General features: G+C 37.1%; 63 protein-coding genes and 1 riboswitch (1 of these 64 running past the window's edge). Of the genes, 47 read left to right on the forward strand and 16 right to left on the reverse strand.

Annotated elements, in window-relative coordinates; all coding sequences use genetic code 11:
- Positions 1-130: 130 nt before the first annotated feature.
- From ACFP65_RS05530 to ACFP65_RS05540, 3 genes are read right to left on the reverse strand one after another with little or no spacing between them, the layout of a single operon-like run.
- Positions 131-1,378: a putative glycoside hydrolase gene (locus ACFP65_RS05530; RefSeq protein WP_379916684.1), complete on the reverse strand. Its 1,248-nt coding sequence runs from the start codon at positions 1,376-1,378 to the stop codon at positions 131-133.
- Positions 1,378-2,253, reverse strand: a complete 876-nt coding sequence (locus ACFP65_RS05535) for a polysaccharide deacetylase family protein (RefSeq protein ID WP_379916686.1) — start codon at positions 2,251-2,253, stop codon at positions 1,378-1,380. The genes ACFP65_RS05530 and ACFP65_RS05535 overlap by 1 nt, the downstream gene beginning before the upstream one ends.
- A 14-nt stretch (positions 2,254-2,267) precedes the next feature.
- Complete coding sequence (locus tag ACFP65_RS05540; RefSeq protein WP_379916688.1) at positions 2,268-2,912, reverse strand: YkyA family protein; 645 nt, start codon at positions 2,910-2,912, stop codon at positions 2,268-2,270.
- 227 nt (positions 2,913-3,139) lie between these two features.
- Between ACFP65_RS05540 and lspA the strand changes: the two genes are divergently transcribed.
- From lspA to pyrR, 3 genes are read left to right on the forward strand one after another with little or no spacing between them, the layout of a single operon-like run.
- The gene (gene lspA / locus ACFP65_RS05545) at positions 3,140-3,616 is read left to right on the forward strand and encodes a signal peptidase II (protein WP_379916690.1); all 477 of its coding nucleotides are present in this window, start codon (positions 3,140-3,142) and stop codon (positions 3,614-3,616) included.
- On the forward strand, positions 3,616-4,521 hold the full coding sequence (locus ACFP65_RS05550) for an RluA family pseudouridine synthase (protein ID WP_379916692.1): 906 nt from the start codon (positions 3,616-3,618) through the stop codon (positions 4,519-4,521). Before lspA ends, ACFP65_RS05550 begins: the two co-directional genes overlap by 1 nt.
- Before the next feature lie 29 nt (positions 4,522-4,550).
- The gene (gene pyrR / locus ACFP65_RS05555; protein ID WP_379916694.1) at positions 4,551-5,093 is read left to right on the forward strand and encodes a bifunctional pyr operon transcriptional regulator/uracil phosphoribosyltransferase PyrR; all 543 of its coding nucleotides are present in this window, start codon (positions 4,551-4,553) and stop codon (positions 5,091-5,093) included.
- Positions 5,094-5,155: 62 nt separating this feature from the next.
- On the opposite strand, the gene ACFP65_RS05560 is transcribed toward pyrR, so the two are convergent.
- Positions 5,156-6,853, reverse strand: coding sequence for an NFACT RNA binding domain-containing protein (locus ACFP65_RS05560; RefSeq protein ID WP_379916696.1), 1,698 nt, complete (start codon positions 6,851-6,853; stop codon positions 5,156-5,158).
- A gap of 170 nt (positions 6,854-7,023) precedes the next feature.
- Here ACFP65_RS05560 and ACFP65_RS05565 point away from each other — a divergent pair, with 170 nt between their 5' ends.
- The 24 genes from ACFP65_RS05565 to ACFP65_RS05680 all read left to right on the forward strand — a co-directional run bounded on the left by ACFP65_RS05565 (position 7,024) and on the right by ACFP65_RS05680 (position 30,547).
- Positions 7,024-7,473 carry a MarR family winged helix-turn-helix transcriptional regulator gene (locus ACFP65_RS05565; RefSeq protein WP_379916698.1) on the forward strand — a complete coding sequence of 150 codons (450 nt, stop codon included), beginning with the start codon at positions 7,024-7,026 and terminating at the stop codon, positions 7,471-7,473.
- A gap of 30 nt (positions 7,474-7,503) precedes the next feature.
- Positions 7,504-8,100, forward strand: coding sequence for an ECF transporter S component (locus ACFP65_RS05570; protein ID WP_379916700.1), 597 nt, complete (start codon positions 7,504-7,506; stop codon positions 8,098-8,100).
- Positions 8,101-8,237: 137 nt separating this feature from the next.
- On the forward strand, positions 8,238-9,377 hold the full coding sequence (locus ACFP65_RS05575; RefSeq protein WP_379916702.1) for a zinc-dependent alcohol dehydrogenase: 1,140 nt from the start codon (positions 8,238-8,240) through the stop codon (positions 9,375-9,377).
- 158 nt (positions 9,378-9,535) lie between these two features.
- Complete coding sequence (locus ACFP65_RS05580; RefSeq protein ID WP_379916704.1) at positions 9,536-10,228, forward strand: YrrS family protein; 693 nt, start codon at positions 9,536-9,538, stop codon at positions 10,226-10,228.
- A gap of 145 nt (positions 10,229-10,373) precedes the next feature.
- Complete coding sequence (locus ACFP65_RS05585) at positions 10,374-11,648, forward strand: YcjF family protein (protein ID WP_379916706.1); 1,275 nt, start codon at positions 10,374-10,376, stop codon at positions 11,646-11,648.
- Positions 11,649-11,790: 142 nt separating this feature from the next.
- Entirely contained in the window at positions 11,791-12,360 is a 570-nt protein-coding gene (locus tag ACFP65_RS05590; protein WP_379916708.1) for a Na+/H+ antiporter subunit E, read from the forward strand.
- Positions 12,350-12,610, forward strand: a complete 261-nt coding sequence (locus ACFP65_RS05595; protein WP_379916710.1) for a monovalent cation/H+ antiporter complex subunit F — start codon at positions 12,350-12,352, stop codon at positions 12,608-12,610. Before ACFP65_RS05590 ends, ACFP65_RS05595 begins: the two co-directional genes overlap by 11 nt.
- Complete coding sequence (gene mnhG / locus ACFP65_RS05600) at positions 12,610-12,918, forward strand: monovalent cation/H(+) antiporter subunit G (protein WP_379916712.1); 309 nt, start codon at positions 12,610-12,612, stop codon at positions 12,916-12,918. The genes ACFP65_RS05595 and mnhG overlap by 1 nt, the downstream gene beginning before the upstream one ends.
- Positions 12,919-13,482 (forward strand): Na(+)/H(+) antiporter subunit B, encoded by a 564-nt coding sequence (locus tag ACFP65_RS05605; protein WP_379916714.1) that lies wholly within the window; start codon positions 12,919-12,921, stop codon positions 13,480-13,482.
- Complete coding sequence (locus ACFP65_RS05610) at positions 13,466-14,164, forward strand: MnhB domain-containing protein (protein ID WP_379916716.1); 699 nt, start codon at positions 13,466-13,468, stop codon at positions 14,162-14,164. The genes ACFP65_RS05605 and ACFP65_RS05610 overlap by 17 nt, the downstream gene beginning before the upstream one ends.
- A 48-nt stretch (positions 14,165-14,212) precedes the next feature.
- On the forward strand, positions 14,213-14,563 hold the full coding sequence (locus ACFP65_RS05615) for a sodium:proton antiporter (RefSeq protein ID WP_225743999.1): 351 nt from the start codon (positions 14,213-14,215) through the stop codon (positions 14,561-14,563).
- Positions 14,563-16,158: a complex I subunit 5 family protein gene (locus ACFP65_RS05620; RefSeq protein WP_379916718.1), complete on the forward strand. Its 1,596-nt coding sequence runs from the start codon at positions 14,563-14,565 to the stop codon at positions 16,156-16,158. The genes ACFP65_RS05615 and ACFP65_RS05620 overlap by 1 nt, the downstream gene beginning before the upstream one ends.
- A gap of 201 nt (positions 16,159-16,359) precedes the next feature.
- Positions 16,360-16,671, forward strand: a complete 312-nt coding sequence (locus tag ACFP65_RS05625) for a PTS sugar transporter subunit IIB (RefSeq protein ID WP_379916720.1) — start codon at positions 16,360-16,362, stop codon at positions 16,669-16,671.
- A 22-nt stretch (positions 16,672-16,693) separates the two neighbouring features.
- On the forward strand, positions 16,694-17,983 hold the full coding sequence (celB, locus tag ACFP65_RS05630) for a PTS cellobiose transporter subunit IIC (protein WP_379916722.1): 1,290 nt from the start codon (positions 16,694-16,696) through the stop codon (positions 17,981-17,983).
- A gap of 84 nt (positions 17,984-18,067) precedes the next feature.
- Positions 18,068-18,373: a PTS lactose/cellobiose transporter subunit IIA gene (locus ACFP65_RS05635; RefSeq protein ID WP_379916724.1), complete on the forward strand. Its 306-nt coding sequence runs from the start codon at positions 18,068-18,070 to the stop codon at positions 18,371-18,373.
- A 13-nt stretch (positions 18,374-18,386) separates the two neighbouring features.
- Positions 18,387-19,772 (forward strand): glycoside hydrolase family 1 protein, encoded by a 1,386-nt coding sequence (locus ACFP65_RS05640; RefSeq protein WP_379916726.1) that lies wholly within the window; start codon positions 18,387-18,389, stop codon positions 19,770-19,772.
- 112 nt (positions 19,773-19,884) lie between these two features.
- The gene (locus tag ACFP65_RS05645) at positions 19,885-21,828 is read left to right on the forward strand and encodes a BglG family transcription antiterminator (RefSeq protein WP_379916727.1); all 1,944 of its coding nucleotides are present in this window, start codon (positions 19,885-19,887) and stop codon (positions 21,826-21,828) included.
- 167 nt (positions 21,829-21,995) lie between these two features.
- The gene (rnc, locus tag ACFP65_RS05650) at positions 21,996-22,694 is read left to right on the forward strand and encodes a ribonuclease III (RefSeq protein WP_379916729.1); all 699 of its coding nucleotides are present in this window, start codon (positions 21,996-21,998) and stop codon (positions 22,692-22,694) included.
- A 61-nt stretch (positions 22,695-22,755) separates the two neighbouring features.
- On the forward strand, positions 22,756-26,322 hold the full coding sequence (gene smc, locus ACFP65_RS05655; protein ID WP_379916731.1) for a chromosome segregation protein SMC: 3,567 nt from the start codon (positions 22,756-22,758) through the stop codon (positions 26,320-26,322).
- 72 nt (positions 26,323-26,394) lie between these two features.
- Entirely contained in the window at positions 26,395-27,207 is an 813-nt protein-coding gene (locus ACFP65_RS05660) for a Cof-type HAD-IIB family hydrolase (protein WP_379916733.1), read from the forward strand.
- Positions 27,208-27,267: 60 nt separating this feature from the next.
- On the forward strand, positions 27,268-28,332 hold the full coding sequence (gene ftsY, locus ACFP65_RS05665) for a signal recognition particle-docking protein FtsY (RefSeq protein ID WP_379916735.1): 1,065 nt from the start codon (positions 27,268-27,270) through the stop codon (positions 28,330-28,332).
- A 12-nt stretch (positions 28,333-28,344) separates the two neighbouring features.
- Complete coding sequence (locus tag ACFP65_RS05670; protein WP_379916737.1) at positions 28,345-28,695, forward strand: putative DNA-binding protein; 351 nt, start codon at positions 28,345-28,347, stop codon at positions 28,693-28,695.
- Between the two features lie 5 nt (positions 28,696-28,700).
- The gene (gene ffh / locus ACFP65_RS05675) at positions 28,701-30,125 is read left to right on the forward strand and encodes a signal recognition particle protein (RefSeq protein ID WP_379916739.1); all 1,425 of its coding nucleotides are present in this window, start codon (positions 28,701-28,703) and stop codon (positions 30,123-30,125) included.
- 302 nt (positions 30,126-30,427) lie between these two features.
- On the forward strand, positions 30,428-30,547 hold the full coding sequence (locus ACFP65_RS05680; protein ID WP_379916741.1) for a putative holin-like toxin: 120 nt from the start codon (positions 30,428-30,430) through the stop codon (positions 30,545-30,547).
- 248 nt (positions 30,548-30,795) lie between these two features.
- Here ACFP65_RS05680 and ACFP65_RS05685 read toward each other — a convergent pair whose 3' ends face one another.
- Complete coding sequence (locus tag ACFP65_RS05685) at positions 30,796-31,134, reverse strand: helix-turn-helix domain-containing protein (protein ID WP_379916743.1); 339 nt, start codon at positions 31,132-31,134, stop codon at positions 30,796-30,798.
- 174 nt (positions 31,135-31,308) lie between these two features.
- Here ACFP65_RS05685 and rpsP point away from each other — a divergent pair, with 174 nt between their 5' ends.
- The 8 genes from rpsP (at position 31,309) to ACFP65_RS05725 (ending at position 35,703) form a co-directional block, all read left to right on the forward strand.
- On the forward strand, positions 31,309-31,581 hold the full coding sequence (rpsP, locus tag ACFP65_RS05690) for a 30S ribosomal protein S16 (protein ID WP_225744014.1): 273 nt from the start codon (positions 31,309-31,311) through the stop codon (positions 31,579-31,581).
- A gap of 67 nt (positions 31,582-31,648) precedes the next feature.
- Positions 31,649-31,894: a KH domain-containing protein gene (locus tag ACFP65_RS05695; RefSeq protein ID WP_225744015.1), complete on the forward strand. Its 246-nt coding sequence runs from the start codon at positions 31,649-31,651 to the stop codon at positions 31,892-31,894.
- 152 nt (positions 31,895-32,046) lie between these two features.
- Positions 32,047-32,559 (forward strand): ribosome maturation factor RimM, encoded by a 513-nt coding sequence (gene rimM / locus ACFP65_RS05700; RefSeq protein WP_379916887.1) that lies wholly within the window; start codon positions 32,047-32,049, stop codon positions 32,557-32,559.
- A complete protein-coding gene (gene trmD / locus ACFP65_RS05705; protein ID WP_379916746.1) occupies positions 32,556-33,311 on the forward strand; it encodes a tRNA (guanosine(37)-N1)-methyltransferase TrmD in 756 nt (251 codons plus the stop codon). Before rimM ends, trmD begins: the two co-directional genes overlap by 4 nt.
- A 139-nt stretch (positions 33,312-33,450) precedes the next feature.
- Positions 33,451-33,801 carry a 50S ribosomal protein L19 gene (rplS, locus tag ACFP65_RS05710; protein ID WP_225744017.1) on the forward strand — a complete coding sequence of 117 codons (351 nt, stop codon included), beginning with the start codon at positions 33,451-33,453 and terminating at the stop codon, positions 33,799-33,801.
- A gap of 351 nt (positions 33,802-34,152) precedes the next feature.
- Entirely contained in the window at positions 34,153-34,638 is a 486-nt protein-coding gene (locus ACFP65_RS05715; protein ID WP_379916748.1) for a hypothetical protein, read from the forward strand.
- Positions 34,639-34,647: 9 nt separating this feature from the next.
- Entirely contained in the window at positions 34,648-35,070 is a 423-nt protein-coding gene (locus ACFP65_RS05720; RefSeq protein ID WP_379916750.1) for an OsmC family protein, read from the forward strand.
- A gap of 129 nt (positions 35,071-35,199) precedes the next feature.
- Positions 35,200-35,703 (forward strand): hypothetical protein, encoded by a 504-nt coding sequence (locus ACFP65_RS05725; RefSeq protein WP_379916752.1) that lies wholly within the window; start codon positions 35,200-35,202, stop codon positions 35,701-35,703.
- 85 nt (positions 35,704-35,788) lie between these two features.
- On the opposite strand, the gene ACFP65_RS05730 is transcribed toward ACFP65_RS05725, so the two are convergent.
- On the reverse strand, positions 35,789-36,697 hold the full coding sequence (locus ACFP65_RS05730; protein WP_379916754.1) for a helix-turn-helix domain-containing protein: 909 nt from the start codon (positions 36,695-36,697) through the stop codon (positions 35,789-35,791).
- A 147-nt stretch (positions 36,698-36,844) separates the two neighbouring features.
- On the opposite strand from ACFP65_RS05730, the gene ACFP65_RS05735 reads away from it, so the two are divergent.
- Together ACFP65_RS05735 and ACFP65_RS05740 are read left to right on the forward strand one after the other, a co-directional pair.
- A complete protein-coding gene (locus tag ACFP65_RS05735; protein WP_379916756.1) occupies positions 36,845-37,018 on the forward strand; it encodes a hypothetical protein in 174 nt (57 codons plus the stop codon).
- Between the two features lie 307 nt (positions 37,019-37,325).
- Positions 37,326-38,114, forward strand: coding sequence for an aminoglycoside 6-adenylyltransferase (locus tag ACFP65_RS05740; protein ID WP_379916758.1), 789 nt, complete (start codon positions 37,326-37,328; stop codon positions 38,112-38,114).
- A 183-nt stretch (positions 38,115-38,297) separates the two neighbouring features.
- Here the strand turns inward: ACFP65_RS05740 and ACFP65_RS05745 are convergent, their stop codons facing one another.
- Entirely contained in the window at positions 38,298-38,396 is a 99-nt protein-coding gene (locus ACFP65_RS05745; protein WP_327756246.1) for a putative holin-like toxin, read from the reverse strand.
- Between the two features lie 236 nt (positions 38,397-38,632).
- On the opposite strand from ACFP65_RS05745, the gene ACFP65_RS05750 reads away from it, so the two are divergent.
- The 4 genes from ACFP65_RS05750 (at position 38,633) to ACFP65_RS05765 (ending at position 44,195) form a co-directional block, all read left to right on the forward strand.
- Positions 38,633-41,524, forward strand: coding sequence for an insulinase family protein (locus tag ACFP65_RS05750; RefSeq protein ID WP_379916760.1), 2,892 nt, complete (start codon positions 38,633-38,635; stop codon positions 41,522-41,524).
- A 257-nt stretch (positions 41,525-41,781) separates the two neighbouring features.
- The gene (locus ACFP65_RS05755) at positions 41,782-42,597 is read left to right on the forward strand and encodes a hypothetical protein (RefSeq protein WP_379916762.1); all 816 of its coding nucleotides are present in this window, start codon (positions 41,782-41,784) and stop codon (positions 42,595-42,597) included.
- A 95-nt stretch (positions 42,598-42,692) separates the two neighbouring features.
- Positions 42,693-43,550: an SDR family oxidoreductase gene (locus tag ACFP65_RS05760; RefSeq protein ID WP_379916764.1), complete on the forward strand. Its 858-nt coding sequence runs from the start codon at positions 42,693-42,695 to the stop codon at positions 43,548-43,550.
- 297 nt (positions 43,551-43,847) lie between these two features.
- On the forward strand, positions 43,848-44,195 hold the full coding sequence (locus ACFP65_RS05765; RefSeq protein WP_379916766.1) for a winged helix-turn-helix transcriptional regulator: 348 nt from the start codon (positions 43,848-43,850) through the stop codon (positions 44,193-44,195).
- Here ACFP65_RS05765 and ACFP65_RS05770 read toward each other — a convergent pair.
- The 9 genes from ACFP65_RS05770 to ACFP65_RS05810 all read right to left on the reverse strand — a co-directional run bounded on the left by ACFP65_RS05770 (position 44,192) and on the right by ACFP65_RS05810 (position 51,992).
- Positions 44,192-44,749 (reverse strand): NAD(P)H-dependent oxidoreductase, encoded by a 558-nt coding sequence (locus tag ACFP65_RS05770; protein WP_379916768.1) that lies wholly within the window; start codon positions 44,747-44,749, stop codon positions 44,192-44,194. The genes ACFP65_RS05765 and ACFP65_RS05770 overlap by 4 nt on opposite strands.
- Before the next feature lie 674 nt (positions 44,750-45,423).
- A complete protein-coding gene (locus tag ACFP65_RS05775; RefSeq protein WP_379916770.1) occupies positions 45,424-45,948 on the reverse strand; it encodes a GNAT family N-acetyltransferase in 525 nt (174 codons plus the stop codon).
- Between the two features lie 19 nt (positions 45,949-45,967).
- Positions 45,968-46,225: a hypothetical protein gene (locus ACFP65_RS05780; protein ID WP_379916772.1), complete on the reverse strand. Its 258-nt coding sequence runs from the start codon at positions 46,223-46,225 to the stop codon at positions 45,968-45,970.
- Between the two features lie 269 nt (positions 46,226-46,494).
- A complete protein-coding gene (locus tag ACFP65_RS05785) occupies positions 46,495-46,710 on the reverse strand; it encodes a hypothetical protein (protein WP_379916774.1) in 216 nt (71 codons plus the stop codon).
- A 95-nt stretch (positions 46,711-46,805) separates the two neighbouring features.
- Complete coding sequence (locus tag ACFP65_RS05790; RefSeq protein WP_379916776.1) at positions 46,806-47,696, reverse strand: ABC transporter ATP-binding protein; 891 nt, start codon at positions 47,694-47,696, stop codon at positions 46,806-46,808.
- Between the two features lie 19 nt (positions 47,697-47,715).
- A complete protein-coding gene (locus tag ACFP65_RS05795) occupies positions 47,716-48,921 on the reverse strand; it encodes a hypothetical protein (RefSeq protein WP_379916778.1) in 1,206 nt (401 codons plus the stop codon).
- Positions 48,918-50,066, reverse strand: coding sequence for a hypothetical protein (locus ACFP65_RS05800; protein WP_379916780.1), 1,149 nt, complete (start codon positions 50,064-50,066; stop codon positions 48,918-48,920). Before ACFP65_RS05800 ends, ACFP65_RS05795 begins: the two co-directional genes overlap by 4 nt.
- Positions 50,067-50,205: 139 nt before the next feature.
- Entirely contained in the window at positions 50,206-51,117 is a 912-nt protein-coding gene (locus tag ACFP65_RS05805) for an alpha/beta hydrolase fold domain-containing protein (protein WP_379916782.1), read from the reverse strand.
- A 17-nt stretch (positions 51,118-51,134) separates the two neighbouring features.
- Entirely contained in the window at positions 51,135-51,992 is an 858-nt protein-coding gene (locus tag ACFP65_RS05810) for an aldo/keto reductase (protein WP_379916784.1), read from the reverse strand.
- Between the two features lie 178 nt (positions 51,993-52,170).
- Positions 52,171-52,382, forward strand: a riboswitch (Lysine riboswitch).
- Between the two features lie 98 nt (positions 52,383-52,480).
- Here ACFP65_RS05810 and ACFP65_RS05815 point away from each other — a divergent pair.
- The 6 genes from ACFP65_RS05815 to ACFP65_RS05840 all read left to right on the forward strand — a co-directional run.
- Positions 52,481-53,683: an aspartate kinase gene (locus ACFP65_RS05815; protein ID WP_379916786.1), complete on the forward strand. Its 1,203-nt coding sequence runs from the start codon at positions 52,481-52,483 to the stop codon at positions 53,681-53,683.
- A 27-nt stretch (positions 53,684-53,710) separates the two neighbouring features.
- Positions 53,711-54,685 carry an aspartate-semialdehyde dehydrogenase gene (locus tag ACFP65_RS05820; protein ID WP_379916788.1) on the forward strand — a complete coding sequence of 325 codons (975 nt, stop codon included), beginning with the start codon at positions 53,711-53,713 and terminating at the stop codon, positions 54,683-54,685.
- Between the two features lie 15 nt (positions 54,686-54,700).
- Positions 54,701-55,585, forward strand: coding sequence for a 4-hydroxy-tetrahydrodipicolinate synthase (dapA, locus tag ACFP65_RS05825; protein ID WP_379916790.1), 885 nt, complete (start codon positions 54,701-54,703; stop codon positions 55,583-55,585).
- Positions 55,586-56,317 carry a 4-hydroxy-tetrahydrodipicolinate reductase gene (gene dapB / locus ACFP65_RS05830; protein ID WP_379916792.1) on the forward strand — a complete coding sequence of 244 codons (732 nt, stop codon included), beginning with the start codon at positions 55,586-55,588 and terminating at the stop codon, positions 56,315-56,317.
- Positions 56,318-56,321: 4 nt separating this feature from the next.
- A complete protein-coding gene (dapD, locus tag ACFP65_RS05835; protein WP_379916794.1) occupies positions 56,322-57,035 on the forward strand; it encodes a 2,3,4,5-tetrahydropyridine-2,6-dicarboxylate N-acetyltransferase in 714 nt (237 codons plus the stop codon).
- A 78-nt stretch (positions 57,036-57,113) separates the two neighbouring features.
- Positions 57,114-57,671, forward strand: partial view of a M20 metallopeptidase family protein gene (locus tag ACFP65_RS05840; protein ID WP_379916796.1) — the beginning only. It continues 588 nt past the right edge of the window; only the first 558 of its 1,146 coding nucleotides appear in the window; the start codon lies at positions 57,114-57,116; the stop codon falls past the right edge of the window.

Below are 57,671 nucleotides of genomic sequence, written 5' to 3' on the forward strand. Positions count from 1 at the left end.
ATACGCCTTTACGATCTTATGTTTAAATTCAAAACTATATTTTGCCATTAAAAAAGACCCCCAGAAGTTAGATTTTAGGTCTAACTTCTGGGGGTCGGCGCACGGAACTTCGCTTTTTTATTGTGTAAATTTATTCGAAGTTGTATTGAGCTCCTTCGGAATAATTATTACCTGCATTCCATAATAGGAATTCATTTACACCATGTTCATTTAAAGCACGAATTTGATCTTCTACTTCGCGTGCGCCGTAATTTTTATAGAATCCTGAACCAAGATATGAAGCAGTGAAATCCTGAAGCCATGGTCTAGAAACTGGAGCATCTTCTCCAAGAGCACCTAACACTTCATTTTCATATTCCATATAGTTAGATACAAGTTGGTAAGGTTCTAAATCTGGTCTAGAGATACCCAGTGATCCACCCCCCCAGTGACTTGGATAGATCATTGAAGAAATCACATCTACGTTTGCTGAAATTCTAGAGAAATTCTGACCGATACCAGGTGTTTCTTCTTGAGTTGCTGCGTATCCAAAGATATCTACTGAAACATCTACATCATAACCTTGAAGTTCTTTTTTAGCGTAAGCCACAAATTCGGTAACAGCGTCTACACGTTGCTTCACGTTATCAAGATCACTTTCAGCATAATCACCACGAGAGTAAGTCAACTCTTCATCGCGGTTCTCAAAGCCTTCAGGGAAACGGACATAATCAAATTGAATATCCTTAAACCCTAGTTTAGCTGCTTGTTTAGCAACTTCAACGTTGTACTCCCAAACTTCACGTTCATAAGGGTTTACAAAACTTTCGCCACGTCCATTTTTCCATACTTCACCATTACTGTCTAAGAAAGAAAGATCAGGTCGATTTGTAGCCAGTTGCGTATCTTTGAAAACTACAATCCGAGCTATAGGATAAATTTCATTTTCTTCCATCGTTTCCATTAATTGAGTTGGATCTACTACATTTTGTGTAGATTCAGTTATCAAATCGTTGTCTGAATCTAGCTCCATCATCATACTACCGTGATCATCTTTGACATCTACAACCATTGCATTTAAAGCAGTATTGTTCAACATATCCACTAAACTATTCATTTTTTCACCAGCAGCAGAATAGCCTGTTACAAAAATCCCTTTAACACCATCTGCAGGATATTCAATATTTACTCCGCTATCATATTTGAATTGGCTTGGAAATTCCGTTGGTACTGTCAAAAGAGGATCCATTGTTACGTTCAAGTAGGTCGTTTCAATTGTTTCCGTTTCAGCAGTAATATCGTTTACATCATCTGCACCATCAGCTAATACGGTTTTTGCTGTAAGACTTAAAGTCATTAAACTAGCAGCACCTAAAGTTAATTTCTTTTTCCAGTTCATTATTCTACATCCTCACTTTCGTTTTCAACGGATTTAATGAGGGCAGGGTCTACGATTTCGTAATCCTTTTCTCTTAATCCTTCAATAATTGACGGTGTAGCTTCTAAAGTCCATTCACGGTCGTGCATCAATAAATTTGCTCCAGGAACAAGTAGGTTCGTATTGACCATAATATCTGATAATGCATCTGCATTCATATAATCCGATTCCCAATCATATCCATATGTCCAGTTCATCAACGCCATGCCTTGCTCGCGGGCAAGGTCAGCAGAGTATTCTGTATTCTGTCCAAAAGGCGCTCTGAAAAATCTTGGTCTTTCTCCAGTGATTTCTTCGACCATATCACTAGTCGTAACGATTTCTTCATACTGTTTTTCTTCACTGATGCTTGGGAGACTAGCGTGGGTTTGAGTATGATTTCCGATTTCAAATCCCATATCGTGAATCTCTTTTAGCATCTCTTTTCCTTCATCGTTTTCAAGATACATGCCGTTGACAAAAAAGATTGCATGCGCATCATGCTCTACTAAAGTTTTCGCAATATCTAGTGCATATTTATCAGGAGCATCGTCATACGTTAGTAAAGCGACTTGACTATCAGCTTCTGATCCTTCAATCGGTTGAATTGTATAAATACCGGAATTCACTTCGTATTCAAAGGTAACCGCTTCTTCTTCGGGTTCTTCCTCAACAACTTCTTCATCTTCGGATTCGGTATCAGACTCTTCCTCAACTTGTTCGTTTGTTGAGTCTGCCACATCAGTTACTTCAGTAGAAGCATTCTGGTCTTCAACTTCTGTCGCTTCGTTTTGATCTCCACAAGAGGCTAATAGGAGGGCAGAAGCTAGTAAAAAGGTATATTTAGAATTTTTCATCATTAATTTACTCCTTATTCGTTTTCAGTCATTGTGGACTGAATCATTTCTTGGACCTGTGTAATATGATCTTTTACTTCTACTAATGAATGATCCAGTTGAACTAATTCTTCTTTATTAGCTGCAGTTTGTTCATTTAATTCCGTAATGCCACTTGAGAAGGTATCATACGTTGCATCTTCGCTTCCAATAGAAGTAAAATAGTCTTCTTGAGCAGTCAGAGAAGTTTCGTAATTAGATGTAAAGCTTTCTAATTGTCCAGAAAATTCGTCAATTTTAGCGTTTAATCCACTCAGTTCTTCTTCAGAAAGACTGTCTCCGTCATAATCTGCTATAATTTCTTCTTGAGACTCGAAGTCTTCTCTTAAAGTATTAATTGTTTCGATGCGATCTCTTCTTGAAGAAATATTTTCAAAAACAGGCGCTGAACCATCGGCAAAGGTAGACATTTGATCATCTGAAGCTAATGCTTCATCAAATGTTGTTTGAAGATTCATTTCTTCTTCGCTCAAGCCATTCATCTCATCTACAATATTTCCATGTATTTGATCCATTTCACCTACAGCTGACTGTATTTCCTCAACGTTATCTCCACTACAACTTGCTAGTAGTAGTGTGGTCAGTCCTAGACCGGCTAAAGCATATGTTTTCTTAGTCATTTCATGAATCTCCTTTAAGTATATTCGTTCTTTAACCCACTAAAAAAGCGGGGCACTAAACGAGTATAACAAAAATAATCAATTCTTAAAAAGAAAATGTCATATAGATTAAGGAAGAATATCCATCACACTATGCAAACAACCCATAAAAGGTTTCATTTCGAGTGTTTTTTATGTCGTAAATAAGGTACAATTATAAAGTATTATTTATTAGAAAAGAGGTCGACATGATTATTTATTACGTGATAGCAGCGATCATAGTAGGAATAGATCAGCTGGTAAAATATCTAACCGTACAAAACATATCCTTGTATGAAACAGTAACCGCCATACCAAATATTCTTTCTTTTACCTACCACCAGAATTCGGGGGCAGCATGGAGTATCTTAGAAGGTCAAATGTGGTTCTTTATCATCGTCACGCTCATTGTGATTGGTGTGATTGGTTATTACTTACACACACAGGGACGTCAAAGCAGATTGTTTTCTTCAGCTCTAACACTATTGCTGGCAGGAGCCATTGGAAATTTGATAGATAGGGTCTTGAATCAGTATGTTGTGGATATGTTCAGACTTGAATTTGTTCAATTTCCAATTTTCAATGTAGCAGATATGTCCTTAACGTTTGGTGTTGGACTTATGATTTTATACTTGATACTAGACGAAATTAAAACCTTCAAACAAAAGAAAGCAGTTGATAAATAATGGAAGAACAGTACTCATTTACAGGTGGTCAATCTAATGACCGTCTAGACAAATATCTGGCCGAGAAATTACCTGAAGCCTCTCGGTCTCAGATTCAAGGATTAATCAAAGAAGGTAGCATAACGGTCAATGATCAACCATCAAAGGCAAATTATAAGATTCAGCCAGGAGACGAAATCGAAGTCTTTATCCCGGCTCCAGTTGAAATTAATGCTCAGCCTGAAAACATCGATATTGAGATCGTTTATGAAGATCAAGATGTTGTTGTTGTAAATAAACCTCAAGGAATGGTGGTTCATCCTTCAATAGGCCACAGTTCTGGTACATTAGTGAATGCACTTTTATACCATGTAAAAGACTTGTCTGGAATCAATGGAAAAATTCGTCCTGGAATTGTTCACCGTATTGATAAAGATACATCAGGACTATTAATGGTCGCAAAAAATGACCAAGCTCACGAGAAACTATCTGCGCAACTTAAGGACAAGAAAGCTCAAAGAGAGTATGTTGCACTTGTACATGGTACGATTCATCACGAAAAAGGGACCATTGATGCCCCTATCGGGCGTGACACAAGTAACCGTAAAAGATATGCGGTAGTTGACAATGGCAAACCATCAGTAACACACTTTGAGGTCATTGAACGTTTTGAAAAGTTTACCTTGGTAAGATTAATTCTTGAAACTGGTAGAACACACCAAATTAGAGTTCACATGCATTATATCGAACACCCTATGGCAGGTGACCCACTTTATGGTCCTCGTAAGACACTTAAAGGAAATGGACAGTTCCTTCATGCAGAAACATTAGGTTTCACACACCCGACCACAGGAAAAGAAATGCATTTCTCTACTCCAATACCTGAAATCTTTGAAGAGAATCTCGATATTTTAAGAAAACAATAAATACGTAATTTTAATGAAGGGATGATAGGATGTCTAAAACGATCACGATATTAGATGAAATGGCTATGCAGCGTGCACTCACTCGAATCTCCTATGAAATCATCGAAATGAATAAGGGGACAGAAAATCTGATTTTAGCTGGAATCAAGACAAGAGGGATTCATATTGCAAATCGAATCGCTGAAAGAATTGAACAGATTGAAGAAAAGTCGATATCCGTAGAAGAACTAGATATTACACTTTATAGAGATGACAGACATTTTCCTGATGAGGTCGGCGATCCAGAAGTGAAAGGTCAGCACTTTTCGGTATCTGTGAAAGACCAAGTCGTCGTTCTTGTAGATGATGTAATTTTTACCGGGCGTACAATCAGAGCAGCGATGGATGCTGTAATGGATCTTGGAAGACCTAAAAAAATTCTTGTGGCTTCTCTTATTGATAGAGGACATAGAGAAATTCCAATCAAAGCAGACTTCATTGGAAAAAATATTCCTACTTCTCTTAAAGAACAAGTCAAAGTTTCTGTAGAAGAAGTCGATCATAAAAATGCCGTAGAGATTATTAAACCTTAAACAAAAACATGCCTGACTTGAATTCTGGTTTATTAACCAGCATATACAAGTCAAGCATGTTTTTATTTTCTTAAAGCTTTGATAAAGTCATCAGTCGGAGTAACGTAATAAGTGGTCTGGCCTTCATAAATGACGAAGCCAGGTTTTGCACCATTCGGTTTTTTGACATGTTTAACTTGAACCGCGTCTACCGGTACAGAAGCAGATAGACGGTACTTACTGAAATAGGCTGCAATTGTTGCCGCTTCTTCCAATGTTTGTTCAGAAGGTGCATCGCTTCTAATAATTACGTGAGATCCAGGAATATCTTTTGTGTGTAACCACCAGTCTGTTTTACGAGCAATCTTCAGCGTTAACTGATCATTTTGTAGGTTGTTTTTACCAACAAGAATGGTTGTCCCATCAGTGGAAACAAATTGATCCGGTTCAGACGCCGGTTTTTTCTTGCCTTTAAGTGGTTTTCGTTTCTTTTTAATATAGCCACCACTTTGAAGTTCATCCCTGATTTCTTCAATGTCCTTAGGAGAGGCCACTTCCATTTGAGTCAGCACAGACTCTAAATAATGGATTTCTGCTTTTGTTTGAGCAATTTGTCCATTCAAATGAGCAATGGCATTTTTTAATTTTTGATATCTAGAGAAATATGCTTGCGCATTTTTAGACGGAGACTTTCTAGGGTCCAGATCAATCGTAATTTTCTGGTTTTCTTCATAGAAGTTGTCTAATTCAACCGTCTCCATGCCTTGCTGAATTTCATGCAAGTATGCTGTTAAGACTTCTCCTTTAATTCGATACTGATCTGCTTTTTGTGTCTGTTGAAATTCTTTTTCAAGTTTTACCAGTTTTTTGCGGTTCCTGTCGGTTTCCGTTTTAACAATCCCAAACAAATCATTCGCTTGCTGCTGAACTCTGTCGCGCTCTGCTTTGTTTCCAAAGTAACGGTCGGCTAGTTCACTCAACGTAGCATACGACTCTTTTTCACCTGGAAGAGAAGGATATTCTACTGCTGAAAATTGTTCTTTTCTATTATGGATGGTTAAAGTAGGGGACACTTGGTTCATCTTATACGGTGCCATGAATTTTGCGAATACAGCAGTCGGAGCATCATCAGGGTGGGCTTCAACTTGATGAGCAAGCTCTTCTGCGGAATCTTTTCCCATACCTTGAAACTTATCTTGAATCCATTTCACTTTTTCTTTAAAAGACAAAGCTTCAATTGGTAGAGTAGACTCGTAAGTGAAGGGATTCGCTTTGTCTTGTCTTGGCGCTTCAATATAAGTTCCTCCAGGAAGTAGCGAACGATAAGTGTTCTGACTAGAAGAGATATGACGAATCGTTTCATAGATTTTTTCTTCTTGTTTATTTACAAGCAGAATATTACTATGTCTACCCATAATCTCGACAATTAAAACGAGATTTTGTATGTCACCTAATTCATTACGATTACTAAAAGAGAATTCAATAACACGATCATTTTCTAATTGAATGATATCTTCTAAAATCGCACCGTCCAAATACTTTCTCATCACCATACAAAATTGTGGAGGTACAGAGGGATTTTCAAAAGGAATTTCTGTGAGTTGCATCCTAGCATATTGTGGATGAGCAGATAATAAAAGTTGTTTATTTTTTCTTCTTGAGCGAATTTTGAAAAGAATTTCATTTTCGTAGGGCTGCTGTATCTTAGCAACTCGTCCACCTATAAGTTCTTGTTTTAGTTCTTCAACCATAGCATGTGTAAATAGTCCATCAAATGACATGTTAATATGTCTCCTTTCTTCGTGAGACTCTAATCCAGTATAGCATTTATAAAGATTGAGTACCATCGAGTAATAGATAACCCTTTGCCCAAAGTGTGTCTAAATGGTATAGTTGTCTTGTACAAACACTTCGTTTTACAATGAAATCATTATAGGAAGAGAGCGATTATATGCCGCAAGAAGTTGATACAAACGAGTTGTTACTGAAACTCTCAGAATTGCAAACCTTATACAAGTTTATGACTCAGGAACTTTTAAGCGAGCATCAACTTTCTGCTTCCGCTTTGAATTTAATTGATATTTTAGGAGAAGAAAAAGCCACATTAAAATCTATAACTGAAAAAAGTCAGTTGGATAAATCGACCATCAGTAGACAGATGAATAATTTAGTCAAAAAAGAACTCGTCATTAAAACTTCCGGAGAAGATAAACGATATGCCTATTTTGCCTTAGCAGAAGATGCTAAAAGTATTTATTCCACATACAATCAGACTTTTAAAGAGCAGTTTTCAGGAATGCTAGCGGGCTGGACTGAAGAAGAGAAACATCTTTTATCGGTTTTATTAGGTAGATTAAATAGAAGTATGACAAATGGTCTTAAAAATAGTAAGATGATCTAAATGTCTTACTAATAGAAAAGAGGAAAACCAATGCCATTAGGTAGAAAAAAATCTAATCCACATAGAATAGCTATTTTGGGTATCTTGACAGCCATTATACTCATTCAAAATTTTGTGCCTTTTTTAGGAAATATTCCCATCCCCCCCCTAAATCCGACTATTATTCATATTACCGTCATTGTAGCAACGTTAGTGCTCGGAACTAAAGACGGTATGATTATTGGGGGGGGTTGGGGGCTCACTAGAATGCTTCGTGCTTATACAGTCCCTGCAACACCTTTAGATTTATGGTTGTGGACAAATCCAATGATTGCATTACTTCCTCGAATATTGATCGGTCTTTTTACGGGGTTAACGTTTAACCTAATGAAGAAATATATTCCAACTAAAAATAAACTATCTATGTCAATTGCTTCGATTGCGGGAGCGTTCACAAATACTATTTTTGTTTTATTATTCATTTATCTTTTCTACGGTGAGCGTTATGCCGAAGCAACCAGTGTTGATTTCAGTAATCTAGCCAATGTCTTACTCGTTATTGTGGGAACAAGCGGTGTTGCTGAAGCTATTCTAGCTGGGATAGTGGCACCACTTGTAGCAGCACCCTTAAAAAAATTGCGTCATTAATCACCTTTATTCTAACCCCTGTAAGGACTCGTCGAGTCTTTATGGGGGTTTTAACAATACAAGCGTTTTATTATAACTTAAGTTACGAACATGCTAAATTATAGAGGTAATTAACTTTGAAAAAAGGAGAATGCTTAATGCGCGCAGTAACTTATCAAGGTAAAGAAAAAATGACGGTGACAACTGTACCTGATCCAAGAATCCAAGAACCGACGGATGCGATTATTCGTGTAACAGCAACAGCTATATGTGGATCCGATCTACACCTTTATCACAATGGTAATATGATCTTAAACGATGACTATGTGGTTGGACATGAGCCAATGGGTATTGTAGAAGAAGTAGGACCAGATGTAAAAAATTTAAAGGTAGGCGACAGAATCGTTGTTCCATTTAATGTGAGTTGTGGTCATTGTCATTTTTGCGAAAATGACATGGAAAGCCAATGCGATGAATCCAATCGTAATCCTGAAATAGATTATGGCGGTTTATTTGGATTTGGTAAATTAAACGGAGATTATCCAGGTGGGCAAGCAGAGTTTTTACGCGTTCCTTATGCTGATCACTCATCATTCAAAGTACCTGACAATCATATAGCAGATGAAAAAGTTCTATTTCTTTCAGATATTGTACCAACAGCTTTTTGGAGTGTGGAACATGCCGGAGTTAAACCAGGAGATACGGTGATTGTTCTTGGATCAGGTCCGGTTGGATTACTGGCACAACGCTTTGCTAAAATGAAAGGTGCAAAACGAGTGATCGCTGTAGATAGAGTAAAACATCGTTTAGAATATTCAGCTAAAAAAATTGGTGTTGAAACACTTAACTTTGAAGAAGTCGATATACCAGGAATGGCCTTAAAAGATATGACACACGGTGGAGCGGATGTAGTCATTGATTGCGTTGGAATGGATGGAAAACAACGTAAATTAGAAAAAGTCACAAATTTGATTACACCTCAAATGGGAACGACTAGTCCGATCGAGATGGCCAGTATGGCTGTGAAAAAATTTGGAACAATCATGTTGACTGGTGTTTACTTGACACCTGCTGCTAATTTCCCCATTAATCATATTTTCGCTAGAAACGTTACACTGAAATCTGGACAAACGCCAGTTCCGCATCTAATGCCCAAACTGTATGAAATGATTAAGAACAATGAATTTGATCCAAGTGATATCATCACGCATACGATGCCTTTAGAAGATGCAGCAAAAGGTTATGAAATATTTGATAAAAAAGAAGACAATAACATTAAAGTCGTTTTAAAACCTTAATCTTTAATCGCTGTTATAGAAGATACCTTCAAGTAGATCAAACCTTCTTGAAGGTGTCTTTTTGTTGTAAGCTTGTTACGTTATTTACTCAGTTTTGAAATCTCGATATGATAAACTAGTAGTCACAGACGGAATGTACTAAAAGGAGAGACTCAATTATGAAAAATAATCGTTCAAACAAATCAAGAGTTGAAAGAAAGACAAGAACAGACGGAAAAGAGCAACCGAAAAACTCTTATGATAAGTACTACTATATCGTCGTTGCAGTATTACTAGTCATCCTAATTGCTATCATTGCTTATATATTTTTCATTCCTAGAAACGGAGACAGTAACTTAGCGGATCCACCGCAAACAAACCCTGAGCTCGTCTCAGATAACAATGATGAATCCGGAGAAGAAGTAGAAGAACCGACAGACTCAGAAGAAATAGAAGATCCTAATACGGATTCTGAGCAACCAGAACAAGATAGCGAAGAAGTCACAGAAGAAGATTCTGACACAGCAGATGTCGAAGAAGTAGAGTCAGATGATCCTCTCGTAGAAGAAGCTTCTACAGGAAATTGGTCTCCTATAGGTACAAGCCAAACCGGAGAACATACAACTGACTTTAGTACAGGGTCTCAAGACCGTGCGGAAATCAGTGAAGCTGTCAGATCCGTTACAAGTTTATCTGCTGGTAATATGACTGAATGGTGGGTTGGAGGAAACGGTCCAAGCCAAGTAACCGTTACGGCATCTACAAATGATCAATCAGAAGTTTATAGAGTCTTTCTTCAATTTGTTGAAGAAGAAGGATGGCAACCGACTAGAGTAGAAAAATTGACTGCCGTACCTTCAGAATATCAATAGCATTAAAAATTAAACGGTATCTTTAGCTCCGATATGAGCTGAGGATACCGTTCATTTGTATATTGGTTTTAATTCGTTGTCTTTCCGCTTTTTTCAAAGTTCATGTTAAACTATTATGAGAGCACTTATCAGTAGGAGGTAGTGTATGAAGTTACCAAACGATAGAATTAATGTAATACAAGAAATTTTAGATAAGACAGAAAAAGAAATTGAAAATATGAATCCTGTCAATATACTGATTGCAGGTAAAACAGGAGTGGGTAAAAGTACACTTATTAACAATATTTTCAGAGAAAAACTAGCTGATACGGGAATAGGGAAACCTGTAACCAAACATCTTAGAAAAATTTCGAAAAATGGTATCCCGATTGTTTTATACGATACACGTGGCTTAGAACTCGAACAGACCATTCAGCAGCGTGTTAAGAAAGAGATGCTTAATTTAATCAATCAAAATAAACACTCCAAAGAAGCGATTCATGTTGTTTATTATTGTATTCAAGCGACTTCTTCTCGTATTGAAGATATGGAACTGGAATTAATCAAGGACATCTCAGAAAATATTCCGGTTATTCTTGTACTCACTCAAGCTCTAGGGCAGCCAGCTGAAGACTTCAAGCGATATCTTGAAAACATGAATTTACCTGTTGCCGGTATTCAAACCGTTATGTCTGAACCTTATGTGATTTCAGATGACTATACAATTCCAGCATTCGGTTTAAAAGAACTCGTCAGTAAATCACTTGAAGTTATTCCCGAAGATGCACAAAAGGCTTTTACGAACGCCCAGCAAGCAGACATTGAACGTAAAGCAAAAAATGCTAGACGCTGGGCTACTCGATATGTTGCATCTAGTTTTGGAATTGGATTTATTCCTATTCCCTTTTCAGATGCCTCAGTACTTGTGCCAATGCAGATTACTCTATTGGCACATATTACAGCCATTTTTGGGATTTCATTGGATAAGTCTTCTATCGTCTCAATCATTGCTGCAGTTGGTGGAACTGGTTCAGCCACGTTCTTAGGTAAATCAATCGTTGCAAATGCGTTAAAGTTCATTCCAGGAGCGGGTACCGTAATCGGAGGCGTCATTAGCGGAACAACCGCTTCTATCGTTACAAGTGCTTTAGCTGCGAGTTATATTGAAGTTCTGAGTGTAATGGCCTTTAAAGAAATGAATGGCGAAACAGTCAATCTTTCATTTATAGAAAACCTTATGCGTAAGCAATTCAAGAAAAATATTCATATGAAAGGTAAGAAGATCAATAAGAAAGAGCTAGAATTTGATCGTAATACCGATTCTTCTGATTATGAGCATTTACTGAACATCGATGAAGATCAAAAGATTCCTTTTTATAAAAAAGTCGTCCCTACAATAAAAAATACCGTCCAAAGATTTTCTAAAAAAAATAAAAATTAAAGGTATCTGTTTTCAGATGCCTTTTTTTATTAGATCTACTTTGTTTCTAATTGTGATTTCTTCCTTTTAAATGCTACAATCGAATCAGATGAAACCGTTATACACACTTTTAAAGTCAGCAAAGTGAAGGAGGTCTTTAAATTTGAGCAGTAAACTCAAAAAGTCTTTTCAAGAAGTGATTCAAAACAAAGAAATTATTGCCATCCTGACGTTTATATGGGTGATCTTATTTGAGTCTTTTTCTATTCTTACGATAAGTTCAGGCATAATTGTATCTTCTTTCATTATCCTTTTCACTGATCAGTTTCTTTTAAAGGGTAATTATGAATTCGATTATTTGATTGGTTTAGGAACATTGATTCATTTTATATTACAACTCATTCTGGAAATCTTTATAGCAGGCATGCGGGTTATTCCAAACATACTGAAAGGTCAAGGAGAAGCACAGATTATTACCTGTAAGACGATTCTAAAAGAAGAACTACTCATTGATCTTCTTGCTAATGCCATCACCTTGACGCCTGGCACTGTTACGATAGATAAAAAAGACAATGCCTTAAGAATTTTAGTATTGAATCCTCCTAAAAAAGATGAGGATCTAAGAAGCATTATTCCACTTGAAATTGAACAAATACTAATGAAGTATGAAAAAAAAGCTTCTCAAAAGAAAACCAGTTCAAATAACAAGAAAGGAGAATCCAATGACATTTGATACAGTTATTATGCTAATCGTTCTATTATTATCCATTGTAGGACTGATTCGTGTATTGATCGGTCCTACGATTTGGGACAGAATGCTTGGCTTTTCAGTGTTTTCGTCAAAAATCATCATCATGGCTGTACTCATTGGGGTAATCATTCGTCGTACATATATTATAGATGTCGCTATCATCTATGGCGTTTTAGGCTTCATCGGGACAATTATGATTGCGAGGACGATAGAGAGAAGAGGGGATATATAGTGGGTATCGTACTTGAATGGTTTGGGAATACTCTGATGGTCATTGGTGTCATTTTCATGGCTTTAGGAGTATTTGGAATTTATAGATTTAACGATTTCTTTTTAAGAATACTGATTACAGCAAAAGTGGATACGGTTGGTTTCATAACAGTTATGTTTGGTTTGATGGTTAAAAATGGGTTCAGCATCTTTAGTGGAAAAATCCTTGTAGTACTCGTCATGTATTTGATAACGAATCCCTTGGCCACACATGCCGTTACTCGTTCTGCTCATTTGAGTGGTTATAAAACAAAGAAAGAGAGAATGTAAATGATTGAATCTATATTAATGTGCATACTACTAGTTTTAGCTTGTATATCTGTACTCTCAGATAACTTGAGAAGATCCATCGTATTTCTAGGCGCCTTTTCCTTGACGATGGCTTTGACTTATCTCTATTACAATGCACCAGATGTAGCATTGGCAGAGGCGGCCATAGGAGTCGGTTTATCCACCATTATGTACTTGGTAGCCCTCAAGAAAATTGCTGTCTATTCCATTATTTACGTCGACGATCATGCTGACCAAATAAACGACGATCAGATCACAGGGATCTCAAATACTATCATTAAACCTTTAGAACTTTTTCTTGAAAGAACAGAAGAAATCGAACCACAGATTGCTTATTCTAACCATTCTCTTGAGTCCATTATAGAAGAAGATCTCCATGACTTTATTATCTATAAAAAAGATCATCTGACCTATTTTTATGGAAAAACATCAGACCTTATTTTTCAAGATATCATTGCCAATATGGATGAAACCATTGATAACATAGAAGAAATCAGAGTCGTTTTCAGAGACGAGGTGCTCTCAGATGATGCAATCGAATAAAAAACTTCGCATAGTTAGAATTCTTTTTGCTTTAGTCGGTGCTGTGGTCGTTATTTTTACGTTTTCCAGTTACTCCGTGAAGCTCGATACACCGTTAATGGATTATTTAACAGCTGATTTTTATGCTCAAACAGGCGCACAAAATGCTGTCGGAGCAATTTATTTGAATTATAGAGTATTTGATACACTTTTCGAAGCATTGATGCTTGTAGTATCTGTAATCGAAGTCATTAATGTCTCTTGGTCAAACATTCATACAGAGAAATATCAGTATGAAGAAAATAATCTTCAAAAGAAAAATAACTCAGAAATTATTACACGCATGATGGGTATAATTTATCCATTTGTACTATTGATTGGTTTATATACGATTATAAATGGTCATGTTTCTCCAGGTGGAGGATTTCAGGGAGGGGCGATTTTAGCTACTGCGTTAATTACTCGTTATCTAGTGTACCCCAATTTTGATTTGAACTTAGACATACTTGAACGACTAGAGAAGCTTTTGTTCTTTTGTATTCTTTTACTACCTATCTTATACATTTTTATGGAATTAGGGCCATCTGATAGTATCTTGATGGACCAAATTTATCTAATAACATTGAATTTACTAATAGGATTTAAAGTTTTTTCTGGATTAAGTATTATATTTTACAGATTTGTTTTTTACGAAAACCAATAATAGCTTGTTTATAGAACAGAATCTTGCTAAAGAAAGAAGTTGAACAATTTGGAGTTTATCAACGGAGAGATTGTCGGTATCTTATTATTTTTTATAGGCTTATATGGACTGATGACAAAAAAATCTATCGCAAAAACCATTATGTCCATGTCGATCATGGAATCAGGTGTCTTTTTGTTTTTCATCACCATTAATTATTCAACCAATAGTGTTCCTCCAATTGGTCAGGCCCAAGAAGCTTCTTTTGCGGATCCTGTTCCTTCAGCACTCATGATAACAGCGATTGTTATTGGTATCGGTGTTACGGCGATCGGCTTAACCATGTTTATGCATTATAAGCAAAAACACGGGATCACGCATTGGACTAGAAAACGAGCGCAGCAAGGAAGTGACCATTGATGTTATATAGTTTAGTATTAGCACCGATTATCTGCGGGTTAATGGCTTATGTAGTCAACAGAAAAATCGCTACAGTATTGTTACTCGTATTTCAGTTCCTTTTTGGGCTTTATACATTCTACGTATTTTTCACAGTGAATAGCTCTGGGGCTTTACTGTGGAACGCTGGTGGCTATCCAGATGGCATAGCACTCAGTCTCTATGCTGATCCAATCTCTAGTGTAATGGTTTTGTTTACAGCTGTTTTTTACTTTGCCTTTCTAGTCTATGCCATCAGACAAACGTATTTTAAACCGTTATTTTATTTTATGTTTATGGTATTAGAGGGCTTAATGATGGGATTGTTCCTTTCCAGTGACTTGTTCAATATTTTTGTATTTTTGGAAGTTTCAACCGTTGTCGTTTCTATACTGATTATGATCAATAAAGAAAAACAGGCAATCTATGATGGTATGATATACTTTTTTGTCAATGTAATCGGAACAGCCTTTTTACTATTTGGCATCGCCATGATTTATAGAACTTTTGGTATGCTAGATATTCGAATGATCCAAGAAGCGATGAGTCAAATCGAAGATCCTAAATCAATCATTTTACCTTACGCTTTTATGATGACGACGGTATCGCTAAAGACAGCCGTGACCCCATTATTCAGCTGGCTTCCAAAAGCGCACGGGACACCGAGTGCGCCACCTGTTGTTTCAGCTATTCTATCTGGTCTTTACATAAAAAGCGGCGTCTATTTGTTTATTCGCTTTTCAAATATGTATGCTTCAGCTATCGATATGCATGAATTCTTTTTCTGGATCGGTTTTATTACGTCAACGGTCGGATTTGTGATGGCACTAGGGCAACATGATATTAAATTAATTCTCGCTTATCACACGGTTTCTCAAGTTGGATTGATTATGATGGGTCTGAACATGGCTTCCGAGATCGCATTTTGGGGAGCGGTTTATCATATCTTCAATCATGCTATATTTAAATCGACCTTATTTTTAACTGCTGGGTTGATTTATGATGAATACGATACCCGAGATGTCTATCAGATCAGAGGGTTGTTCAAACGAATGCCTCTGGTCGCTATCGCTACGGCTTTAGCCATGTTAGGTATTACTGGAGCCCCATTTTTTAATGGTAGTATTTCAAAATATATGATTGCTCACGGTACGTATGATTACTCGACAACGATTCTACTGAATATTGTCAATCTAGGAACGACCATGTCTTTTATTAAGTATGCTACGATGCTGTTCGGTAAAAACCCTAAAGAGGGGCGTGCAAAAATCGATATTTTTGCTTTATCCGCCTCTTTATTTATGGGTGTTGCATCATTAATAACAGGCATATTCGGAGAACGTCTGTCTGAATTCCTCTTTAATTTTGAAGTCCATGTCAATCCTGAAGAGTACATTCAAAAAGGAATTGTTTATGTTTTAATGATCATTGCCGGTATCGGATTTTATAATGGAATTATCAAGCACGGAGGTATCCTAACGAGAATTGGTCATCTTGAATTGACCTTTAATGCGACGATAACCGCTATGGTCGGTTATTTCATCTTACTCGTTGCATACTTAAACTTTCTATACTAAATTAACATAGGGTCTGCTACTAAGCGTTACTCTAGTAGTGGGCTTTTTACGGCAAACATACTTTTTAAGTAAGATATGTTCTTTCTTGTACTGAAACAATAAAGTTCCTCTTCTAAACGGAACTTAATCACGTGGAAATGAAAGCGTTCTTATATTATGATAACATTATCAAGAAAAACAAAAGGAAAGGAGGAAGAAAATATGAAAAAAATATTACTAGCTTGTTCTTCAGGAATGTCTACTAGTTTACTTGTAACAAAAATGGAGGAAGAAGCAGCAAAACGTGGAGAAGAAGTCAAAATCTGGGCAGTTGCTCAAGATAAAGCTGAACACGACATGGAAGAAGCAGATGTATTACTGATTGGACCGCAAATGCGTTTTATGAAAAAGAAATTTGCGGTTACTGCTGAAAAAGTAGGAATTCCATTGGACGTTATTGATCCAGTAGCATATGGCAGAGTTGATGGCGTAGCTGTATTAAACAAAGCTTTCGATTTAATCGAACAAGGATAATGATAGAAACAGGAGGAACAACATGAATAAATTTATGAGCGTATTAGAAGATATTCTTTTACCCATTGCTGATAAGCTGAACAATAACCGTTACTTAACAGCTTTACGTAACGGTTTTATGGTAGCGTTACCGCTGATTATTTTCGGATCGATTTTCGTTGTTATTGCTAACTTACCGTTCTTAGACAGACTCATTGGCGAAGAAGCTTACGCAACTTACCAAAATGCATTAGGACCAGCATCAGCTGCAACATTGAGTATAATGGGTCTATTCGTTATTATCGGTATTGGTTTCAAAATGGTTGAACAACGTGGAGGAGAATCCATTTACGGTGGAGTTGTTGCTTTAGCATCATTCTTAGTACTGACACCTCAAATTTTAGAAGAAACAACTGGCGTTATTCCAACTTCTGCATTAGGAGCAGAAGGCATGTTTTTAGGTATTTTCACAGCATTCATTTCCGCTGAATTATATCAATTATTTGTTCGTAAAAATCTTACGATTAAAATGCCAGCTGGTGTTCCAGATGCGGTTTCAAGATCATTCAGTGCCTTGATTCCCATTACATTAACTTTATCAGTATTTTTACTCATTCGTGTCGCTTTTAGTTTCACAGCGTTTGAAACGGTTCAGAACTTCATATATACTTTAATTCAACAACCGCTTACAGCACTAGGTAGTGGCTTACCCGCAACCATTATTGCTGTACTATTGATCCAAGTATTCTGGTTCTTTGGATTACATGGACAAATCATTATTAACTCTGTATTTGATCCAATTTGGTATTCATTAAATGAACAAAACCTTTCTGCATTCCAATCAGGTGAAGAATTACCAAATATTGTAACAAAACAATTTATGGATACGTTTATTGTAGGTATTGGTGGTTCAGGTATGACTTTAGCTGTAATTGCTGCGATCTTTGTAGTGACGAAAAGCCGTCAACTTCGTGAACTAGGTAAACTAGGTGGACCTGCTGGAATCTTTAATGTTAATGAACCGGTTATTTTCGGTCTTCCAATCATTATGAATCCACTAGTCATTATCCCTTGGTTACTTGCACCAGTCATTGTAGCAATCGTCACATATTTTGCTATGGATCTAGGCTTTGCGCCTAGACCAGCCGGGTTGATTGTTCCCTGGACAACTCCAGCCTTGCTGAGTGGATACTTGGCTACAGGGAATAACATTATGGGAGCTGTTATGCAGTTGATCAATATGGCTATCGTATTCGTAATCTGGTTACCTTTCCTTAAAGTGTTAGATAACCAATATTACCGCGAAGAACAAAGTGTTCAAGCTACTGCGTAATGAATAGTTTAATAGAAAATTGCATAAAGGAAAACGGATGTCTCTGACATTCGCTTTCCTTTTAGTTTTATGGAGGTTAATGAAATGGATCCAATGACAGAGGTTGCGTTTCAAATTATCTTGTTTGCTGGTAATGGTAAATCAAGCGCAATGGAAGCTATACATGAAGCAAAAGAAGGCAACTTTAAAGAAGCAGACAAGAAGTTGAAAGAAGCCGGTGAAGAATTAGGGAAAGCACATCAACACCAAACAACATTGCTTCAAAACGAAGCACGTGGAGAACAACAGCAACTAAATATTATCTTAGTACACTCGCAAGATCATTTAATGACGGCTATGACCGTTCGTGATTTAGCTACTGAAATCGTTGAAATTTATAGAACAAGATAAGGAGACTATCGATATGTCATTAGATTATCAATTTCCAGAAAACTTCTGGTGGGGAAGCGCCGCTTCTTCAACACAAACAGAAGGTGGAGAAAATGGAACAAAAGGCAAGAATATTTGGGACAAATGGTACGAAGAAGAACCTAACCGCTTTTTTGAGAATGTTGGCCCTGAAGTGACGTCTGATTTCTATCATCGCTTCAAAGAAGATATTGCAAACATGAAAAAAATTCATCATAATAGTTTTAGACTCTCCATTTCTTGGGCAAGACTCATTCCAGGTGGACGAGGTGAGGTAAATCCTGAAGCAGTAGAATTTTACTCTCAAGTCATTGATGAATTGATCAGAAATGACGTTGAACCTTTTGTGAATTTGTTCCATTTCGATATGCCTTTAGAGCTCCAAGAAATTGGTGGTTGGGAAAATCGAGAAGTCATTGAAGCTTATGCTGAATATGCTGATAAAGCTTTTGAGTTATTTGGTGACCGTGTAAACAAATGGTTCACGTTTAATGAGCCCGTTGTACCTGTAGAAGGTGGCTACTTATACGATTTTCATTATCCTAATATCGTGGATGCAAAAAAAGCTGTTCAAGTTGGATACAATACCATGATTGCCCACGCTAGAGCCGTAAAACTTTACCATGAAAAATATGATGGTCAAATTGGAATCGTTTTGAATCTAACTCCTTCTTATCCAAGAAGTCAAAACCCGGCAGATTTGAAAGCTTCTCACTACTGTGACTTGTTCTTTAATCGAAGCTTTCTAGATCCAGCTGTTAAAGGCGAGTACCCTCAAGATTTGATTGATCTACTTTCTGAATATGGTCAGCTACCTGAAACAGAAGAAGGGGACAAAACCTTACTTAAAGATAATATAGTGGATTTATTAGGTGTGAATTATTACCAACCTAGAAGGGTCAAAGCTAGAGAAACTCAACCGCATCCTGATAGTCCTTTCATGCCTGACTGGTTTTTTGATTATTATGAAATGCCAGGTAGAAAGATGAATCCTTATCGTGGATGGGAAATTTACGAAAAAGGTATCTACGATATTATGATTAATCTTAAAGAAAATTACGGCAATATCGAATCCTTTATTTCTGAAAATGGTATGGGGGTTCAAAATGAAGAACGCTTCTTAGAGAATGGCCGCATTGAAGATGATTATAGAATCGATTTTATAAAAGAACATTTAAAATGGTTGCATAAATCAATTGAAGAAGGATGTAACGTAAAAGGATATCACCTATGGACATTCATGGATAACTGGTCTTGGATGAATGCCTATAAAAACCGCTATGGTTTCTATTCTGTTGATTTAAAAACACAGGAAAGAACGGCTAAGAAAAGTGCTTCTTGGTTTGCCGAAGTGTCTGAAAAGAACGGTTTTAACCAATAAAACTAAACTGAAGAAATGATAAGCGTAGTGATTAAGACTTACTGCGCTTTTATCATGCTAAGAGATTAAGAGAGATTTATTATCGACTATTTCTAAAGAAAGGAGAACATTGATGCGAAAAAGACAGCTTAAAATTTTAAAAAAATTGTCCTCCGCTCATCAACCAGTGACCAGTGATCAGCTTGCTTCACTGATTGAAGTCTCTTCTCGTACAATTAGAAAAGATATAAAAACATTAAATGATGAACTAGAACAATCTGGCGCTTATATCTATGCTCTTAAAGGAAAGGGATTTGAGCTCGTTGTCAAAGATCAAAACCTCTTTGACCGTTATGTTCAGGAATTAGATCCTACATTTAATCAAAATCTGGACCTTCCAGATACGCCCAATGAACGGATTAAATATCTTTTGAATCTTATCCTTCGTAAAAATGAACCAATTAAACTGGATGATCTTAGTGAACAAATACACGTTAGTCGTTCAACGCTACAAGCAGATCTAAAATCGATTAAACCCTTGCTCAAACGATATTCGCTCAACTTGATCAGTCGCCCAAACTATGGTTTGATTTTGCAAGGAACGGAACTGAATAGACGGTTTGCTATTTCAGAATATCTCTATGATCACCGACAAATTGGCCCTAATTTAATTCAATTAAAGCAAGTCAGTGTTATTGCTGAAATGAATGAAACGACGTTGAATGATATTTGGATCATTCTTTTGTACCAAATTGAAGTCAATAAAATTGTCCTTTCAGATATTGCTTTAAACAATCTTTTTGTACACATTGTGATTGCCTATAAACGAATCAAAGAAGGCTATAGTGTTAATCTCATCAAACAAGAACTAGCAGATATACAAACTCAAAAAGAATATGAAGTTGCTCAGAAAATCATTATGCAAATTCAAGAAGTGTTGGGTGTGTCATTTCCAGAAATTGAAATCGCTTATATTGCTATCCACTTGCTTGGGACTAAACTAGTGAATACGTCTCTTACATTAGACGGCTCAAACGAGCAAATGGTGAATCCTGAAATCCTACACTTAGTAGAAGAAATTCTTCAACGTGTTCAAGACGAATTGAGTTTACAACTTACTCAAGACCGAGAACTTAAAATCAGCTTGGCCTTACACTTAAAGCCAGCCATTAATCGATATAAATATAATATGAATATTCGTAACCCTATGCTTGAAGACATAAAAGCTCATTACCCTTTGGCATTTGAAGCGGGGATTACAGCGGCTACTGTGATAAATCAGACATTATCCGTTGAGATTGATGAAAATGAAGTCGCTTATATCGCCTTACATTTTGGAGCAGCGATAGAAAGAGTAAAAGAAAATTTGTCTTTGAAAAAATGCTATATTGTCTGTGCGTCTGGCTTAGGTAGTTCCAGATTGATTCAGTACAAATTGAAATCAGAATTTCGTTCAGAGATTGAAGTTTTAGGAACGACTGAACTCTATCGTTTAAAAGAAATTCCTTATCCGGACATTGATTTCATCATCAGTGCCGTTCCAATTAACGAGCCGTTACCTGTTCCAGTGCTTGAAGTCAATGCTATCTTAAGTCAGATCGATCTCAATAATATCAAACAATTTATAAAGAGTGATCAGTCTAATCCTTTGACGTTTATCGACGAGGAACACACTTTTTTACATCAATCTTTTCGTTCAAAAGAAGAGATTTTCTCATTTTTGATGGTCCAATTAAAAGAACAGCACGCTTTATCAGATGACTATGTTGAACAGCTGGAAAAACGAGAGGAAATCGCACCAACTGCCTATGGGAATTATGTAGCGATTCCACATCCAATCACGCCTCAGACAAGTACAACTTTTCTGACATTCTGTACATTGAAACAACCCGTTCAATGGGGGGAACGAAAAGTTCAGTTTGTCTGTTTGTTGAATGTTGAAAAAGACAGTATGGAAGACTTACAACGTTTGTATGACGTTTTAGGTAAAATTGTGAACACGCCTTCAATCGTGAGCAAACTCTTACAGTGTGAAACTTACGCTGAATTTATCGAAACCATTCAAATCAATACGTGAAGAAACGTTTAGTCGTTTAAAGATACTTTTTCGGAAGTATCTTTATTTAGTTCACTACTTCAATCCACCTGACCTTACATTAGCGCTATTACTGGATTGAATGTTTATTTTTATTCAATCTTCCAGTATACTATAGGTATATAAACAAAAGAAAGGAGTGAAGAAGTTTGACAAAAGAATTGATTCAACACGTTGAAAATCGTTTTGGTATTACATTTCAGGATAAAGAACTTCTTATTGAAGCATTTACTCATTCATCCTATGCGAATGATCATCGAGAGTTAACATTAAAAAACTTAGAACGTCTAGAATTTTTAGGAGACGCTGTACTTGAATTGACTGTCTCTGAATATTTATATAATAAATTTCCAGAGCTTCCTGAAGGACAATTGACTCGTATGCGTGCAGCTATTGTCAGAGCTGAAAGTCTGGCTATGCTGGCAAAAGAGTGTGAACTCGCTCAATTTCTTCGTTTAGGAAAAGGCGAAGAACTCATGAATGGTAGAAAGCGTCCATCATTATTATGCGACGTATTCGAAGCCTTTGTTGGTGCGGTCTTTATTGACCAAGGTATGAGCGTTGTCATGGATTTTTTGGAAAAAGTATTATTTCCTAAAATAGATTCTGGTGCTTTCTCTCATGGGATGGATCATAAAACAGCCTTGCAAGAACTATTGCAAAAAAACGGTGTGGTTACTATTGTATATCAGGTTATCGAAGAAATCGGACCAGATCATGACCGTCAATTTGTAGTAGAAGTATTTATAGAAGGCGATTCTTTAGGATCCGGTAAAGGGCGTTCTAAAAAAGGTGCAGAACAAGAAGCTGCACGAGTCGCATTAATGACACTAGAGAAAAAACAGTAAGAACCAAATCAGACCAGTGAGTTCAACGTTCTCATATCGTTAGCAAGGAGAGGAAACATCTGTGCAATTAAAAAAACTGGAACTGAAAGGATTCAAGTCGTTTGCTGATAAAACGACGCTGGACTTTAATGATGGTGTAACAGCTGTTGTTGGTCCAAATGGTAGTGGAAAAAGTAATATCATAGAAGCCATTCGCTGGGTTATGGGTGAGCAATCTGCCAAGAACCTACGTGGCGGACGCATGCATGACATCATTTTTTCTGGAACCGATTCAAGAAAATCTATAAACATTGCAGAAGTCACCTTGGTTTTAGACAATCAAGATGGCTTTCTTCCTGTGGATTTTGAAGAAGTTAGTGTGACTAGACGCATTAATCGAAACGGTGAAAGTGACTACCTCTTAAACAAGCAACCTTGTCGTCTTAAAGACATCGTCGACCTTTTCATGGATTCAGGACTCGGTAAGGAATCTTTTTCAATCATTTCTCAAGGACAAGTAGAAGCCATCTTCAACAGTAAAGCTGAAGACCGTCGCTCTATTTTTGAAGAAGCTGCCGGTGTCTTGAAGTATAAGCTGCGTAAACAAACAGCAGAAAGAAAGCTCGAAGATACTCAGGATAATCTTGATAGAGTTCAAGACATTTTGTATGAGTTGGATACTCAGGTTGAGCCTTTAAAAGCTCAAAGCGATCTTGCGCACTCTTTTTTAGAGCAAAAGGAAGAATTGACGGGCGTTGATATTGGATTAACCGTTTTAAAAATCAAACAATTGCAAAATTCTATGGAAACCGATCAAGTTTTATTAGATCAATTAACTCAAGAGCTGACTGAACTGACTACTGCAGTTGATAAAGATCATCAAGAGGCTCAAAAACTGAAACTTAGACAAATTCAACTTGAACAAGAACGTGAGCAGATTCAGAACCAGTTACTGCAGACAGTTCAATCTATTGAGCGAACAGAATCTGCTTTGAATCTCCATGCTGAAAAAGAAAAACACAAAGAAGCCTTCCTTGATGAAAAGAAAGCCTCTATTAGAAACCTTGAACAACAACTAGATACGGTTACAACCTCTTATGACAGAGTAACAAAAGAACTCGCAGCGTTTAATAAAAAAGCTGCCGAATGGTCTTCTCGAATCAAAGAAAAACAAGCTCAAAAAAATCGTCTCGAAGGTAACCGGGAAGAAGCCATTGAAGACTTGAGAGCGACTTATATCGATTTGATGCAAGAACAAACAACGCTTAAAAATGAACAAACTTATCTTGAACGTCAAATACAACAACAAACCGTTTCAAAAGAGAAAGTCGCACGGAATGCTTTAAAAACCACCCGGGAGTTAGAGGAACTTGAAGCACAAGTTAAATCGAAATCAGAGCATCATGCTATTTTAAAAAAAGAAGTCGATGAACTTTTAACAGCCTTTCAAAAGACTAAAGCAACAATTGAACAGTTAACGCCTGCGATAGAAAATAAAGAAGCACGGTTAAATGACACTCAAAGCAAACTTCAACACGCAATCGCTAAACGAACGAGTTTGCTAGAGATGCAGGAAAATTATGCCGGTTACTTTGCCGGTGTTAAAGCCGTTATGAAGTATCGATCTCGACTGGAGGGAATCGTTGGTACGGTAGCCGATTTGATTGAGGTGCCTAAGCCTTACTTAGAAGCTATTGATACAGTTCTTTCTTCTTCAAGCCAGTTTGTCGTGGTAGAAAATGAAAAAGCCGGAAGACAAGCTATTCAGCACTTGAAAGCTACTCGTGCAGGAAGAGCTACCTTTTTACCCATTACAACGATCCAGTCTCGACTGATCCGCTCTGATGTAAAACAAGCAGCTAGTGAAATTGAAGGATTCGTGGGTATTGCCAGTGACTTAATTCAATATGAAAGCCATGTTTCTAATATATTAGAAAATCTTCTTGGGAATACAATTGTAGCGGAAACGTTAGATGCCGCAAATGCGATAGCTAGAACTGTTAATTACCGTTACCGCGTAGTCAGCCTTCAGGGTGATATGATGAATGCTGGTGGTTCCATGACCGGCGGTGGTGGAAAGCGTTCTTCTAATTCTCATCTGTTTTCTCAGAAAAAAGAACTAAAAGAACTGGAAATCTTTATCGACGAAACAGAAAAAACGGTTGACCTAAGAAGACAAGAATTAACTAGAGATAAAGAACAACGTAAAAAGCTTTCAAATAAAATTGAAGAGGTTCGCTCAGCGGGAGAAGAAAAACGTGTTGACGAGCGTCAATTGCAAAATGAACTAAATTCTGTTGAAGAAAAACGGACAAGGCTAAGCAGAGAGCAACAAGCGCTGACTTACGAGTCCAACCAAGCAGAAAAAGAACTCACCGAAAATCAAAAACGATTAGAAGATATTGCGACCAGTCGCAAACAGATTGATGAGCAAATGACCTCTCAAAAGCGGGAAATGAATGAACTATCTGCTGAAAGAGAAGATATTGAAGCACAGAAAATCACTTTGCAAGAAGATCTTGAATCCCTTCAAGAACATCTGCATACCGTAAATGAGCAGCAAGCAGCTATAAAAGCTGAGGTAACGCATTTCAAAAATCAAAAAGAGCAGTTAGAAGAAAATATTCAAGTACTTTATGCTGACTTGAAAGCTTATGAGTCAGGTGAATCACTTGGTTCAAGAGAAGAACTAAAAAAACAACTGACAGATCATCGCTCAAAACTTGAACAGTTGAGAGAAGAAGAGCACGTCCTCAAGAAAGAAGCTAACCGTATTGAAACAGAAAAAACTCAAGTCGAAAGTCGGTTAACTGCAAGGCAAGCAGACAAGCAGGAATTAAGTGATCGTAAGACAAAAGTCGAAATTAATTTATCTAGAGTGGATGTATCTCTCGATCATTTACTGAACTATCTTTCAGAAGAATATGGATTGAGTTATGAAGAAGCAAGGTTAGAACCACCTCTATCTCTATCAGAAGAAGAAGCGCAGAAAAAAGTCAAGCTCTTGAAAAAAGGGATAGAAGAACTGGGGCCAGTTAATGTTGGTGCCATTGAAGAATATGAAAGAGTATTTGAACGATTCACTTTCCTCAGTGCACAACAAAAAGATTTACTTGAAGCTAAAGCGAGTCTTTACGATACAATGGATCAAATGGATACAGAAGTTTCTAGAAGATTTGAAGAAACTTTCAATCTAATCAAAGCTCAATTTGCCATTGTCTTTCCACAGATGTTTGGCGGAGGTAAGGCAGAACTAAGACTGACTGATCCAGAAAATTTACTAACTTCAGGCGTTGAGATCGTCGCTCAGCCACCTGGTAAAAATTTGCAATCCTTAAGTTTGTTGTCTGGTGGAGAACGTGCGCTGACTGCCATTTCACTGCTTTTTGCCATTATACAAGTCCGACCAATACCTTTTTGTATTCTAGATGAAGCGGAGGCTGCACTTGATGAAGCCAACGTATCCAGATTTGGGAAATATCTGAAAAACTTTTCAATCGATACTCAGTTTATTGTTATTACCCACCGAAAAGGAACAATGGAAGAAGCCGACAGTCTCTATGGCGTAACTATGAGAGAAAAAGGCGTTTCTAAACTTGTTTCCGTTAGAATGAAAGACATAGAAGAAATCGAAGGTGTTTCTCCTTAGAGTATTGAGGAGAAGCTTTCATTACTATCCCTACTTGAACGAGCTAAGTAAACGATGAGAAGGAGTTTTACTGTGAGTATTAAACTTGTTGCACTAGATTTGGATGGAACCTTACTAACGAAAGATAAAGAAGTTTCAGTGGAAAATAGAGATGCTATACAACGAGCTAAAGAAGCTGGTGTAAAAGTTGTCTTATGTACTGGACGACCCCTCAAAGCGATTTTGCATATACTAAAAGACTGTAATCTACTTGAAGAAGGAGACCTAGGGATTACCTACAACGGAGGACTGATTCAATGGACTGAAACCGGAGAAAGTCTTAGTCAGATTACTATGGATAAAGACTCTGTACTTGAAATCTATGACTTAAGTCAAAAATTATCTGTTCCTTGCAACTTTATAGATCTAAATACAGTCTATGAACCCGCTTATCCTACAGGAAAAGACTCTCTTTATCCTTCAATAATGAATATCTTACCGTTTAAACCGATCAATATGGCTTCTTTGCCAGGAACAATGGCTATCAATAAAATGATTTTCTGTTGGCATCAAGAAGAGCTGGATCAAGCAATTAGCCAGATTCCAGCACATTACCATGATCGCTATACGATCATGAAGTCTCGTCCCAATCTTTTGGAAATTTTACCGAAAACCGTTGATAAAGGAAAAGGCCTTGCCTTGCTAGCGGATAAACTGAATTTAGATGTCAGTGAAATCATGGCCATTGGTGACCAAGAAAATGATTTGGCAATGATTCAGTACGCTGGGATTGGAGTCGCCATGGACAATGCTACAGACGAAGTTAAAGCCCAGGCTGACATCATTACAAAATCAAATGATGAACATGGTGTTGCTTATGCTATAGATCGATATGTGTTAAACTAGGTAAGATAAAAACTGAAACGGTCATCTGATCACAATCATTAGCAGAAAGTTGGGAAAAATATGGGATTGTTTGATAAAATCAAATCTGCTTTTACAAATACCGAAAAAACGGATATACAACCGGAAAAAAAAGAACCAGTTGAAGAAGCTTCAGCCCCCGTTTCTGAACCCGAACGTGTAGAACAAAAGGAAACAGCACAGTATGAAAAAGGACTTCAGAAATCTCGTCGTTCATTCACTAGACGTCTGAACGAATTACTGGCTAATTTCAGATATGAAGATGAAGAGTTTTTTGAAGAATTAGAAGATTTACTCATTGAGTCAGATGTTGGTTTTGAAGCAACGATGTATATCTCTGAAACACTTCGTCATGAATCTAAAGTTCAAAATGTTAGAAGCATGCAAGACGCTGAGCGTGTAATCGTTCAAACAATGGTCGATCTATATGGAGAAACCAATCCTGACCACCACGTTTTCAATAATAATCCTGATGGCTTGACCGTCGTTTTATTTGTAGGTGTCAATGGCGTTGGAAAAACTACTACAATTGCTAAAATGGCACACCAGTATATCGACAATGGTAAAAAAGTTGTTTTGGCAGCTGGAGATACTTTCAGAGCAGGAGCAATCGAACAATTACGCGTCTGGGGTGATCGAGTAGGGGCGCAGGTCGTTTCTACGAAACAAGGTGGCGATCCAGCGGCTGTTGTTTATGACGGGATTACCCAAGCAAGAGAACATGGAGCAGATGTTTTACTGATTGATACTGCCGGTCGTTTACAAAATAAAAAGAATTTGATGAATGAACTTGAAAAAATGAAACGAGTGATCAGTCGTGAAATTCCAGAAGCACCTCACGAAACCTTGCTTGTACTGGATGCAACAACTGGACAGAACGCACTGAACCAAGCGAAGATTTTCAAAGAAACAACTGATGTTACTGGGATTGTTTTGACTAAGATGGATGGTACAGCTAAAGGTGGTATCGTTTTAGCAATTGGCAAGGAACTAAATATCCCTGTGAAATTTGTCGGTCTCGGTGAGACGATGGATGACTTGCATGCTTTCGATTCAGAGAAGTTTGCAATTGGCTTATTCAAAGAACTGATTCAACAGACAGCTTAAAGGAGCCTTTATATGGAACTAGAAAAGACACTTCAAATGAACACACTGTTCAGTTTCTACGGGCCACTACTGACGAAAAAACAACAGGAATATATGCAACTATACTACGGCGAAGATTATTCTCTTGGAGAAATTGCTGAAGACTTTGAAATTAGTAGACAAGCGGTCTACGACAATGTCAGAAGGTCCGAAACGATTCTCTTGGATTACGAAGCAAAGCTACATCTAGTTGAAGATTTCGACTATAAACAGCGCGTGCTAAATAAAGCGCGCACTTATGCACTAGAAAAATACCCAAATGATTCAACCTTACTGGAACTACTACAAGAGGTAAGCTATGAACCAAAACGAGAGGGGAAATAACCTGAATGGCCTTTGAAGGATTAACTGGACGTTTACAAGATGCATTTTCTGGTCTACGTAAAAAGGGAAAAATTACAGAAGCTGACGTAAAAGATGCTATGCGCGAAGTGCGCCTGGCTTTACTGGAAGCCGATGTAAACTACAAAGTTGTACGTGATTTTGTTAAAACGGTAAGAGAAAAAGCAATTGGTGAAGAAGTTTTAGAAAGTATTAACGGTGGTCAGCAAGTTGTAAAAATTGTTAACGATGAATTAACTCACTTAATGGGTGACACGCAAGAAAAAATTATTTTTGCGGACCGTGGACCAACGGTTTATATGATGACCGGTCTCCAAGGTGCTGGTAAAACGACTACAGCTGGTAAACTAGCAAATTATCTTCGTAAAAATGAGAATAAAAAGCTGATGATGGTTGCAGCCGATATTTATCGTCCTGCAGCGATCGATCAACTGCAAACAGTTGGTAGAGATTTGAATATCCCTGTATTCAGCATGGGTGATCAAGTAAGTCCAGTCGAGATTGCTGAAAAAGGAATCCAAGAAGCGATTGATACAAATCGAGATGTTGTTATTATCGATACAGCGGGTCGTCTACATATAGACGAAACACTGATGGATGAACTAGAAAACGTCAAGACAGCCATCAACCCACATGAAATCTTTTTAGTTGTAGATGCCATGACTGGTCAAGATGCTGTCAATGTTGCGAATACCTTTAACGATCGCTTGGATATCACCAGTGTGATCCTTACAAAATTGGATGGAGATACACGTGGTGGTGCTGCACTTTCTATACGCTCCGTGACGCAAAAACCGATTAAATTTACGGGTACTGGGGAACGCCTTGATGCACTTGAACCATTCCACCCAGACCGCATGGCTAACCGAATTCTTGGCATGGGCGATATCTTAACATTAGTTGAACGTGCTCAACAAGAAGTGGATGAAAAACGCGCGGAAGAAATGGCTGAGAAAATGCGTGAAAATACGTATGATTTCAACGATTTCATCGAGCAAATGGACCAGATGCAAAATATGGGACCTATTGAAGATCTAATCAAAATGATTCCTGGAGTAAACCAGATTCCTGGTATGGATCAATTTGAAATGGATCCTAAAGATATAGCACATATGAAAGCCATCGTTATGTCTATGACACCAGAGGAAAGAAGTAATCCAGATATCCTCTCTCAAAAACGTAGAAGAAGAATCGCTGCTGGTTCAGCTAGAAATATTGCTGAAGTCAATCGTATGATCAAGCAGTTCAAACAATCCAAAGATATGATGAGCAAGATGTCTAATGGAAATATGAACGGTATGGAAAATCTTTTCGGTGGTGGAATCAAAGGTAAGTTAGGTAAGATGGCCATGAACAAAGCTTCTAAAAACATGGCCAAAAAGAAAAAGAAAAAAATCAGAAGAAAAAAATAGTTTAGCGAAAACACATTTATCTACATGCATCTTTACCCGAAAACAAGACACTGTTTTGAGTGTCTTGTTTTCGGGTTGTTTTTTTGGTTATTTTGATAAACTTTTGTAGATAGGTTTGAGTTGAATAGGATCAGATCGGTTAAGGCCCGCTTTTTAACAATTTTCAAAAAACGTTGTTATATCAACATTTCTAAGCTAAATCATGGTATAATAGTAAAGTAGAAAGTTGAGACGGTGGCTATCTTGGAAGGTGGTGGTGCTTATGAAAATAGGTGCTAGAATCTTAGAAAGGAAAAGCCTTTTTGTCCGTAGCTGAAGCTTTACAGCTGATGATTGGTTTTGGAAGTCTCTTGATTTCCATTATTAGTCTTGTAGTTGTTTTGATAAAGCTAAATAATGACAAAAAAAATAACCGTCTTTAACTTTAGCCAGTTAACGGTTATTTTTTAACTTATTACTGCTACCGTCTTAACGGTTCTACACAAGAGGGCATGTTACTAGCATGTCCTCTTTTTCTGTCTAAATTATACCACAAAGGAACGATTGTATACAAAATTAAATGACTTTTATCTTCAAAAAAGATCAAAAGTGTCGTCTTAAAAACACTTTTTATTGAATGTACATTTGCTTAAGCTCGCTGTCAATTAGAACGCTATATAGAGGGCCTTTTTTAAGAAATCCAAATTTGTTCGTTTTCTACATAATCGATCAGTTTTTCTAGTTCTTCATCACTAGCTGATTTTTCATTTGAATATAATTTTATTAAGGTAGTAGAGTCGACCCCTGTCTCACGGCTCAATTCTTCTCTTGTTAAATTTTTAGAGGTTTGAATCTCTTCTAATCTAGTCATATAGACAATGGTTTCAATTTCTCTATCGGTTATTTGATCCTCAATTCCGTGTTCTAACATCAAGATTTGTTTGATAGAAAAAATATCTAAAAATTTTCCAATACCTTTTGCAAGTAACTGAACTTGCCTCATAATATAGTCTTGATCTTCAATACTCATTGGATGAACTCCTCTTTTTTAACATTCAGTAAGATAAAATCAATCTGTAAAGAAAAAACACTTTACAAGCTTTTGTAAGCATGATATGATAGGACTCGTGAGATTGAGAGAAGGCACAATACCGAGTTTAACCTGGGTATTGATGCTGGATTCTACAGGAGGTGCAAGTTAAACATGGCAGTAAAAATTCGTATGAAACGTATGGGTTCTAAAAGAAAACCTTTTTACCGTTTAGTTGTTGCGGATTCTCGCGCTCCACGTGATGGTCGTATTATTGAAGCAGTTGGTACTTACAACCCAGTTTCAACACCGGCTGAAGTTAAAGTGGACGAAGAACTCGTTTTAAAATGGTTACGTGATGGTGCTAAACCGTCTGATACAGTTAAAAATCTTCTTTCTAAAGAAGGAATTATCAAAAAATTCCACGACGAGAAAAGAAGTAAATAAGTAACAACTTGATCTTACCTGAGTAACTTACTTAGGTAAGTGATCCTACATAAAAGAGGATGGTACTATGACTGATCAAAAAATGAGAGATTTGATTTTTACGATTGTCAATCCGTTAGTTAGTCATCCTGATGAAGTCAAACTTGACTTGCAAGATACCGATGAATTTCATGAATACTTATTATCGGTTCATCCTGATGATGTCGGTCGTGTGATTGGAAAGAAAGGGCGCATTGCTAAGGCGATTCGTGCCATTGTCTACAGTATCCAATTTGACGGACCAAAACGCGTGCGTTTAACCATTGTAGATTAACAAGACAATCTATTAGTGTACTGAATATTTAAAGACTTTAGTTTCAACAATCCATGTAAGATTATTTGAAGGTTCATAGTGAATGGGGATGCCTCTGAGGAGAACATCTCCATTTTGTTGTATTATATAATAAATGACTGTATAGGAGAAGGATAATGGAATTTTATGATGTAGGTAAAGTGGTCAACACACATGGTTTGAAAGGAGAGGTGCGTGTCCTTTCTGTCACAAGTAACCCAGCAGATCGATATTACGTTGGCGCGCCACTGATCTGGTTCAAAGACGGAGAACAGATTGACTTGACTGTTCGCTCTCATCGCGTACACAAAAACTTTGACCTTGTTGCATTTGAAGATTATCCGTCAATCAATGAAGTTGAGCGTTTTGTTGGTGGGGTACTCAGAGTCGGAGATGACCAACTTTTAGAGCTTGAAGATAATGAATTCTACTTGCATGAAATCATCGGCTGTACAGTCGTGGATGAGTCTGGAGATACTCTTGGTAAGATAAAAGATATTTTAGCTACCGGAGCTAACGATGTCTGGGTCGTTCAAAGACAGAACAAGAAAGATTTATTACTACCATACATTGAACCGGTCATCCTTGATGTCGATATTGAAAATCAACGTGTAACGGTTCATGTAATGGAAGGATTGGACGAATGAAAATAGATGTTGTTACCTTGTTTCCAGAAATGTTTGATGGGCCTTTAAGTCACTCTATCATGAAACGGGCCATTGACAAGGATCTTTTAGAAGTGCACAAAGTGAATTTTCGTCGATTCGGTGATGGTAAACATCAACATGTAGATGATACCCCTTATGGTGGTGGAGCAGGCATGTTGTTAAAACCCGAACCTATCTTTCAGTCGATTGAAGAAATTGAAAAAAGAGAACCGTTAACAACTAAACGGATTATCTTGATGGATCCAGCGGGAAAGCCTTTTGATCAGTCCATGGCAGAAGAATTTTCAAAAGAAGAGCATCTCGTATTCATCTGTGGTCATTATGAAGGCTATGACGAGCGGATTAGAAGTCTAGTGACTGATGAAGTGTCTTTAGGTGATTATGTCTTGACAGGCGGGGAATTGGCTTCTATGGTTATGATGGACGCTGCCGTTAGATTAATTCCTGGTGTACTGGGCAACGAAGTATCCGCTGAAACAGATTCTCATTCTAGCGGCTTACTTGAACATCCGCATTATACCCGTCCTGCGGAATATAAAGGTATGAGTGTCCCTCAGGTATTGATGAACGGAAATCATAAACTGATTGAAGAATGGCGCCATAAAGAATCTTTAAAGAGAACGTATCAAAGAAGACCTGATATGCTGGAAAAGAGAACATTGACTAATCAAGAAAAACAATGGATTGAAGAGTGGAATAAAGAAGCGACTTCTCAGGAAGAAGTGGAATAAATTTGAAAAATCAAGTAAAAAACCTTTACAGTGTTTCGATAGTATGATAAAGTTAATAGCTGAGTGGGGAACCACTTGTATCTGACAATATTCCGCTGGGACTGGCTCCTAAGAGTATTGCGCGAAAGGAGTAGTTAAAATGAATCCATTAATTCAAGATATCACTAAAGAACAACTACGTAGCGATCTTCCTGACTTCCGTCCTGGAGATACTGTTCGTGTTCACGCACGTATCGTAGAGGGTACTCGTGAGCGTATCCAGATTTTTGAAGGCGTCGTGATTGGTCGTCGTGGTCAAGGTATCAGCGAAATGTACACTGTTCGTAAAGTATCGAACGGAGTAGGCGTTGAACGTACTTTCCCATTACATTCACCTCGTGTTGCAGAAATCGAAGTGACTCGTCAAGGACGCGTTCGTCGTGCTAAATTGTACTACCTACGTAACTTACGTGGTAAAGCTGCACGTATCCAAGAACGTTCTCGTCGTTAATCACCATGAGATAGTTAAAAGCCTGTTTTCTCCACTAGGAGTTAACAGGCTTTTTTAGTTTACAATTCTTTCGTTGTACATGGTTCTAAGCGTATTCTGATTCTTTTTGCAACACACCTTCCAAAACTCAATAATGAAAACTTGTTTAAAGAGACTGTTCTTTCATTTTTGATAAATAATAATGATTAGTAAAAAGTGTATTTAGAATTTCATATAACGAGGAGTTAAAAAAGACATTTATTTAGATTAATGGATGAATTCTGGAACAACTCTGTTCATAATGGCTAAACTACGTTATAATAAAAGTGAGAATTTAATGATAGTATGAAATTAACTTATTGGAGGATTTTGATGAGCACAATTACGGACAATTTCAAAGCACTAGCAGAAGAAAAGCAAATTCAATTCAAAGTTAAAGAAATTCCAGCACCGATTCGCAATAAAGAAGGCGAAACAACTGAACAACAGCAACTTTTATTCCAATCAGCACTTCGTGTTACTAAGGATAAACCTGTTGGATGTGCTGTAATCATTCATGATGCACCACTTGAGCGTGTAAACTATCAAATTACTTACAACAAAATAGGTTATGTTACTGACCGCAACAAGCTACCGGATATCCTAACTGAGCTAAATGAATTGAACGCTATGAAATCGGGCTACTTCCGCTTTTTAGTTTCTGGAGACGGAGAACTTTTCATGCGCTATTTAGGCATTACGGGTGAAGATGTCAATCCAGTAATGGATGTCTTTGTATTTGGTGGACGCATTTTACGTGCATTACTGCCAGAACTTGAAAAAATAGACGGACTTGACCTGACACCTAGAAAAGGGTAAGAAATTATTATGGATAAAGCATTATTTGAAACGTCTATTGTTAATAAAGAAGGCGTTGACGGCGTTGCATATGTAGATGATCCGAAAGGACTGCGTGTGATTACTTCCAGTCCATTGAGCGATGCCCCGGGTACGAATCCAGAAGAGTTATTTGGTCTAGCGATTGCCACTTGTCTGAATGCGACAATACAATCTCTACTAAAGGCAAGAGGAGCCGACAATAAGAGTCAGGTCACTTGCACAGTACAACTGAAACGCGAAGTTGATGGTATTGGATTTTTCTTTGATGTAGCTATATTTGCATCTGTTGAAAATATGTCACTTGCTGATGCGTCTAAATTGGTTGAATCTGCAGAAAAACGTTGTCCTGTTTCGAAATTAACTCAAGGAGCTACAACGCTTAAGATTCAAACTGTTGCATACGAAAATTGATTCAAAGCGATTAAATAAGACTCCGCCAGATTGATTCTTAAAATCGATCTGGCGGAGTCTTTCTCTGTCTTTTAGCACCCAAGCGTGCTAGCACCTTTATAAACATCATAAAATAAGTGAGTGAACGAATTGGGTAATGTAAACAAAGAAGACTTTTATTATGGCGCTTTTCTATCTAAATTAACAAAATCAGGAACGATTCCTGTATTGATCCAAACCACAGAGGACGGTATTTTTTATCGATTGACCTCTCAAGATTCTCAGACTGAACAGATTGTTTTAATGAAATACAGATCAACACCCGATCACAATGGGAAAAAGGTGAAACGCTGGGATTTTTCATTTACCAAGCTGGAAATCCAGCAGTTGAAACAATACCACGAAAAAGGCATACAACACCTTACAGCGCTAATATGTGGTGTCCATAGTCATTTACCTCAAAGTGAAATTGCTGTGCTGAACTTCGAAGAAACCATTGCTTGTATTGGGCTAACGTATACTTCAGGGGAGTCACGAAGGATAACCGTTAGAGAAGAAAAGTATGCTCCTGGTTTGAAAGTCTATGGAACGAGTTTAGCAGACAAAGATTTCATACGCGTAGACAGAGACTTTCAGAGTCAATATCTACTTTGAACTTGATAAACAAATTAAAAGACATCAAAAAGACCAGTTGAGTTACTGGGTTTTTGATGTCTTTTAAAGTTATAAGTCCATACAGCTAGGAAGCCTTTATCTCTTCATCAACGAAACCATAGGGATTGTAAACAAGTTTAGGATCTTCTCGCGTTTGTTTACTCAAATCTTCTCGTCCTATAACATTAAATAGTTCAATTGCTAAATTGTAACTATCCTGACTTTCTTTTTCTTTATTTAGACCCTTCAAGCACATTCCTTTACGCACGAGCGCTGCACCGAATGATAGAACCTTGTTATCACTTTTTGATTTAGTTATAAGCTGATCAGTATATTTTAAGGCTAACTCGTACTGTTCATGTGAAATAAGCAGGCAGGAAATATGAGATAGAAAGGATAGTCTTAATTCTTCAGCTTCTTTAAAACAATAATACTTTTCCAACTCCTCTAAAGCTTTATCTGTCAATGATACGGCTGTTTCTAGTTCAAAGTAATACAAAATACCATTTAGAAGATGAAATTCCGAGAGGTAAAACTTGTCAAGATTTTTTAATCTATCCCAGATGCTTTCTGCATATTTTCGAGCATCAGCAAGACTATTTTTTTCAATTAAACAATAGTAGGCTTGAGCGATATTCAGTACATCTTCTGTCATATGATCATATCGTTTTTCAAGTAATTTATTGGCAGCATCTATCAAATCTTTAACATAAGAAATATCAGGGAATTGTTCCATTTCTTTAAACAGATATAAGACGGTATCTTTATCATTTAAACTATAATCGTTCAAAATAAAAGCGTACTCGTCATGATGCATGTCCATGTAGTCAAGAATCGCTAAAAACTTGACGACATTTGGATTGATTTCGTCTTTCTCTAACTTAGTATAGTTTGATCTAGACATCGTACTGTCAGAAACTTCTTGTTGCGTATATCCTTTGTTTTGTCTGATAATCTTTAATACTTTTCCTAGATGATAATATAATTCACTCATGATAAGCCCTCCTAATTTTGCGGGTAAGATAATAACAATTATTAAGAAAGTGATAAATTCTTGTTAAAATATCCTATATAACGACAGTAGTAAAAGACAGTTGGTATAGATTGTAATTAAATGAACTTCGGTAGAAGGGGAATTTTTATGAATGAATTGGAGCCACTAGTTAACATTCCGGATAAAGTGTATAAATACATTGTTGAGGGTGAAAACGCGCTTATTACTTTAACTGTAGATAATATTGATGTTTTCCATAATGCAGATGGAAATATCGATTGTCCTTTGGAAACAGTTTTAAGAAAAATAACTTTACTTTAACTGAACTTAGTAGTTGGGGAATAGTAAACATTCGATTAGTTAGGTGGCTTGATGAGCGGGAACTCATCATCAACCAAATTGAATCGGTCGTACTATCAGATTTAATCAACCTTAACACGAACGTAGAGGAATAGATATAAGCACCGAAAAAGATTAACAAAAGGACACTGAATCACTACATAAATACGATATCGTTTTGATACCGTATTTATGTGTTGTTATTTTAAGATAGCAAAAGGATACTCTATATCATTAGTGGAAACTATATCCGTAATCAAGTAACCTAGAATAAAAGGAGGTTTTTACGTTGAGATATGAGCGGACAAGAATAAAAGAGGCTATCGTTAGTAGGTTACAAAAGGATAGGGATATTATCGGTATATACTTAGGTGGGTCCTTAGCCAATGGCACGGAAGATGAGTTTTCAGATATTGACTTGAGAATCTTAGTCGATGAAGGGGTGCCAAAGCGAGATAAGCTGAAAGTACTAATAGAAGATCAAAAAGATATTTTATTTATAGAATCGTGGTTTTCTTCTTTTGCAGTGATTCATTTTGATTGTTTTGTAAAGTTAGATCTTTTTGTCTACTACCCAAGTCAGTTAGCTGCAGATAGATGGTTGAAAGGGATTCAAATTTTAAAAGATACCGATGGGTTCTTGGAAAAGCTGAAAAGTGATTCTGAAAACTTAACATACATCCCCACTCAAGAAGAGTTCCAAGCAATCGTATATAAGTACTTAGCACATTTTCATGAGTTATATAGAAGATACCAGCGCAGGGAATATCATTATGTTCAGCAATGCTTTTTATCGATGCAGCATTGCCTGGTTTCACTTTTTCATATCCATTTAGGTATTCCTGCCAATAATCCTAATGACTGGAGTAAATACGAAGGGGAGAGAAGCTACTTAACTCAAGACAAACAAGCTTATCTCCTGAAACTGTCTCAAACCACCTACGATCAAATACCAAGTACTCTAAATTCTCTAAATAAAGAAATAGAACGGGTAGCTAAAGACACTGCTGAGATATACCATTTAAATTTCAAGCAAGACTTATTTTCTAAAGCAACCGACCTCGTTCAATTTGAGTAAACATCACTCTAGGAGACTTCCCTTAAAAATTGACAGTGTTATGTAATATGATATACTAGAACTGAAAAAGAGCCTTGCCTGAACAAGACTCTTTCCATAAGCCGTTTACTGACGGTGACCATATGAATTGAACGATCAAACCGTCCTTTAACTCTCCAAAGTCAGGACGGTTTTTTTGTGTCTTCATTTATCTTTTTTATTGATATTGATGACAAGAGAAATCATAGCAATGACGAACATGCCAAATCCCATCATCAGTTGCAAGGCATCGGTAACACTCAATCAGGCTTCTTCTTTCTGAAAAATGGACTATAGCACCGCATAGTGCCACCTCCTAAATAAAGCCACCGTCAGAACTTCTTACAAACCCATTATAGCAAACACACGTTCGAAATCAAGCGATATCTCGAAGTGTTTTGTAACAGAAAAACTAAATCGTAAATAATGATTCTGGTTTTTTATAAATAGTGTTAGAATTGAATTAGAAAGACTACGTAAGAAGAGGAGAATTAAATTATATGAGCTTTAAGTCATTGGAAACCAAAGAACTTGCTGATATTCAATCAGTCGGAACACTTTATGAACATGAAGAAACAGGCGCAAAGGTCCTTTATCTGAAGAACGACGATTCAAATAAATCTTTTACCATCGGATTCAAGACACCGCCTTATAATGATAATGGAATTGCTCATATCCTAGAGCATTCTGTCTTGAATGGTTCTAAGAAGTATCCTTCTAAAGAACCATTTGTAGAATTGATAAAAGGATCTTTGAATACATTCGTGAATGCAATGACCTTTTCGGATAAAACGATTTATCCTGTAGCTTCTACAAATCAAAAAGACTTCAAACATCTTATGGGGGTTTATCTTGACGCTGTATTCCAGCCTAATTTATATACAGATGAACAAATACTAGAACAAGAAGGCTGGCATTATCATCTAGAGAACGCAGAAGACGATTTGATTTATAAAGGGGTCGTTTACAACGAGATGAAAGGGGCTACTGCTTCTCCTGAGAGACAAGTCTATCAAAATTTGATTAGTCATTTGTATCCGGAAAGTATTTACAGTTATGAATCAGGCGGAGAGCCACAAGCGATTCCTAGTTTAACTCAAAAAGAATTTATCGAATTCCATCAAAACTATTATCACCCAAGCAATTCATTAACGATTTTATATGGTGATTTAGATATAGATGAAGCTTTTTCAGCCCTTGAGTCTTATTTCTCAGGAATCGGCCGTAAAGACATGGTTGATTTAACGATGGATGCAACTGAACCCACTCAAAAATCTTACGAAGGAACGTATTCGATTACTGAAGGGGATACGCCTGAAGGAAAAGACTTCTTGGCATTAGGCTGGCACGTAGCTTCTCAAGAAAACCCATTAGATAAGTATGGACTAGAAGTTTTACAAGAAATTTTATTTGGAAATAATCAGTCACCACTTAAAAAAGCATTACTGGATGCAGAGATTGGCGGAGATATTGATGGCGACGTGGATGACATTGGCTTTCCAACGGCTTTTACGATTCTTGCCAAATATTCTGATACAAGCAAGATGGATCAGTTAAAACAAGTTGTAGAAGAAACGTTATCTGGCCTTGTAAAAGAGGGGATCGATCAAGAACTTATTGATGGCGCATTGAATAAAATTACCTTCCAAACAAAAGAAGCCGCTATCTCAGAAGATAATCCGCGTGGTGTCATTTATGCTATTCGTTCTTTAAGTACATGGCTATATGAAAAAAATCCATTTGTGAATCTTGAGTTCTCAACTTACTTGAATCAGTTAAAAGAACTCGCTACTGAAGGTTATTTTGAAAAACTCATTTCCGACAAACTATTAGAAAATACTTTCCGTGTAGAAGTGGCCTTAAAAGCTGAACCGGGTAAAAATGATAAGCTGGAAGCCGAAACTCTAGAAAAATTACAAGAGTATAAAGCTCAGCTTTCTGAGGATGAAATTGATACAATCGTTACAAAAACGAATAACTTGATCAAACGCCAGGAAACGCCAGATCGTCCGGAAGATCTAGCTAAGATCCCAACTTTAACAAGAGAAGATTTAAGTACTGAAGTAGAAGACTATCCATTAGCATCTTCGACTATTTTCGAACAGTCTAAGTTCTATCATGCTGATCAGTTCACTTCAGGAATCGATTATATCAGTTTGTATTTTGATATCAGCGATTTCAAACAAGAAGAGTATCCATTACTAGGCTATTTGAGTAAACTACTCAGTAGACTAGGTACAGAACATTTTGATGTAGCGACCCTTCAACGTCAAAGTGATCTATACACTGGTGGTATTTACGCAACAATCGATATATTTGAGAACAAAAATGGTGAACTAAAACCTCACTTTGTCATCAGAGGGAAAGGTTTAGAAGACTTCTCGGAAAAAGTGATTGAACTGATATATGAGATGATTACACATACTCAATTTACTGATACTTCTGAGATGCTAAAAATCACTCAAAGCTCGATCTCTAACTTTGAAAATGCTATTAACTACAGAGCCCATGTATTGGCCGCTAATAGAGCTTTAAGCCAAGTTAAAGCTGCTTCTAAATTAAACGAGCTAGCTGGAGGCATCGATCAGTTTGGACACTTGAAAACTATTCGTGATCAATTGAAATCCGAAGAAACTAAAGAATTAACGGAACAATTGAAAACATTACTGAGTAGAATGCTTAATAAACAAAGAATTACGGTCTTATACGTCGGTGAAAGCGAACGCGTAGAGCCTATTAAAGCTCAGTTAGAGACAGCTTTTGCTAAGGTAGAAAACTCTAAAATAGAGGATGCCATTCAATACGTTCCTGGAAAGCCCATCAAAGAAGCTTATGTAACGGCACAAGATGTAAACTATGTAGGGGCTGCGGCTGATGCTTCAGGTACATTACCTTTCAATGGAACAACTAGCGTATTAGGGACGGTTTTCCGTTTTGATTATCTATGGAACGAGATTCGTGTAAAAGGTGGGGCGTATGGTTCACTGTACAATCACCGTAGGAACGGCAGCTTTGCGCTTGGGTCATATCGCGATCCAAATATTGGTAAAACCTTAGAGATCTACAATAATTTATCAAATTTTGTAGAGAAACTCTCGTTATCTGAGACAGAATTGGTTAAATATATTATAGGAACTATGAGTCCGTTAGAACAGCCAAACTCTGCATTCAGTAAAGGACTCATTGCTTTCGAACGATTCAATCGAGGTATTACGCAAGCAGAAATTCAGAAACTAAAACAAGAAATATTAGCTACAACTTCAGAAGGCTTAGCTTCATTAGCATCTGAGTACAGCAAAGTACTTGAAGATAGCACGGTTGTCGTCATCGGTAACAAAACACAGATAGAAAACGAAAAAGACTTGTTTGATAAAGTGATTGAACTTTACTAGGCAAATCTCTCGAAACGATCTTCTTAATCGAAGGTCGTTTTTTTGCTTGATTATTTATATAAGAGCGGAGAAAGGTGTCTAGATGGAATAGTTAAAAGAGAGGTGAACAAGTTGGTATCAAAAGGAACCATGTGTTACGGTTAAGTAGGTCTTAAGGTGGCGGCAGAGAATAGCTCGTCTATTGTATGTTTGATAAGATAAGACGACATAACTATAAACGAAACCCCAAAACTTTGTATTTATAAAGGAGTAATTATATGTTTACACTTGGGAGAAAACTTCACTTAGATGATAAAACAAACGTAAGTATTGTACTGTTTACACTTTCAGCGTTTATTTTAGGATGGTTGTTTACAAGAGACATTGGCTCTGGTTTTAATTTAGGTGGCGGCGTATTCTTATCATGGGCACTTGCTAGGGAAGTCGATCCAGCGCATAGTTATACAGCCTTTATAACCGCAACTTTGTCTTTATTCCATCTTTATTATGTAGATACAGTCCATTTTTTGATGATGGCTTGGATGCTTTTAATTTTGAGAGCGGTTAATGGTATTACCGGAAAAAAACTCACTCTATTTGATATTTTCTCAGCATTCGCATTAACCATTTTTCTATCTCTTAATAATAGAAACAGCCTCTATATATTGGTATTTATACTTGCGCTTATAAGCTTATTCATGCTTCAACAACGGGAGAAAATTACTTTCATGTGCGCAATGATTGCGCTCATCTTATTCCTAGTACAAAGTTTATTTTTAGGACATTGTACAGTTATTGGTACTGAACAATTGAACCTTTTAAATACACTTGTAATCATGTCTTCCATTCTATTTTCTATTCTCGCCAAATTCGGATTAAAAAATTTAGTGAAAAATGACAAAGGAAAAAAAACAGATCGTACTAGAATCTTCTATGGGCAACTACTATACGCTACTACCATCATATTTTTCGTTATCTTTGGTCGTTTGACATACAGTGATTTAGTCATCCAACTCTCAATATTATGGGGAGTTTTTATAAACTATATTGCAATTCAAATCAAGACTTACTACAAGAAATTTTTTAGTCAATAGCATCATCATTCATTTCAATAAGCATAACATTTTCAAAACTTTTTTATTTTCCATACAATAAACAAATAGAGAGAATCTAAGTTAGGAGTGTTTGAATGAGTTCAGAAAAAATTTTAATCACAGGTGCTGGAACGGGTTTTGGAAAAATGTTCGCGATTGAACTTGCAAAGATGGGTAAAGAGGTCATTGCAACAACAGAAGTGTACTCGCAAGTATCTGCACTAGAAAAAGAAGTAAAAGAACAAGGTCTTACGATGCAGATTGATAAATTAGACGTAACAGATCCTAAGGACAGAGAAAAAGCCTGGAATTGGGATATTGATGTTTTAGTAAACAACGCAGCAATTAAAGAGGGCGGGGCCTTGGTTGATATACCTGAGGACAACCTACGTAATCAATTTGATGTGAATGTTATTGGTCCAGTTCTATTGACACAGGGATTTGCTCGTAAGATGATTGAAAAGAATAAAGGAAGAATTGTTTTTGTTTCTTCTATATCAGGAATGATGGTCAATCCATTTTCCGGACCATATTCTGCTTCTAAATACGCTACAGAAGCGTTAGTAAATACGCTCTCTCAAGAACTACAAGAGTTTAATATAGAAGTTGCTACGATTAACCCAGGGCCATATTTGACTGGGTTCAACGACCGTGAAATGGAAGTTTGGAGAAGCTGGCAAGATGATGCCTCTAAGCGTGTATTCAATTACGAAGACATTGCGTTTCCATTTGAACAATTCAACCCAGAAGAGTTAATAGAAGGGGGACTTAAAGTCATCTTAGGAGAAACAAAATCTTACCGTAACGTGATACCTGAAAAGATGATTTCTCAAGTTAAAGAACAACAAGAATATCTGTGGAACAAAAAAACAGATGAAGCATTGGGCGAACGTCACCAGATGGTTCAAAAAGCCTATGATCTAGAACCGGAAACAAAAGCAGAAGATTATTAATCTTAAAAACGGCAAGTGCCCAAAAAAGGTACTTGCCGTTTTTTGATAAATTCATCATCGCCTCTGTGCATAAGAGAGTGTTTTGATAAAGTGGGTCTCTTCTACTCTTTCGTGCACAGAGTAGAAGAGGGGGAGAGAGGGGAAGACATAAACTGACGATCTAGTGTTCATGTTAAAAAATCTTACCTTTAAACAAAGACCGCTATACGATAAGTTTTATTAATGTTAAACTGCATGAGTAAGTAATAGAAGTAGAAGAAGTGTTCAATCTATAACTCAATCAAAGGGGACTATTGCATGAAAGAACAGACTATAGAAAAGGTTACAGAATTGGAGAATACTGGATTTGGATTTACGTTATCTTTAATAAAAGGAAAACATAAAATGCTTATTCTATATTTACTTTTTGAGCATCAAACCATTAGACATAATGAATTGAAGCGTCAAATAGGGACTATTTCTTATAAATCATTGAGCTGTATGCTGAAAGAATTAGAAAAAGATCAGTTGGTTAATAGAGTTGAATTTCCTCAGATACCTCCAAAAGTTGAATACTCACTAACCGAACGCGGAAAATCATTAATGCCTGTAATCAACTCAATGTGCGAGTGGGGAGAAAACGAACAAAGACTAGCTAAAAATTAAGCATATGAACTACAGGTATATTTGCTTTCAAGTGATTTCTTAAGAAAATGGATATAGTCTTTAGCGCTTGCATTAATTTCGTCCTGGGTACTAAAACTCGTTCCGTAAAAAGCGAAAAACGGTTGATAGTCTGCCTTACAATATTTTGCGGTCACTTCAAAGGGGGCTAAGATATCCTTTAAAGTATATTGATATCTTCCTTTTTTTTCATAATCCATTCGTTCACTGCCTACAGAAACAGCTAAAGTTAATTTTCGATCTTTTAAATGTGAACCTGATTCTCCAAATGCCCAGCCATCTATAAAAACGTCGTCTAACCATTGTTTGAGAATAGGAGGGGCGTTGAACCATTGTATTGGAAATTGCAAAACCAAATTTCCATGTGAAGCGATAAGGGCTTGTTCTTTCTGGACATCTATTACGTGGTCAGGATATTCTTTTGATAACTCATGTACAGTAAACAAGTCAGGATACTGTTCTATTTCTTTAACCCATGCGCTGTTGACAATAGAAGTCTCAATCGATGGATGCGCAACAATTACTAATGTTTTCATTTGAATCCTCCTTTATATTTATATTTATTATAATGATTCATTCAAAATGATGTAAGTACGCACTTTTTATTTAGGTACTTACTAAAATGTTAGTATCCAGTGATTCATCTTAAAGATTAACCGTTTTAAGGTATATTGAAACAAAAAACGTATTCATTAACTAGCTTGAAAATAAAATATGACGTGTGATTTCGTTTAATGACAAATTCATCTGTAATTGACACAATCATTTTTTAATTCATATACAAATTATAAATCTATAAAAATGAAGTTTTTTATTTATACGGATTGAATTGAATAATCGAATAGCAAATATAAAGTACTCAAAATTCAACGTGAAGTTTGCAAAGATATGAGAAGTTAAGTGATAATCTATCTAGATTTCTTCAAGAATCTAAAGCATTATCTAATAAGCTGTTCATTCTAAAATTCTTCTTGTAAAAAGTATTCGAAAACATATCTGAGTAGAGAATCTAAAATAAACATGCTTTAAAAAAAGACTAAATAATCAAAAAAATAGGGTATTTAATATTACGGTAGTAATTTAGAGTATAGACTTTTGATTTTATAAATTAGTTTACATAATATATATTATACAAAGTAGATTATATGAAATAAAGTCTCTTCTCAATCGGTCTAGATTGAAATTCAATCTAGACTATTTAATCCTTATATTAATCTACTTGAGCTTTTGAAATATCATCCCAAGCTAATATGGATTCTTCCAAATTTTTTCCAGAAATCAATAATTGTTTTGAGTTTAAATATTTTCCGCCAAGTTTTTCATAGAACTTTATAGCTTTGTTGGCTGCTAATACTTGTACAAGCATTTTCTTATGATTCAGTCTTAACAAATCATCCATTAAATGACTCACAAGTTTTTTACCTAATTGATTTCCTTGATATGCTTCAAGTATGTATATCGCGTGAAGTTCACAGTCGTATTCTGGATGTGCTTTTACTAGTCGGTTTCGACCGCCAGTAATGAATCCTACGATTTGATTGCTATCGTTTATAGCTACATAACTAATGGGACTGTTTTCAGAAAAATAAGTTTGAAACCTATTTGTATAGAAATCGTAATTCATCTTATTTAGAAATTTTTCAGGTACAATTCCGTTATATGTACTTCTCCAGCTCTCAACCTGGACTCTAGCAACTTGCTCTGCGTCTTCTAACCTTGTTTTACGTAGGTACATAAAAACCTCCATCGAATTTTCAATTCATCATCTCCTCAACCAATTTTCGAATTGAATACATCATAATCATCATTCCCATTATACCAACGAATATAAATACGTCTGACTCTTCAATATAAGTCATACCCATAGTAAATGCTAAAAACCCAAAAATTGCTCCTAGAATATAGATGAACTTTTTTCTAAAAGGTTTATGATTGGTTTGTTCAGATTCAGTACAAGTACTTTTCAAATTGGATATATCCTTAAATTCTCTTAAAACTTTATTCACACTCATTGGTCACCCTCTTTTTCTTTAAAGAAAAATTCTAATATCATACTTACTAAAAATCCAATCAAACCACCCAATAGAATCCTCGGAAGTGTATTTAAATGTTCAGTTGGTATAAACTCAAATATCGTAACGATTACTATTGGCATGACTATAATATAAACCCAATTTCTTTTTTTTGTCATTTTGCAAACATTCCTTTCAGAATTAATGAGAACACAAATTAAAGACAACGTTTTATCTATCCCAATCACTTATTTCTTAAGATTATCACTTTACTCAAACAATTTAAGAAGATCTACGTCGAATCTCGTTGAAAAGTAAAGCAATCCAATGATTACTAGTATGAAAACCACAATAATGAGAAAAACGAGTGCAAAGCCTCCTGCACATGAGAAGCCTTTACTTCCATAAAGTTCGGTTTCCTCTTCCTCACTTAACTCAATTCTACGGAACTTTTCTTCTTTATTCTTTTTTGGATGACCAATCATTACTAAAGCTCTCCTAAATGAATCATAGTTTTTTAGTTCTACAGGCGCTATTTGGGGGCTAACATCATCTTATCTATGTTTATTAATCTCTAAATCTATTGGTTATAAAATTCCTCGTACCATTCTGCTGTTCCTATTTGACCAATTGTAACATTTAATATATTTTGATCAATAAAGAACTGAATCCAATCACTGATTTCGCTTTTTTCAAGAGATTTTAATGGGATTGCTACAATTTTTCCAGCGATATACTGAGTGTTTTCTGGAAAGTCTTTTATTATTTTTAGTTCTTCATACTTTTCTTTATCCAAATGTACTTTAATATATTTTTCTGTTTCTTCTTCCCTTGTCTCTAGCAAGATATGACCATCTTTAAAGAATAGAATCCGATCAGCATACAGATCCAAGTTATCTAGTAAATGTGACGCAATCAAAATGACTTTTCCTCGCCTTTTTAACTCAATCAGTTCATTCGTCAATAATGTTACATTATCGGGATCAAGCCCGTTCATCACTTCATCCATAAGCATGATATCTGTATCCGCAGCAAGCAGCATCGCAAAAGCTAACCTTTGGCGCATCCCAAGAGAATAAGTTCCTACCGGCTTTTTAACGTAATGCGTCATGTTTAAGGATTCGATGATGTCGTCTATACTAGATACCTTCCCTTTCCACATTTTTGCATACAACTTCATATGTTCATATCCGCTGAGTTCTGCATACAAATCATTTAATTCAGGTAAAAAGGACAGGTACTGGTGCATCTTAATTTCCTGCTTTTTAGACCGATAGCCATACTGATCTAAAATGGTTATCTCCCCTGCATCTGGCGTAAGAAAATTCATAATAATATTCAGTAAAGTGGACTTGCCTGTTCCGTTCGGTGCAACGAGTCCAATGATTTCTCCTTTGTGAGCTTCAAAACTAACTTCTTTTAAAATGTCTTTTTCTCCAAAAGACTTGAACACTTGATTGATCTTAAGCATATCCTGCATCCTCCTAACCTTAAATAATCGCTCTGACCCTCTTGAACCGACTAACCAGGAACAATAAGATCTCCACAACAACTATCGCTGCAACTATTGATGCGATCCCTATTTCAAAAGAAATCACTGATGAATTGTATAAATGATTCTGATAACCCGATAAAACTTCTCCTACTCGAAAAAAGGTTGAGGGGAATAGATCGACATTTGAAAAGTACCCAATGCCTCTTATATAATAGAGCCTTTCTGTGAATATCACTGCGAGTCCGACTAATAGATTGAAATATTCGTTTTTAAGTAGCAAACTACATAAGATGATAAAGCGCGTGAATAGATACGCGATTGCGAGCATCAAGCAGATGGCTTGTAAATAGAATAGACCGATTGAAATGATATAGAAGTTTTCTTCAAGCAGTATAGGACCATTAAACACGGTTACGGGGATTGAGAAACTTCCAAAACCTTCTTTTAGAGCAACTATACTTAGCCCAATCAAAAAGAACGATAAACTGACGATACTGAAAGCTGTCAATACTACAGCTGTCTTTACCCATAGTTTTTGCTCGAATGACAAAGGAAAACTTCTAACTAAGGAGAGGTGATTGCGGTCCTTTGTTACGATATCAATAGAGAAAATCACCACTAAACCAATCAATGCAACGGGTACGATACTTGAATTCCATGCTCGAACGCCTGTCTGTAGAGCTGTACGTTCTTCAAGAACAGCTGGTGTGATCCTTGTCCCTTTATCTACATAAGCACTATAGCGTGTAGCAGTGTTCAAATACCAATAGCGACCTTCTTGTAATGGGTACTGCTGATCTATCCCATAATAAGCCGTATTATAAGAAAGAAACTCTGGACTTGAAAAGATCCACTGGTCCTCGTACTGATACCATTTAGCTGTCGCCCCAGTATAAAAAGCATAGTCTTCTCGATCCAATGCATCTAAACGCATTTCATTAAGTTCAACAAGTGGTGGAAAATAACTTAAAGCAAATGCCGCTCCTGAACTGATGCCTTCTCCTCTGTAGTTTTCTAACCAATGACTCATCTCATCATAGTCTTGTTGTATCCCTACTGCATCTACTCTTTCATCAGGTTGATAATTCGGTTCAATCACAAATACATAATACAGTGTCGTAATCAGCAAAAGAATGATCGCCGCAAGATTCTTTTTATTGCGAATGATGCTGTTCAATTCAAAGAAATAATAAGCCCTCATTCTCCTCCCTCCTTATGACTGGTTGATAGTCGATGTTTTTTAGAAAAATAAATGGATAGTATGATCAGATAGATTAGACTCCATAGAGAGTAAATGAGTATTGCCCTAGAGTAAACAATCCCACTTTGACTGAAATTCTCTTTGGCTGTCCCAGTTAAAACGGCTATTGGATTTAGATAACTGATTGGCGTATAGGCTAAGATGGTCCATTCTCTGGAAAACAAGAAGCTGATCAGCAGAAAACTACTACCAGAGAACAACGTCAGGTAACGATTTTTTAAGAAAGTATTCAAAATGGCCGCTAGTAAAACCGTGTGGATGATGAAAACTGTAGAAATCAACAAGCTTCTAAAAATAAATTGACCTGTTGATACTGCCTCATAGCCTGATACTGAATAAATGACTCTTGGGTACTGCATCGATCCTGCATCGAACGGAATGAGCGAACCTATATAGGCTAAACCGAATAAACCGGTTAATACTATTATCGTGGTAACTAGATAAACCACTAGCTTTCCAAGCAGTCGTTGACTTGCATTGATAGGATAGGCTTGAATGATGGTGTGATGTGCATCATCTTTTGTCAGAATATCACTTGTCAATAAAAGTAAAAAGATAAAAAACACACTACTGAATGCCGTGATGCTTAGGACTAAATATGTCGAGCTACTTTGTGCATCTCTTTCGATTGTTTGGTTCTGATCTTTTAGTGCTTGATAATAGACGGACTCTCTCAAAGATTGCTCTAGTGGGACAAAGAAATTCTGATTAAACGATTCATATCCTTTTTCGTGTGCTTGAATTCTTGATTGTGCTAGCTCCAGCCCAATAGAGGTATATTCATTCAAGTCATCGTAAAAGGTCAAAGCAACCTCCTGACTCCCAATCAGTTGTGACTCTTTCAAAACATCCTCATAAACAGGATATTTACCGGGATTTTCTTCTACAATATGTACGGGAAAACTAGAAATAGCATTTCTAACGGTATGTAGTTCATTTTGTGTCTTATTATAAATGTCATTCACCTGTTGGTACGGTATGTAAAACAGTAAACCGATTAAGAAAATCGCTATGCCCAAAAACAAAAAGCCATTCTTTCGGTCTCTTACGAACAATTCGACTTCAAACCTCAAGTATTCTCTCATTGAACCCCACCTTTATTCTAGTACTAATACACTCATCTCATTATATTAAAAATTGATTTTAATTAAAACCGTTTTTTAATATTATTTTAATTAAAAAAGCAATACTCCTTATTTCAGGAATACTGCTTTAATCATTACATTATTTCAAACATTTATTCATAAAGTCCAGTATAATTTGAATGACTTCACTAGTATAAAAAGTCGGTCCACCATGGTCCGCACCATCCACACAATAAAAGTCCGCTTGAATGTTTTTCTGCTTGCAGAAGTCATAGAGTTCTACACTTTGCTCGAACGGGACAAGGGTATCTTTATTTCCATGAATAATCAATAAAGGCGCTAGAATATTTGAATCCTTCAAGTAATAAGGTACTGAAGCTCTTTTTGCGTCCTCTGGGTACTCATCTGGCGCTTTTCCTCCAATTAATAAACCATCAGGACTAGTTGGCTGAGTATGATCTGTTGCTGAAGTCTGCTTTGTAATCGTAACAAAGTCATAAACGCCATAAAGATCAATACAGGCTTTCAGGTCTGGTAAGTCAGTATTGGCTGCATCCAATTGCTGACTGTTCCAAGTAGCCCAAGCCATCAGCGCAGTATGGCCCCCGCTTGAGTCTCCACTTATAATGAATTTGTCTGGATCCAAGTCCATTTCTTTTGCATGACTATCAAGATAACGGATGGCCATTTTAATGTCCTCTACTTGACTAGGAAAAACAGCATCTGGAAGTGGCACATATTCAACAATCGCTAATGCATACCCTGCTAGTATGAGCGATTTAAAGTCCAGAATTTTCCCATTTAAATCTTGTTCGAACCAAGCTGATCCTTGCACGTGTATTAAAAGCGGGAAAGGTTTCTGGATATTTATAGCGTCCGGATAAACCATCCTGATTCGGAGATTGCGATCCTTCTTGCGTTGATAAATTCTATCTTCTTTTATGATTGATCCACGCACGTTTCTTATATCGGCCTGTATTGTTTTCATACCTTCAGAATGGGCCTTTGATTTTGGCATAGTGTGTGTATTGTATTTCAAATTAGCTACCATCTCTTCACTCCTTAAAATTATTGTACACTCAATGGTACGCGTTGATCTGGAACTGGAAAAGCTGCATCCAGTCTTAACATGTCTTCTTCAGATAAAACGATATCCAGTACATCTGCGTTCAACTGGACATGTTTCTCACTACTGGCTTTTGGAATCGCAATAATGTTGTCTTGTTGCATCACAAAAGCCAGCAAGAGCTGAATGATCGAAATATTATGCGCTTCAGCGATTTCTTTTACGGTTTGGTTACTATACACAAGGTCTTTCAGATCAGGTTCCTGACCAATCACCGGACAGTAAGCCATGATTGGAATGCCTTTTTCTTTAAGATAGTTCGTTAGAACAACTTCTATGCCTCTAGACGCTAAGTGGTAAAGTACTTGGTTGGTTTGGCAGTTCTCGCCGCCTTTTAGAGCGAGTAATTCTTGCATATCTTCCAAATCGAAGTTGGAAACGCCCCAATGTTTGATTTTGCCTTGACGCTTCAGTTCTTCAAAACAATCAATCGTTTCTTGAAGCGGTACACGCCCTCGCCAGTGTAAAAGATACAAATCCAGTGAGTCCACACCTAAACGGTTTAGCGTTTGTTCACATGCTTCAAACATATCAGGATTTCCGGCATTTTGTGGATATACTTTTGACACTAGAAATAATTCTTCTCTATTGTAGGGCGCTATCGCTTCTCCTACTAACTCCTCTGAGTCACCGTCCCCATACATTTCAGCTGTATCGATCAAGGTCAGGCCTCTGTCAATACCAGCACATAGGGCTTCGATTTCTTGTTGACGCTTGGAAGGATCTTCTCCTAATCTCCAAGTTCCTTGTCCTAAATTCAATACATTTTGTCCACTAGGTAATTGAATCTTCTGCTTCATTTCTATAGAACCTCCTTTAGTCGTTTCCAATTTAGTATAACAATGATCTAGTAAAAATTTAATCAATAGCTATTCACTTTTCCTTAAGTCGAAGAAGGATTTAAACTTCTAAAAGAAATTTGTTTACATTCTTTTGCATTTTTGATAAGGTTATATGCAAATAACACATTAAAACTGAATGACTGGATGAGGCGCAGAGATCAAAAGTAGTTATCAACCATAGAACCTGTAAGTTCTTGATAATGAAAGGGAAATCTGCCGAAATGGTTGATCTTTACAGTAAGATTAACTGTTGGGCTGCATATGAAGAATATGCAGACTGCCGTATGAATATAAGTAGACACCTAATAATTGAATAGGTAATCTACTTTACGGAGTGCTTCCGCTTGTATATAGATTCTTTAGGACAAGTCGGTACTTCGACTTGTCCTTTTTGTATACTCTTGTTACTTTCAAAGGCAGTCTCACTAAGTTTGGAAAGGATAGCCATGAAAAGAAGCGTATTAAAATTTGGTGGATCAAGTGTTTCTGATCTACCGAAAATCAAAGAAATCGCCCTACATCTTAAAGAACGAACCGACCAAGGAGAGCAACTGGTTGTCGTTGTATCCGCTATGGGCAAAACAACCGATGACTTGCTACGCAACGTTGGGCAAATTACATCGAAACCAAATGATCAAGATCTCGCTATGCTCCTAACAACCGGTGAACAACAAACCATTTCTTATCTTTCGATCACTCTGAATGATTTGGACGTTAAAGCTAAACCACTAACAGGTTACCAAGCGGGCATCGAAACCATTGGGCATCATCTAAAAAGTAAGATTTCTTCAATCAAAACGGATTTGTTCGACCAATTATTTGAAACCAATAGGGTCGTTATAGTTGCTGGCTTTCAAGGCTTTAATAAAGAAGGCGAACTTACAACATTAGGACGAGGAGGTTCAGACACAACAGCCGTTGCATTGGCTGCGGCTTTGGAAACAACTTGTGAAATCTATACAGATGTTACAGGTGTCTATAGTACCGATCCTAGAATTTTCCCGAATGCAAAACGTTGGGATAAGATTTCCTATGAAGAGATGATGGAAATGTCTGCACTTGGTGCAGGTGTACTAGAAACGAGAAGCGTAGAACTGGCGAACAATAACGGGATAAAGCTTTATCTTGCTAAAACACTCTCTAAAGAGAAAGGAACCTGGATCGTGCCGAATGAACAAATACTTGAACACAAAGCCGTCACTGGCGTTGCGTTGGATAAGAATATGGCTCATGTAACCTTAACGGACCCCTCTAACGGTGCTCAGTTATTGAATGATATTTTTGTTGAACTAGAAAAAGAAGAAATCAATATCGATATGATTTCTCAAATTAGAAATCAAGACGGTATGCAGTTATCCTTCACTGCTAAAGATTCCGATGAACGTCAGCTCGTGCAAGTTTTTGATCAGTTGAAAGGTCATTATCATGATTTGACAGTCAGCATCGTTGATCATTATGCCAAAATCTCTGTTATTGGTGCAGGAATGAGAGATATGTCTGGTGTTGCCTCTCAAATTTTTAGAACATTGATTGAGTCTGACATCACCTACTACCAGGTGACTACTTCTGAAATTAGTGTTTCTTGTGTAATTGATGAAACCAACGGTGAAAAAGCCACAAAATTGCTTTGCGAGAAATTTGATCTATAATTTATTTCCATTAGAAAGGAAGTCCTTATGTATAAAATTGCCGTAGTCGGTGCTACAGGATTAGTTGGTAGCACGATGCTTCGCTTGCTAGAAGAAAAAAACATTCCTATTGAACAGTTAACCTTATTCTCTTCTGCTCGCTCAGCGGGAACTAAAGTAGGCTTCAAAGACAAAGAATTGGTCGTTGAAGAACTGACCGAAGACAAAACAATGGGTCCTTTTGATTATGTTTTAATGTCAGCGGGTGGAGAAACGAGTTTAACCTTCTCTCCTCTTTTTGAACAACATGGTGCCGTTGTGATTGATAATTCAAGTGCTTGGAGAATGGATCCAGAAATTTCTTTAGTGGTTCCTGAAGTAAACCCTCCTGTACTGGATAGAAAGATTATCGCCAATCCAAATTGTTCAACCATACAGTCTGTAGGTCCATTGAAAATCTTACTAGATGCCTTCGGTATTGAACGGGTTGCTTATACGACTTATCAATCTGTGTCCGGATCTGGTTGGAAAGGCATCGAAGACTTGAGGCGCGGTGAACAAGGGAAAGAACCATTGAATTACCCGCATCCAATTTATAATAACGTCTTACCACATATTGATGTTTTCCAAGAAGACGGCTACACAAAAGAAGAAGTCAAGATGATTGAAGAAACGAGAAAAATCTTGAGTCTTCCTGCCCTTCCTGTAACGGCCACTTGTGTACGTGTACCCGTTACGAGTGCACACTCGGTCGCCATCAATGTTACACTGACAAAAGAAACAACGGTTCAAGACATCCAGCAGTTGTTTGAAGAAAGTCCCTACGTTACGTTAGTGGATGATCCAAGCAACAACCGTTATCCGATGCCTGTCAATGCGGGTGGTGAAGAAGGCATTTTTGTTGGACGGATTCGAAAAGACGACAGCCTTGAAAACACCTATCATGTCTGGACAGTCAGCGATAATATTTTAAAAGGTGCTGCACTAAATGCCGTGCAGATTTTACAACAATTAACGAACTGAGAGGAGAAACACATTATGTCTCACCTATTTACAGGAATTGGCGCTGCCGTTACTACACCCTTTACGGAAAATGCCGTTGATTATGAACAGTTCCGAAAACATTTAACGTTTTTGAAAGATAATCAGATTCAGAGTCTGATTGTAAATGGTACTACAGGTGAAGGATCCACGCTTTCAACCGAAGAAAAATTGAACTTGCTGAACGTTGCGCTTGAGGTTTCTGATGGACAGATCCCGGTTATCGCCGGAACTGGCTCAAATAATACGAAAGCAAGTATCGATGCATCTAAAAAAGCAGAAGAACTCGGTGTCGACGGATTACTCGTCATAACTCCTTACTACAATAAAACAAGCCAAAGAGGATTAGTGGCACATTTCACGGCTATTGCGGATGCGGTTAATATTCCAATCATCTTGTATGATGTCCCAGCGCGTACCGGTATGACGATTCAACCTGAAACTTTGCAAGTACTTGCGGAACATCCAAATATCGTTGGTCTTAAAGATGCAACAGGAGACTTGACGCACTTGAGTCGCTTGCAAGCTGTTGTGAATGACTCGTTTGCTTTTTACGGCGGAAACGATGATCTTGCGCTTCCTTTCTTTGCTCAAGGTGGACATGGCTTGATCTCTGTCGCTGCCAACGTATTGCCTAGTGAGTATCAAATGATGTTTGAAACGGTTAAGACTGATATCGCTAAAGCGAATTTAATTTATAGAGAACTACATCCAGTCGTTGAAGTGTTGGGTATTGATGTCAATCCAATTCCCATCAAAGTCTTAACAAGTTTTCTAGGATTCGGTCAATACGAGGTTAGACTCCCGCTTGTCCCACTTGAAGAAATGGATCAGGCTTCTATTATCGAAGTTTTCCGTCATTTAAAAGGAGAAAGTATATAGATGGATATATTATTAGTTGGATACGGCGCAATGAATCAGCGTGTCGCAGCACTCGCAGAAGAACAAGGACACACGATTGCTGGTGTAGTTACACCTGATGAAAAAGCGAATCAATATTCAGTGTTTTCAACCTTCGATGACACTTTGCCTAAAGTCGATGTCGTCATTGATTTTTCTCATCCAGTGCTCACAACCGCTTTATTGGAATCATCTATCACTGCACCTCTTGTCATAGCAACAACCGGCGAAAAAGATCGTCTGACTGAATTGATGCAAAAAAAAGCACAAACACAACCGGTCTTCTTTAGTGCCAATATGAGTTATGGTGTGCATATCCTGACTGAAATCATTAAATATGCTAGCCCACTACTTGAACAATTCGATATTGAGATGATCGAGAAGCATCATAATCAAAAAGTGGATGCTCCAAGCGGTACCTTGGTTAAGCTGTATGATGCAATCGTTGAGAGCGCCAAACCCGCTGCACAGCCAGTCTACGATCGTCATGAGAAATCTGAGAAACGAGATCCAAAAGAAATCGGTATCTCTTCTATTCGCGGCGGAACCATTGTTGGCGAACATGAAGTCATCTATGCAGGTCATGATGAAGTGATTTCTATCAAGCACTCCGCTCAATCAAAAGACATTTTCGCAAGTGGCGCTTTAACAGTTGCTACTGCTTTACAACATAAATCAAATGGTTACTACACGTACCATAACTTAGGAGAATAAATTTATGAAGGAATTTTCAGCTCAAGAAATTATCCAGTACATTAGTGAGTCGACAAAAACGACTCCTGTAAAAATTTACGTAAACACCTCTTTATCTAAATCGGATTTCCCAGATACGTTTAGAGTGTTTGGAAATAAAGATAGTTATACCATTTTCACTGATCTTAAAGACTGGAAAAACTTTTTTGTGGATAACAAAGAAGCTTTAATTGATCATGTACTGGAACAAGACAGAAGAAATTCAGCCATTCCGCTTTTAGATGCTTCTGAAGTGAATGCACGTATTGAACCGGGTTCGTTTATCCGAGAACACGCTGTGATTGGAGACAATGCCGTTATTATGATGGGTGCTGTGATTAATATTGGCGCGATCGTTGGCGAAGGAACCATGATTGATATGGGTGCTGTCCTTGGTGGACGCGCAACAACTGGGAAAAATGTACACGTTGGTGCTGGCGCCGTGTTGTCTGGTGTTATTGAACCGGCTAGTGCCAAACCTGTTGTGATTGAAGACAACGTTTTGATTGGTGCTAATGCCGTTGTTCTTGAAGGCGTTACAGTAAAAAAAGGTGCGGTGGTCGCTGCTGGTGCAATCGTTACTGAAGATGTACCAGAAAATACGGTTGTAGCAGGTGTTCCTGCTAGAGTCATCAAAAAATCAAGCGATGTAGAAGCTAGCAAGATCGATATTGTTTCTGCCTTACGTAACCTGGACTAATAGGTATGCCGAGCGAAATTCTTTTTGGATTTCGCTTTCGTCTTATCTTTATACTGAATTTGAAGGAGTATTTAAATAATGGATTATGAAACGCGCGTTACGACTCACCGAAGAGCCTTGCATCAAATTCCTGAATTATCTTTTCAAGAATATAAAACCACAGAGTATATTCGCTCAGAGTTAGAAAAATTATCTATTGAGTATCTATCCCCTTTAGAAACCGCAACCGTCGTTTACTTAAAAGGAAATTCTGACAAAACCATTGGATTCCGAGCGGATATTGATGCTCTACCGATCATTGAAGAAACGGGAGTGCCCTTTGAGTCAACTCATCCACTGGCGATGCATGCTTGTGGTCATGATGGGCATGCATCTATTTTATTGACATTTGCTGAATGGTGTAAAGCTCAACAAAACTCAAATCAATTGAAGCATAATGTTTTACTCATCTTTCAACCTTCTGAGGAATCGAATGCTGGAGCCAATGCTCTCATAAAAGCTTTCCCTTTTGAAGACTATAACCTTGAAGCCTTGTTTGGAGTGCATCTGGGACCAGACACTGATGAAGGCGTACTCTTAACCAAAGAAGGCCCGCTTACGGCGAGCGCTACAGAATACCGCATTCGCATTAAAGGA

Origin of the sequence: Marinilactibacillus sp. GCM10026970 (assembly GCF_042660675.1) — a bacterium.
Taxonomy (GTDB): Bacteria; Bacillota; Bacilli; order Lactobacillales; family Carnobacteriaceae_A; genus Marinilactibacillus.

Excerpts from the sequence above, each read along its gene's own strand:
- ACFP65_RS05530 (WP_379916684.1), bottom strand. The coding sequence starts at position 1,378 with ATGAACTGGAAAAAGAAATTAACTTTAGGTGCTGCTAGTTTAATGACT.
- ACFP65_RS05535 (WP_379916686.1), bottom strand. The coding sequence starts at position 2,253 with ATGAAAAATTCTAAATATACCTTTTTACTAGCTTCTGCCCTCCTATTA.
- ACFP65_RS05540 (WP_379916688.1), bottom strand. The coding sequence starts at position 2,912 with ATGACTAAGAAAACATATGCTTTAGCCGGTCTAGGACTGACCACACTA.
- lspA (WP_379916690.1), top strand. The coding sequence starts at position 3,140 with ATGATTATTTATTACGTGATAGCAGCGATCATAGTAGGAATAGATCAG.
- ACFP65_RS05550 (WP_379916692.1), top strand. The coding sequence starts at position 3,616 with ATGGAAGAACAGTACTCATTTACAGGTGGTCAATCTAATGACCGTCTA.
- pyrR (WP_379916694.1), top strand. The coding sequence starts at position 4,551 with ATGTCTAAAACGATCACGATATTAGATGAAATGGCTATGCAGCGTGCA.
- ACFP65_RS05560 (WP_379916696.1), bottom strand. The coding sequence starts at position 6,853 with ATGTCATTTGATGGACTATTTACACATGCTATGGTTGAAGAACTAAAA.
- ACFP65_RS05565 (WP_379916698.1), top strand. The coding sequence starts at position 7,024 with ATGCCGCAAGAAGTTGATACAAACGAGTTGTTACTGAAACTCTCAGAA.
- ACFP65_RS05570 (WP_379916700.1), top strand. The coding sequence starts at position 7,504 with ATGCCATTAGGTAGAAAAAAATCTAATCCACATAGAATAGCTATTTTG.
- ACFP65_RS05575 (WP_379916702.1), top strand. The coding sequence starts at position 8,238 with ATGCGCGCAGTAACTTATCAAGGTAAAGAAAAAATGACGGTGACAACT.
- ACFP65_RS05580 (WP_379916704.1), top strand. The coding sequence starts at position 9,536 with ATGAAAAATAATCGTTCAAACAAATCAAGAGTTGAAAGAAAGACAAGA.
- ACFP65_RS05585 (WP_379916706.1), top strand. The coding sequence starts at position 10,374 with ATGAAGTTACCAAACGATAGAATTAATGTAATACAAGAAATTTTAGAT.
- ACFP65_RS05595 (WP_379916710.1), top strand. The coding sequence starts at position 12,350 with ATGACATTTGATACAGTTATTATGCTAATCGTTCTATTATTATCCATT.
- ACFP65_RS05605 (WP_379916714.1), top strand. The coding sequence starts at position 12,919 with ATGATTGAATCTATATTAATGTGCATACTACTAGTTTTAGCTTGTATA.
- ACFP65_RS05610 (WP_379916716.1), top strand. The coding sequence starts at position 13,466 with ATGATGCAATCGAATAAAAAACTTCGCATAGTTAGAATTCTTTTTGCT.
- ACFP65_RS05620 (WP_379916718.1), top strand. The coding sequence starts at position 14,563 with ATGTTATATAGTTTAGTATTAGCACCGATTATCTGCGGGTTAATGGCT.
- ACFP65_RS05625 (WP_379916720.1), top strand. The coding sequence starts at position 16,360 with ATGAAAAAAATATTACTAGCTTGTTCTTCAGGAATGTCTACTAGTTTA.
- celB (WP_379916722.1), top strand. The coding sequence starts at position 16,694 with ATGAATAAATTTATGAGCGTATTAGAAGATATTCTTTTACCCATTGCT.
- ACFP65_RS05635 (WP_379916724.1), top strand. The coding sequence starts at position 18,068 with ATGGATCCAATGACAGAGGTTGCGTTTCAAATTATCTTGTTTGCTGGT.
- ACFP65_RS05640 (WP_379916726.1), top strand. The coding sequence starts at position 18,387 with ATGTCATTAGATTATCAATTTCCAGAAAACTTCTGGTGGGGAAGCGCC.
- ACFP65_RS05645 (WP_379916727.1), top strand. The coding sequence starts at position 19,885 with ATGCGAAAAAGACAGCTTAAAATTTTAAAAAAATTGTCCTCCGCTCAT.
- ftsY (WP_379916735.1), top strand. The coding sequence starts at position 27,268 with ATGGGATTGTTTGATAAAATCAAATCTGCTTTTACAAATACCGAAAAA.
- ACFP65_RS05670 (WP_379916737.1), top strand. The coding sequence starts at position 28,345 with ATGGAACTAGAAAAGACACTTCAAATGAACACACTGTTCAGTTTCTAC.
- ffh (WP_379916739.1), top strand. The coding sequence starts at position 28,701 with ATGGCCTTTGAAGGATTAACTGGACGTTTACAAGATGCATTTTCTGGT.
- ACFP65_RS05685 (WP_379916743.1), bottom strand. The coding sequence starts at position 31,134 with ATGAGTATTGAAGATCAAGACTATATTATGAGGCAAGTTCAGTTACTT.
- rpsP (WP_225744014.1), top strand. The coding sequence starts at position 31,309 with ATGGCAGTAAAAATTCGTATGAAACGTATGGGTTCTAAAAGAAAACCT.
- ACFP65_RS05695 (WP_225744015.1), top strand. The coding sequence starts at position 31,649 with ATGACTGATCAAAAAATGAGAGATTTGATTTTTACGATTGTCAATCCG.
- trmD (WP_379916746.1), top strand. The coding sequence starts at position 32,556 with ATGAAAATAGATGTTGTTACCTTGTTTCCAGAAATGTTTGATGGGCCT.
- rplS (WP_225744017.1), top strand. The coding sequence starts at position 33,451 with ATGAATCCATTAATTCAAGATATCACTAAAGAACAACTACGTAGCGAT.
- ACFP65_RS05715 (WP_379916748.1), top strand. The coding sequence starts at position 34,153 with ATGAGCACAATTACGGACAATTTCAAAGCACTAGCAGAAGAAAAGCAA.
- ACFP65_RS05720 (WP_379916750.1), top strand. The coding sequence starts at position 34,648 with ATGGATAAAGCATTATTTGAAACGTCTATTGTTAATAAAGAAGGCGTT.
- ACFP65_RS05730 (WP_379916754.1), bottom strand. The coding sequence starts at position 36,697 with ATGAGTGAATTATATTATCATCTAGGAAAAGTATTAAAGATTATCAGA.
- ACFP65_RS05735 (WP_379916756.1), top strand. The coding sequence starts at position 36,845 with ATGAATGAATTGGAGCCACTAGTTAACATTCCGGATAAAGTGTATAAA.
- ACFP65_RS05750 (WP_379916760.1), top strand. The coding sequence starts at position 38,633 with ATGAGCTTTAAGTCATTGGAAACCAAAGAACTTGCTGATATTCAATCA.
- ACFP65_RS05755 (WP_379916762.1), top strand. The coding sequence starts at position 41,782 with ATGTTTACACTTGGGAGAAAACTTCACTTAGATGATAAAACAAACGTA.
- ACFP65_RS05760 (WP_379916764.1), top strand. The coding sequence starts at position 42,693 with ATGAGTTCAGAAAAAATTTTAATCACAGGTGCTGGAACGGGTTTTGGA.
- ACFP65_RS05765 (WP_379916766.1), top strand. The coding sequence starts at position 43,848 with ATGAAAGAACAGACTATAGAAAAGGTTACAGAATTGGAGAATACTGGA.
- ACFP65_RS05770 (WP_379916768.1), bottom strand. The coding sequence starts at position 44,749 with ATGAAAACATTAGTAATTGTTGCGCATCCATCGATTGAGACTTCTATT.
- ACFP65_RS05775 (WP_379916770.1), bottom strand. The coding sequence starts at position 45,948 with ATGTACCTACGTAAAACAAGGTTAGAAGACGCAGAGCAAGTTGCTAGA.
- ACFP65_RS05780 (WP_379916772.1), bottom strand. The coding sequence starts at position 46,225 with ATGAGTGTGAATAAAGTTTTAAGAGAATTTAAGGATATATCCAATTTG.
- ACFP65_RS05785 (WP_379916774.1), bottom strand. The coding sequence starts at position 46,710 with ATGATTGGTCATCCAAAAAAGAATAAAGAAGAAAAGTTCCGTAGAATT.
- ACFP65_RS05790 (WP_379916776.1), bottom strand. The coding sequence starts at position 47,696 with ATGCTTAAGATCAATCAAGTGTTCAAGTCTTTTGGAGAAAAAGACATT.
- ACFP65_RS05795 (WP_379916778.1), bottom strand. The coding sequence starts at position 48,921 with ATGAGGGCTTATTATTTCTTTGAATTGAACAGCATCATTCGCAATAAA.
- ACFP65_RS05800 (WP_379916780.1), bottom strand. The coding sequence starts at position 50,066 with ATGAGAGAATACTTGAGGTTTGAAGTCGAATTGTTCGTAAGAGACCGA.
- ACFP65_RS05805 (WP_379916782.1), bottom strand. The coding sequence starts at position 51,117 with ATGGTAGCTAATTTGAAATACAATACACACACTATGCCAAAATCAAAG.
- ACFP65_RS05810 (WP_379916784.1), bottom strand. The coding sequence starts at position 51,992 with ATGAAGCAGAAGATTCAATTACCTAGTGGACAAAATGTATTGAATTTA.
- ACFP65_RS05815 (WP_379916786.1), top strand. The coding sequence starts at position 52,481 with ATGAAAAGAAGCGTATTAAAATTTGGTGGATCAAGTGTTTCTGATCTA.
- ACFP65_RS05820 (WP_379916788.1), top strand. The coding sequence starts at position 53,711 with ATGTATAAAATTGCCGTAGTCGGTGCTACAGGATTAGTTGGTAGCACG.
- dapA (WP_379916790.1), top strand. The coding sequence starts at position 54,701 with ATGTCTCACCTATTTACAGGAATTGGCGCTGCCGTTACTACACCCTTT.
- dapB (WP_379916792.1), top strand. The coding sequence starts at position 55,586 with ATGGATATATTATTAGTTGGATACGGCGCAATGAATCAGCGTGTCGCA.
- dapD (WP_379916794.1), top strand. The coding sequence starts at position 56,322 with ATGAAGGAATTTTCAGCTCAAGAAATTATCCAGTACATTAGTGAGTCG.